Origin of the sequence: Maricaulis sp. (assembly GCF_048270095.1) — a bacterium.
In the GTDB taxonomy this organism is placed as follows: domain Bacteria; phylum Pseudomonadota; class Alphaproteobacteria; order Caulobacterales; family Maricaulaceae; genus Maricaulis.
Genome location: NZ_JBLWTL010000006.1, coordinates 85642 through 130586, shown reverse-complemented (window position 1 = coordinate 130586; position 44945 = coordinate 85642). Strand labels below are relative to the sequence as shown.

At 62.5% G+C, this 44945-nt stretch carries 46 protein-coding genes and 1 tRNA gene; 26 read left to right on the top strand and 21 right to left on the bottom strand.

What is annotated here, in order from left to right; translation table 11 throughout:
• The first annotated feature begins 336 nt into the window (after nt 1–336).
• The 10 genes from ACN0YJ_RS05925 (at nt 337) to ACN0YJ_RS05880 (ending at nt 10997) form a co-directional block, all read left to right on the top strand.
• Nucleotides 337–4050, top strand: a complete 3714-nt coding sequence (locus tag ACN0YJ_RS05925; RefSeq protein WP_417495622.1) for a class I SAM-dependent DNA methyltransferase — start codon at nt 337–339, stop codon at nt 4048–4050.
• A gap of 554 nt (nt 4051–4604) precedes the next feature.
• Nucleotides 4605–5819 carry a tyrosine-type recombinase/integrase gene (locus ACN0YJ_RS05920; protein ID WP_417495621.1) on the top strand — a complete coding sequence of 405 codons (1215 nt, stop codon included), beginning with the start codon at nt 4605–4607 and terminating at the stop codon, nt 5817–5819.
• Nucleotides 5820–6046: 227 nt separating this feature from the next.
• Nucleotides 6047–6673 (top strand): hypothetical protein, encoded by a 627-nt coding sequence (locus tag ACN0YJ_RS05915; protein ID WP_417495620.1) that lies wholly within the window; start codon nt 6047–6049, stop codon nt 6671–6673.
• Nucleotides 6674–6766: 93 nt separating this feature from the next.
• On the top strand, nt 6767–6958 hold the full coding sequence (locus tag ACN0YJ_RS05910) for a helix-turn-helix transcriptional regulator (protein ID WP_417495619.1): 192 nt from the start codon (nt 6767–6769) through the stop codon (nt 6956–6958).
• An 86-nt stretch (nt 6959–7044) separates the two neighbouring features.
• On the top strand, nt 7045–7239 hold the full coding sequence (locus ACN0YJ_RS05905; protein WP_417495618.1) for a hypothetical protein: 195 nt from the start codon (nt 7045–7047) through the stop codon (nt 7237–7239).
• On the top strand, nt 7239–7532 hold the full coding sequence (locus tag ACN0YJ_RS05900; protein ID WP_417495617.1) for a winged helix domain-containing protein: 294 nt from the start codon (nt 7239–7241) through the stop codon (nt 7530–7532). The genes ACN0YJ_RS05905 and ACN0YJ_RS05900 overlap by 1 nt, the downstream gene beginning before the upstream one ends.
• Nucleotides 7532–8182 (top strand): hypothetical protein, encoded by a 651-nt coding sequence (locus ACN0YJ_RS05895; protein WP_417495616.1) that lies wholly within the window; start codon nt 7532–7534, stop codon nt 8180–8182. Before ACN0YJ_RS05900 ends, ACN0YJ_RS05895 begins: the two co-directional genes overlap by 1 nt.
• 118 nt (nt 8183–8300) lie before the next feature.
• A complete protein-coding gene (locus tag ACN0YJ_RS05890) occupies nt 8301–8900 on the top strand; it encodes a hypothetical protein (protein WP_417495615.1) in 600 nt (199 codons plus the stop codon).
• Between the two features lie 307 nt (nt 8901–9207).
• Nucleotides 9208–9846: an Eco29kI family restriction endonuclease gene (locus ACN0YJ_RS05885; RefSeq protein WP_417495614.1), complete on the top strand. Its 639-nt coding sequence runs from the start codon at nt 9208–9210 to the stop codon at nt 9844–9846.
• Entirely contained in the window at nt 9843–10997 is a 1155-nt protein-coding gene (locus tag ACN0YJ_RS05880; protein ID WP_417495613.1) for a DNA cytosine methyltransferase, read from the top strand. Before ACN0YJ_RS05885 ends, ACN0YJ_RS05880 begins: the two co-directional genes overlap by 4 nt.
• A gap of 162 nt (nt 10998–11159) precedes the next feature.
• Here the strand turns inward: ACN0YJ_RS05880 and ACN0YJ_RS05875 are convergent.
• The 3 genes from ACN0YJ_RS05875 to ACN0YJ_RS05865 form a co-directional block, all read right to left on the bottom strand.
• Nucleotides 11160–11236 (bottom strand) — tRNA-Arg (locus ACN0YJ_RS05875).
• 51 nt (nt 11237–11287) lie between these two features.
• Nucleotides 11288–11530, bottom strand: a complete 243-nt coding sequence (locus ACN0YJ_RS05870; protein WP_417495612.1) for a YdcH family protein — start codon at nt 11528–11530, stop codon at nt 11288–11290.
• Nucleotides 11531–11731: 201 nt separating this feature from the next.
• Entirely contained in the window at nt 11732–12289 is a 558-nt protein-coding gene (locus ACN0YJ_RS05865) for a methyl-accepting chemotaxis protein (protein WP_417495611.1), read from the bottom strand.
• A 183-nt stretch (nt 12290–12472) separates the two neighbouring features.
• Here ACN0YJ_RS05865 and ACN0YJ_RS05860 point away from each other — a divergent pair, with 183 nt between their 5' ends.
• Nucleotides 12473–13252: a thermonuclease family protein gene (locus ACN0YJ_RS05860; protein ID WP_417495610.1), complete on the top strand. Its 780-nt coding sequence runs from the start codon at nt 12473–12475 to the stop codon at nt 13250–13252.
• Between the two features lie 481 nt (nt 13253–13733).
• On the opposite strand, the gene ACN0YJ_RS05855 is transcribed toward ACN0YJ_RS05860, so the two are convergent.
• From ACN0YJ_RS05855 to ACN0YJ_RS05830, 6 genes are all read right to left on the bottom strand, one after another.
• Nucleotides 13734–14252, bottom strand: coding sequence for a CarD family transcriptional regulator (locus ACN0YJ_RS05855; RefSeq protein WP_091766538.1), 519 nt, complete (start codon nt 14250–14252; stop codon nt 13734–13736).
• Nucleotides 14253–14486: 234 nt separating this feature from the next.
• Nucleotides 14487–14828 (bottom strand): ferredoxin FdxA, encoded by a 342-nt coding sequence (fdxA, locus tag ACN0YJ_RS05850; RefSeq protein WP_417477989.1) that lies wholly within the window; start codon nt 14826–14828, stop codon nt 14487–14489.
• A 62-nt stretch (nt 14829–14890) separates the two neighbouring features.
• Nucleotides 14891–15340 carry a TerB family tellurite resistance protein gene (locus ACN0YJ_RS05845; protein ID WP_417495609.1) on the bottom strand — a complete coding sequence of 150 codons (450 nt, stop codon included), beginning with the start codon at nt 15338–15340 and terminating at the stop codon, nt 14891–14893.
• Nucleotides 15341–15354: 14 nt separating this feature from the next.
• Nucleotides 15355–15699 (bottom strand): RNA-binding S4 domain-containing protein, encoded by a 345-nt coding sequence (locus ACN0YJ_RS05840; protein WP_417495608.1) that lies wholly within the window; start codon nt 15697–15699, stop codon nt 15355–15357.
• Nucleotides 15696–18329: a helicase-related protein gene (locus ACN0YJ_RS05835; RefSeq protein ID WP_417495607.1), complete on the bottom strand. Its 2634-nt coding sequence runs from the start codon at nt 18327–18329 to the stop codon at nt 15696–15698. The genes ACN0YJ_RS05840 and ACN0YJ_RS05835 overlap by 4 nt, the downstream gene beginning before the upstream one ends.
• A gap of 84 nt (nt 18330–18413) precedes the next feature.
• Nucleotides 18414–19235: a DUF3108 domain-containing protein gene (locus tag ACN0YJ_RS05830; protein WP_417477993.1), complete on the bottom strand. Its 822-nt coding sequence runs from the start codon at nt 19233–19235 to the stop codon at nt 18414–18416.
• 187 nt (nt 19236–19422) lie between these two features.
• Here ACN0YJ_RS05830 and rpmB point away from each other — a divergent pair, with 187 nt between their 5' ends.
• Nucleotides 19423–19728: a 50S ribosomal protein L28 gene (rpmB, locus tag ACN0YJ_RS05825; RefSeq protein ID WP_091766520.1), complete on the top strand. Its 306-nt coding sequence runs from the start codon at nt 19423–19425 to the stop codon at nt 19726–19728.
• A 103-nt stretch (nt 19729–19831) separates the two neighbouring features.
• The gene (locus ACN0YJ_RS05820) at nt 19832–21595 is read left to right on the top strand and encodes an amidohydrolase (RefSeq protein ID WP_417495606.1); all 1764 of its coding nucleotides are present in this window, start codon (nt 19832–19834) and stop codon (nt 21593–21595) included.
• Here the strand turns inward: ACN0YJ_RS05820 and ACN0YJ_RS05815 are convergent.
• The 3 genes from ACN0YJ_RS05815 to ACN0YJ_RS05805 all read right to left on the bottom strand — a co-directional run bounded on the left by ACN0YJ_RS05815 (nt 21592) and on the right by ACN0YJ_RS05805 (nt 25135).
• Complete coding sequence (locus tag ACN0YJ_RS05815; RefSeq protein WP_417495605.1) at nt 21592–22563, bottom strand: esterase-like activity of phytase family protein; 972 nt, start codon at nt 22561–22563, stop codon at nt 21592–21594. The genes ACN0YJ_RS05820 and ACN0YJ_RS05815 overlap by 4 nt on opposite strands.
• A 13-nt stretch (nt 22564–22576) precedes the next feature.
• Nucleotides 22577–24490 (bottom strand): cobaltochelatase subunit CobT, encoded by a 1914-nt coding sequence (gene cobT, locus ACN0YJ_RS05810; RefSeq protein ID WP_417495604.1) that lies wholly within the window; start codon nt 24488–24490, stop codon nt 22577–22579.
• Between the two features lie 216 nt (nt 24491–24706).
• On the bottom strand, nt 24707–25135 hold the full coding sequence (locus tag ACN0YJ_RS05805; RefSeq protein ID WP_417495603.1) for a MerR family transcriptional regulator: 429 nt from the start codon (nt 25133–25135) through the stop codon (nt 24707–24709).
• 297 nt (nt 25136–25432) lie between these two features.
• Here ACN0YJ_RS05805 and ACN0YJ_RS05800 point away from each other — a divergent pair, with 297 nt between their 5' ends.
• Nucleotides 25433–27469 carry a TonB-dependent receptor plug domain-containing protein gene (locus ACN0YJ_RS05800; protein ID WP_417495602.1) on the top strand — a complete coding sequence of 679 codons (2037 nt, stop codon included), beginning with the start codon at nt 25433–25435 and terminating at the stop codon, nt 27467–27469.
• Between the two features lie 143 nt (nt 27470–27612).
• A complete protein-coding gene (locus tag ACN0YJ_RS05795) occupies nt 27613–27867 on the top strand; it encodes a hypothetical protein (protein WP_417477999.1) in 255 nt (84 codons plus the stop codon).
• 28 nt (nt 27868–27895) lie between these two features.
• Here the strand turns inward: ACN0YJ_RS05795 and ACN0YJ_RS05790 are convergent, their stop codons facing one another.
• Both ACN0YJ_RS05790 and cobS read right to left on the bottom strand, forming a co-directional pair.
• On the bottom strand, nt 27896–28939 hold the full coding sequence (locus ACN0YJ_RS05790; RefSeq protein ID WP_417495601.1) for a hypothetical protein: 1044 nt from the start codon (nt 28937–28939) through the stop codon (nt 27896–27898).
• Nucleotides 28940–29020: 81 nt separating this feature from the next.
• A complete protein-coding gene (gene cobS / locus ACN0YJ_RS05785; RefSeq protein ID WP_417478001.1) occupies nt 29021–30007 on the bottom strand; it encodes a cobaltochelatase subunit CobS in 987 nt (328 codons plus the stop codon).
• 156 nt (nt 30008–30163) lie between these two features.
• On the opposite strand from cobS, the gene ACN0YJ_RS05780 reads away from it, so the two are divergent.
• Together ACN0YJ_RS05780 and ACN0YJ_RS05775 are read left to right on the top strand one after the other, a co-directional pair.
• Nucleotides 30164–30442, top strand: a complete 279-nt coding sequence (locus tag ACN0YJ_RS05780) for a type II toxin-antitoxin system RelE/ParE family toxin (RefSeq protein ID WP_417478056.1) — start codon at nt 30164–30166, stop codon at nt 30440–30442.
• 18 nt (nt 30443–30460) lie between these two features.
• Nucleotides 30461–30757: a HigA family addiction module antitoxin gene (locus ACN0YJ_RS05775; RefSeq protein ID WP_417478002.1), complete on the top strand. Its 297-nt coding sequence runs from the start codon at nt 30461–30463 to the stop codon at nt 30755–30757.
• Nucleotides 30758–30760: 3 nt separating this feature from the next.
• On the opposite strand, the gene ACN0YJ_RS05770 is transcribed toward ACN0YJ_RS05775, so the two are convergent.
• Complete coding sequence (locus ACN0YJ_RS05770) at nt 30761–31375, bottom strand: J domain-containing protein (RefSeq protein ID WP_417478003.1); 615 nt, start codon at nt 31373–31375, stop codon at nt 30761–30763.
• A 69-nt stretch (nt 31376–31444) separates the two neighbouring features.
• Here ACN0YJ_RS05770 and ACN0YJ_RS05765 point away from each other — a divergent pair, with 69 nt between their 5' ends.
• Nucleotides 31445–31714: a BolA family protein gene (locus ACN0YJ_RS05765; RefSeq protein ID WP_417489348.1), complete on the top strand. Its 270-nt coding sequence runs from the start codon at nt 31445–31447 to the stop codon at nt 31712–31714.
• A gap of 75 nt (nt 31715–31789) precedes the next feature.
• Nucleotides 31790–32533 carry a DUF3313 family protein gene (locus ACN0YJ_RS05760; protein ID WP_417495600.1) on the top strand — a complete coding sequence of 248 codons (744 nt, stop codon included), beginning with the start codon at nt 31790–31792 and terminating at the stop codon, nt 32531–32533.
• On the opposite strand, the gene ACN0YJ_RS05755 is transcribed toward ACN0YJ_RS05760, so the two are convergent.
• Genes ACN0YJ_RS05755 through ACN0YJ_RS05745 form a run of 3 tightly spaced genes read right to left on the bottom strand, consistent with a single transcriptional unit; the run spans nt 32530 to nt 35437 of the window.
• A complete protein-coding gene (locus ACN0YJ_RS05755) occupies nt 32530–33801 on the bottom strand; it encodes an HlyC/CorC family transporter (protein ID WP_417478006.1) in 1272 nt (423 codons plus the stop codon). The genes ACN0YJ_RS05760 and ACN0YJ_RS05755 overlap by 4 nt on opposite strands.
• Nucleotides 33798–34901, bottom strand: a complete 1104-nt coding sequence (gene aroB / locus ACN0YJ_RS05750; RefSeq protein ID WP_417495599.1) for a 3-dehydroquinate synthase — start codon at nt 34899–34901, stop codon at nt 33798–33800. Before aroB ends, ACN0YJ_RS05755 begins: the two co-directional genes overlap by 4 nt.
• Entirely contained in the window at nt 34898–35437 is a 540-nt protein-coding gene (locus tag ACN0YJ_RS05745) for a shikimate kinase (protein WP_417478008.1), read from the bottom strand. The genes aroB and ACN0YJ_RS05745 overlap by 4 nt, the downstream gene beginning before the upstream one ends.
• Before the next feature lie 107 nt (nt 35438–35544).
• Between ACN0YJ_RS05745 and ACN0YJ_RS05740 the strand changes: the two genes are divergently transcribed.
• From ACN0YJ_RS05740 to ACN0YJ_RS05725, 4 genes are all read left to right on the top strand, one after another.
• A complete protein-coding gene (locus tag ACN0YJ_RS05740) occupies nt 35545–35685 on the top strand; it encodes a hypothetical protein (protein WP_417495598.1) in 141 nt (46 codons plus the stop codon).
• Nucleotides 35654–37276: a hypothetical protein gene (locus tag ACN0YJ_RS05735; protein WP_417495597.1), complete on the top strand. Its 1623-nt coding sequence runs from the start codon at nt 35654–35656 to the stop codon at nt 37274–37276. Before ACN0YJ_RS05740 ends, ACN0YJ_RS05735 begins: the two co-directional genes overlap by 32 nt.
• Nucleotides 37273–38199 (top strand): site-specific tyrosine recombinase XerD, encoded by a 927-nt coding sequence (locus ACN0YJ_RS05730; protein ID WP_417495596.1) that lies wholly within the window; start codon nt 37273–37275, stop codon nt 38197–38199. Before ACN0YJ_RS05735 ends, ACN0YJ_RS05730 begins: the two co-directional genes overlap by 4 nt.
• Nucleotides 38200–38308: 109 nt before the next feature.
• Nucleotides 38309–39292, top strand: a complete 984-nt coding sequence (locus ACN0YJ_RS05725; protein ID WP_417478011.1) for an acetyl-CoA carboxylase carboxyltransferase subunit alpha — start codon at nt 38309–38311, stop codon at nt 39290–39292.
• 23 nt (nt 39293–39315) lie between these two features.
• Here ACN0YJ_RS05725 and ACN0YJ_RS05720 read toward each other — a convergent pair whose 3' ends face one another.
• Both ACN0YJ_RS05720 and secA read right to left on the bottom strand, forming a co-directional pair.
• Entirely contained in the window at nt 39316–39732 is a 417-nt protein-coding gene (locus ACN0YJ_RS05720) for a GNAT family N-acetyltransferase (RefSeq protein WP_417495595.1), read from the bottom strand.
• Nucleotides 39733–39772: 40 nt separating this feature from the next.
• Entirely contained in the window at nt 39773–42643 is a 2871-nt protein-coding gene (gene secA / locus ACN0YJ_RS05715; protein WP_417495594.1) for a preprotein translocase subunit SecA, read from the bottom strand.
• Nucleotides 42644–42828: 185 nt separating this feature from the next.
• Here secA and ACN0YJ_RS05710 point away from each other — a divergent pair, with 185 nt between their 5' ends.
• From ACN0YJ_RS05710 to ACN0YJ_RS05700, 3 genes are read left to right on the top strand one after another with little or no spacing between them, the layout of a single operon-like run.
• Nucleotides 42829–43800 carry a peptidylprolyl isomerase gene (locus ACN0YJ_RS05710; protein WP_417495593.1) on the top strand — a complete coding sequence of 324 codons (972 nt, stop codon included), beginning with the start codon at nt 42829–42831 and terminating at the stop codon, nt 43798–43800.
• A gap of 50 nt (nt 43801–43850) precedes the next feature.
• Nucleotides 43851–44267: an 8-oxo-dGTP diphosphatase MutT gene (gene mutT / locus ACN0YJ_RS05705; protein WP_417495592.1), complete on the top strand. Its 417-nt coding sequence runs from the start codon at nt 43851–43853 to the stop codon at nt 44265–44267.
• Nucleotides 44267–44425, top strand: coding sequence for a Flp family type IVb pilin (locus ACN0YJ_RS05700; RefSeq protein WP_417495591.1), 159 nt, complete (start codon nt 44267–44269; stop codon nt 44423–44425). Before mutT ends, ACN0YJ_RS05700 begins: the two co-directional genes overlap by 1 nt.
• A 46-nt stretch (nt 44426–44471) precedes the next feature.
• On the opposite strand, the gene ACN0YJ_RS05695 is transcribed toward ACN0YJ_RS05700, so the two are convergent.
• Nucleotides 44472–44750 carry a hypothetical protein gene (locus tag ACN0YJ_RS05695; protein ID WP_417495590.1) on the bottom strand — a complete coding sequence of 93 codons (279 nt, stop codon included), beginning with the start codon at nt 44748–44750 and terminating at the stop codon, nt 44472–44474.
• Nucleotides 44751–44945: the final 195 nt, after the last annotated feature.

Here is a 44945-nt window from a genome sequence, read left to right as displayed (position 1 = left end):
CGTCTCGCCGCTGACGCGGCGATCCACCTCCCCGCTTCGCGGGGAGGAAAGCGGCGGGCGCTTCGTGAATGCCGGGCTGGCCTTTCTTACCCGGCCTGCCGGGGAAGTGGCCCCGGCTTGCCGGGGTCGATGGGGCCGGCGCAGCCGGTTTCCGGTCCGAATTCCGCCGCCTCCGGCGTCGCCCCACCGTCTCGCCGCTGACGCGGCGATCCACCTCCCCGCTTCGCGGGGAGGAAAGCGGCGGGCGCTTCGTGAATGCCGGGCGCAATCCTGCATTGCCGGAGGGCTGCGAAGCTGGCTAGTGTCACGGATTGAGCGAATGCGGGGGCAGGCCGGATGAGTGAGCGTGAAGGGGATGACGGGCTGGCGCTTGGCGTGGTCGATGCTTTCATTGGGCGCTGGGAGAAATCCGGCGGCGCGGAGCGCGCCAACGCACAGAAATTTGTCGATGAGCTTTGTCATCTGCTCGATTTGCCGGCACCTGACCCGTCCCAGGAAGCCAACCACCTGAATGACTATGTGTATGACCGGTCGGTCACGCGGCACCATTCCGATGGCCATGAGTCGACGCGCTTTCTCGATCTCTACAGGCGCGGCTGTTTCGTGCTCGAAGCGAAGCAGAGTTCAAAGTCTGGCAAGGCAAAGCCCAGCGCTGCCCAGCGCGAGCTGCACGGCACCGAAGCCGCCGACAGCAAGCTGGGCACGGCCAAGCGTGGCACAAACGCCTGGGTCACGGCCATGCGCAAGGCGCGCGAACAGGCCGAGGGCTATGCCAAGGACTTGCCGCCCGAACATGGCTGGCCGCCCTTCCTGATCGTCTGCGATGTTGGCTATTGCTTTGAAATTTACGCCGACTTTTCCGGACAGGGAAAGAATTACGCCCATTTCCCCGACCGCCGCGGCTTCCGCATCCTGCTCGAGGATTTGCGCCTGCCGGATGTCCGCGAGCGTCTTCGCACGATCTGGACGGCGCCGCATGATCTCGACCCGGCGCAAAAATCGGCCAGGGTCACCCGCGATATCGCGAAGAGTCTTGCTGCGGTGGCTCTGGAACTTGAGAAAAGGCACGATGCCGAGACTGTCGCCATGTTTCTCATGCGCTGCCTCTTCACCATGTTTGCCGAGGATGTGGAGCTGCTGAAAAAAGACAGTTTCACCAAGTTGCTTGGACGACTTCAAAGCATTCCCGACCGGGCGCATCTCGCCCTGGAACAGCTTTGGGAGGATATGAATACCGGTTCTCCACTAAATGGTTGGATTGAAGAAAAGGTACGCAAATTCAATGGTGGCCTGTTCAAGGACGCCAAGGCTCTGCCATTGACGGCGGACATGGTCGCCGACCTCACGCTTGCGGCAAAGTGCGACTGGCGCGATGTCGAGCCCTCCATATTCGGCACCTTGCTGGAACAGGCCCTCGACAAGAAGGAGCGCCACAAGCTGGGCGCCCATTACACGCCGCGCTCCTATGTCGAACGTCTCGTCACGCCGACCATTATCGAGCCGCTGCGCGAGGACTGGCGCGACGTTATGGTGGAGTGCCAGGCCCTGATCGATGCCGGCAAGGGCGATGAGGCGCGCGATGCGGCGCGGCGCTTCCATGAGAGCCTGTGCGATATCCGCGTGCTCGACCCCGCCTGCGGCACCGGCAATTTCCTCTATGTCGCCATGGAGATGATGAAGAAGCTGGAAGGCGATGTCGTCGATTTCATCACCGAGCTCGGCGGCGAGGCGACGCTGGAATTTCGCGGGCACACCGTCGATCCGCACCAGTTTCTCGGTATCGAGCTCAATCCGCGTGCCGCCGCGATTGCCGAACTGGTCTTGTGGATCGGTTTCATCAAATGGCAATTGAAGACCGGCGGCCAGGATGTGGTGGTCGATCCGGTGCTGCGCGATTTCCACAATATCGAATGCCGCGACGCCGTGCTCGATCATGCCGGCCAGACCTTGCGTCTGGGCGAAGACGGCAAACCGCTCTCGCGCTGGGATGGCGAGACGATGAAGACCCATCCGGTGACCGGTGAAAAAGTGCCCGATGAAAGCGCCCGCGTCGAGATTTACGATTATGCCAAGCCGAAACCGGCGGGGTGGCCGAAGGCGGATTTCATTGTCGGCAATCCGCCCTTTATCGGCGGCAAGGATTTGCGCGCCGATCTCGGTGATGGCTATGCCGAAGCCCTGTGGGCGGCGCATTCCGACATGCCGAAATCAGCCGATTTCGTGATGTATTGGTGGCACCAGGCCGCGCGCCTGACGGCGGCGGCGGCCAAAAAGGGCGGCGGTAATCGCCCCCGCCGTTTCGGCTTCATCACCACCAATTCCATCCGCCAGACCTTCAATCGCCGCGTGATTGAAATGGCGCTCACGGGCAAGCCGCCGCTCTCACTCGTCTATGCCATCCCCGATCACCCCTGGATGAAAAGCACCGACAAGGCCGCCGTGCGCATCTCGCTCACCGTCGCCGCGCCGGGCGAGGAGCGCGAGGGCGTGCTGGCGGAGGTGGTCTCGGAGAGCGGTTTGAATACGGATCAGCCGGAGGTGAGGCTGGCGAAGCGTTTCGCGGTCGTCGATGCCGCGCTGCGCGCTGGTGCAAAGACGACAACTGTGCAACCTCTCAGCTCCAATAAGGGGTTGGGATACCAAGGCTTTAAACCCTATGGCAAAGGCTTCATAATTTCGGAAGCTCGAAGAGACAGCTTCGTTCGAATTAGACCCTCAAATGCTGATTTCATCTTTGGGTACAGAAATGGCAGAGATATCGCGCAACACCCGCGAAATGTTTGCGTAATCGATTTTGGCGCACTGAATGAGGAGCAAGCTGCAGCGGCGTCTCCAGAGTTGTTCCAACATCTGAGGGACACAGTGATGCCTGAACGGCAGCACGCGAAAATGGAGTATCGCCGCAAGTACTGGTGGCGCTTTGGCCAGCCGTCCACAGAAACGCGGTTCGCCGTCGCGGGGTTAAATCGGATTGTCGTAACAACCGAAACCGCAAAACATCGGTGTTTTACCTTCTTGGCTGGAGATTTGATGCCGGATCAGAAGCTGAGGGTAATAGCCACCGAGAGCGGCGTTCACTTGTGTGTATTGAGTTCTTCGATCCATGTGCTGTTTGCAACTGCGCGGGGCAATTGGCAAGGCATTGGCAATGACCCGGTTTACACTCACAGCTCTTGCTTCGACCCCTTCCCCTTCCCCGACCTCAGCGGCAAGCCTGCCCTCAAATCCCGTCTCGACGAATTGGGCGAACGGCTCGATGCCCAGCGCAAATCCGTGTTGGCCCGCCATGATTTTCTCACCATGACCAAGCTCTATAATGTGCTCGAACGGGTGCGGGCGCTGGAGGCGGCAAATCGCACATCGCCCCTCCCTCCCCTTGATGGGGAGGGTGGCTCGGCGCGCAGCGGCGAGACGGGTGAGGTGGCAGCGCCGCCGGGTGGTCCTGCCAGCGCTGGCGCTGCCCCCCGCTCCGCCCCGGACGATGTCCGGCGCACCTCCCCCATCAAGGGGGAGGAGGTTGCTCCTCTGACCGACGCCGAGCGCGACATCTACGACGCCGGGCTCGTCGGCACGCTGAAATCCATCCATGATGATATCGATGCCGCGGTGTTCGAGGCCTATGGCTGGCCGTCCGGACTCGATGACGAGGCGATCCTGGAGCGGCTGGTGGCGCTCAATCTGGAGCGTCATGCGGAGGAAAGCCGCGGGCAGATCCGCTGGCTGCGTCCCGATTTCCAGATCCCGCGCTTTGCGCCCAAGGGCACACGCGCGGCGCAGGACGATCTCGATCTCGGCGAGACGGCGGCGGTCGCCGCGCCCGGCGAGAAACTTCCTGCCTTCCCGGCGAGCGACCGCAAGGCCCAGGCGCGCATCGTGCGCGAATTGCTCGAGGCCGCCCATGGTCCCGTCAGCGCCGATACGCTGGCGCGCCGCCTCGCCGGCAAGAATACCCGCGCCAAGATCACCCGCGTCCGCGACATGCTCGAGGTGATGGAAGCGCTCGGCCAGGCCGAGACGGACGAGGCCGGGCGGTATTTTGTGGGCGGGTGATGGCGGGGGCGGGGGCTCATCAAATGCACAACCCTTGTCATCCCGGACGGATGCCCGGACGCGGCAGCGATCCGGGCGTAGATCCGGGACCTACCCGCGAATCAAGCTGGAGCTGCGGGTAGGTCCCGGCGCTGCGCCCCGCCTTCGCGGGGCATCCGGCCGGGATGACACTGTTATGTGACGCAAGAGATGGCGTGCCAGCCCGCCTTCGCCCTCGCGGGCCAGGGCGAGGCATCCTCCGCTCGATCTGGCGGTGGGCCTGCCCGGCCGAAGCTCGCGCAGCGTAAGGGGGGGGGCAGCCCGCTCGATTCAGCGGTGGGCCTGCCCGGCCGAAGCTCGCGCAGCGAGCGAAGGATGGTGGCCCCGGCGCGATTCGAACGCGCGACCTACAGATTAGGAATTAGAATTTCCCCATTTCCGCCAGTGTCCGCAACATTCCCCCAGCGGTACTATACAAGCGATAATCCCCCCTAGACGTTCCGCGAATGTCCGTGACTTTCTGGTAGCACGGTTGCATGGTGGTAGCTCGAAACATGAGCGACCGGGGCCAGGACATGCAAACCAGATTGACCAAGCGGACCGTGGATGCGGCGAAAGCGGCGGGCACGGTATGGGATGGCGACCTGCCGGGCTTTGGGCTTCGCATCGCCAAGGGCGGAACCAAGTCCTACGTTCTCAAATACCGGATGCACGGCAAGCAGCGCTGGTTCACCATTGGCCAGCATGGCCAGCCCAAAGCGGGCGGCGGAACGTGGACGCCGGATGCGGCCCGCAATGAGGCCATATCGCTTATGGGCCGGATCAAGGAAGGCGTGGACCCGGCGCACGAGCTGGCAGCGGACCGCCAATCGGAAACCGTGGAGGAGTTCCAGAAGCGCTATCTCACTGACCATGCCGAAGCGCACAACAAGGCCAGCAGCGTCAAAGAGACAAAGCGGCTTCTGAAAAAGCACATTGTGCCAGCGCTGGGGCATATCAAGGTGAAGGCACTCAGCCGGGCGGAGGTGGCCAAATTTCACCGCTCGCTCAAGGCCACGCCCTATGAGGCGAACCGGTGCCTTGCCGTGATTTCGATCATGCTGACCAAGGCCGAAGCGTGGGGCGTGCGCCCCGATGGCAGCACGGTCTGCCGTAGCATATCCAAGTTCAAGGAAGCCAAGCGCGAACGCTTCCTGACGGCCAAGGAATTGAATGCCCTTAGCGACGCGCTCAAGGCCGCTGGGGAGGCGAAGGCCAATGCGCACGCCCTCGCTATCATCCGGCTTCTGGCGTTCACTGGCGCGCGCCGTAGCGAGATTGAGGGGCTGAAATGGTCCGAAGTGGATTTCGAGCGCAGCGTGTTGCGTCTGGATGATTCAAAGACCGGCGCGAAGCTGATCCCGCTGGCCCCAGCGGCAAAGCTGATCTTGTCAGAAGCGCCAAGGATTGAAGGCTCGCCCTATGTGTTCCCGGCAGCGACCGGCGAGGGCCATTATCAGGGCATCACAAAGGTCTGGATAGCCGTCCGCAAGGCGGCGGGGCTTGAAGACGTGCGCTTGCATGATTTGCGGCACACCTTCGCCAGTTTCGGCGCGGCGGGCGGTCTGTCGCTCCCGATAATCGGCAAGCTACTGGGCCACTCACAGGCCGCGACCACGCAGCGCTATGCCCATTTGGCTGATGACCCGGTGCAGCGGGCGGCAACGCAGATTGGCGATGCCGTTGCGGCGGCGATGGCGGGCGGTGGTGCTAACGTGGTGCCAATGTCTGAAGCCAAGGGAGGCCGCTGATGGTTTGCGCTTTCGTGCACAAAATTCCATCCGCAAAAATCGAAGGTGGATTGGTGGTTTTGGAGTTTCCAAGCGGCGATGGCGTGGTGTCTGTTGCTCTGACGCGTCACGCAGCGCTGGGCCTCCTCAACACACTGCCGCGCTCAATAGAGGTCTTCGACCAGGAATGCGAGCCAACTCATATAGACAAGGGGTGAGTGCTTTGTGGCTTTTGAAGGGCACGCGCTATGAATGAAAATGCATCAAATGACCTGACTGGGGCATTGCCGCCTGAGATGTTGCAGGATTTCTTGGCGTGGCTGCAATCGGACTGGGAAGAGCATCGACATCCGCTAGCACCCTTGGAAGCAGTGCTTATGTGTGACCTTGCAAAGCAAGCGCTCCCCGAGTGGGTGGTAAAGTCTATCGTCGAAGTCTATCGCGAGGCACTCGACGGGGGATTGTGGGCAAAGCCCGGTCGAACAAACAACCCTCGTGCGGCAATGCTAGCGGTTTGGAGAGACTTTTGCCGATTCGATGCGGTGCGGCGAATACGGAACATCGTCGCGCCTAAACCCAGACGAAGCGAACCGGCGAGCGCCCCTGCGCAAGCTGTTAATCAGAACGCGGACGACCTGTTTGGAAAATACGGCAAAGAACCGTGGGTTCTCGGCAGTCGCTGGGCAGACACGTTTGAAGATGCGTCTGCGTTGTTGGAAGGCACCGACGCAGAGGGCGGGGCCGATACGATAAGGCGATCATACAAGAAATTCTTGCGGGGCCATGAGAAAGATAGCTGGGAAAGCGAGATGTTTCTCCCTCTATCTGCGACGGCGCTCGGGATGCGCATTTCGTCCAAGACGCATCAGGGGTAGCAAAACACGGGTTTTGTTGCCCCAGCTCCACGTGGTTCGCGTGGCAATCTCCGTCTCACCCGAAGAAAGTCGGGCACGGACACGGAGTGAAAAATGAGTTCTAGCTATCTCAATACAAAGGCGCTTGCGGAGCTAACAGGTGTTGCAGCAAGCACTTGGTCGAAGCGCCGTTTGACCGGCGATACGCCGCCGTACCGCAAGGTCGGTCGCCGTGTTTTGTATCTGCGGTCAGACGTGGAGGCGTGGCTTGATGGCTGCGCTCGCCAGAGTACGAGCGACGCGTAATGTGCGCTCAATCAAAAACCCCAGCGCTAAGTTTGGCGACCGCGCTGGGGCTTTCTGAAATCCACCCGCAAAACTGGAGAATTCCAATGCGTAATGTACGCAATCGCGCCTCTGTGCGCAATCATCCCGACTTGCCCTTATGGCGCTTCGCCGTTCGCATGGAAAACACGCGCCGCATGTCCCTCGCAGACCGGCACATCATGAGGGCCGCTCGCCTGCGCTTTGCCTCCACAGCCAGCCTCTACGCCGATTTGGCGGGCTATCAACGGGAGGGCGTGTGATGAGCAAATGGATCTACACCGCATCCTTCCCCGGTCACACCGACCGCGCGCGCGTGACGGTCAAAGGCCGCGATGCCTGGGCCTTGCGTTTACTGGTTCAACGCGGCGAGCGCGGGTGCAGTCCGGTAAGCGAACCGACCGGGCCACGGTGGAGCAGTTATATCCACCGATTGCGCAGAGCCGGCTTCTCTATCGTGTCCATTCACGAAAGCCACAAGGGCGAGTTTCCCGGCAGGCACGTTCGTTACGTCTTGCGGGACCGGGTGGAGCTGGCCCGCATGGAGGCGCGCTGATGGCTGCCAAGCACGATCACACGGGGCGAACCAAGGACCGGGGCGACCACGGAACCTATGTACGGCGACCGTTCATGGAGCGGCCCGCATGGCGTGCGCTGAGTCCGAAAGCGCAAATGCTCTACATCTGGCTCAGGCTCGAATGGAAAGGGCCTGACTTCAGCAACAACGGAAAAATCCGGTTGAGCTGTCGTCAGGCCGCAGAGCGCATTGGCATCGGTGTCAACGCCGCTGCCGGTGCCTTTCACGAGCTGCAGGCGAAGGGGTTTATCGTCGTCACTGTCTTAGGAGCGCTGGGGGTGGAGGGCGAAGCGCGCGGCCCTGCATATGAGCTGACGGAGCTGAATTTGCAGCACAGCGAACGCAAGGTGGGGCGCAAGCTCTATCGTGACTGGGCACCCGGTCGGGACTTCCCGATCATCCGGCACAACGTCAACAATCCGGGCGGCAAGAACGGACAATCCAAATCCCCATCATCAAAACAGGGACGGTCCTGTCATCGAAACAGTGACGTTTCACCAATCCCTGTCATCAAAACGGGGTCGCCCCATCATCAAAACAGTGACGTTCCGGCCGATTTTGAGCCATTTCCCATCATCGAAACCGAGACATCCTTAATTGCCATACCCAAGGGGCAAGCGAGAGGCTGATGCTTCTATCGGTCAAGGCGAGCGCTAGACCGCACCTTGTCCGAAACCAGCCCGGCACCAAGCATGACTTGTCGGGCAACTTCACAAATGATTTCGCCAAAAACTCAGGAGGCATGAAATGGGCGGATATGGTTCGGGCGGCCGGAATAGGACGGGACGCCCGCTTTATGGGCAGACAAGCCCGCTTGCTGTGAACCGGGTGGCCAAGGCGGGCGGGCTGGAATCCGGCGCGCGGCTGACTTGGCAATGGACGTGGACCAATGGCCAGGAGTCGACAATCGGGATTATCGGGCACGGGCGGTGCGAGGGCGTCACGCTGGCCTATCAGTACTATCCGTCTTCAGGCTGTGAACCGGTGCCGGTGCGGATCATGGTGCGCGTGGAATGGATGCCCTGTCACTTCGGAGGCGAGCGCGTTTGGTGGCTTTGCCCAAATTGCCAACGGCGATGCTTGAAGCTCTACGGCTGGGGCGGTCGCCATGCTTGCCGAGCCTGCCAACATATCGGCTACGCAACGCAGCAGGAAAAGCACCGCGACCGCATCCAGAGCCGGGCAAACCGGGTACGCAAGAAACTGGGCGGTGAACCGGGCGTAGAGAGCTTTCCGCGCAAGCCGAAGGGGATGCACTGGCGAACCTATGAGCGCTATTGCGATGAGCTGGAAGCGGCGGACAGGGCGTTTTTCCGGGAGTATGCGGCGATGTACGGCTTGTTGTAGAAGGCGGGCGAGCCCGGGGGCAATCATATCTCTGAAGGCAACGGGTGGCGAGACCAGTGAGAGAGGCGCGCTATGATAAATGCCCCTAAAAAAGGTTCGTTGATGAGTGTTTCATTCGAGTGCCGTGACACTCTCCGGAGTCGGTTTCGTTGCGCCTGCCGGAGCATGTCCAACCAGCACCAACTTCACCCGGGGTTCGGCTAGGTGCCTGAGGAAAACAGTCCAAACGAGCAGGCCAGACATGAATGACGGGGTTTCACTAACTCAATAGCGGGTTATTCTTGCTTGCGATTCAGGTGGGTTAAGGATGCAAAATAAATTTTGCCGAGATGAGCATGTCTACACAAGCCATGATTTTGAAGAACTTATCATGGATGCTGTGCGGTTTTTTAATGGCACGCCGGTGCATGTCCTGCCGCCTCCTGAGCGTTTCAGCGGCGTTGGCGTGTACGCGCTCTATTTTATTGGAGCCAAAGGGCGGTACGCAAAATACGGTGCCCTGAATCGGCTTCAGTATGAGTTCCCGATTTATGTAGGCAAGGCGGTTCCCAAGGGGTGGAGGCAATCGCGTGCAGACGCATCGAATCTTCGCATAGGCCATGAGCTGTTCTCACGACTTAGAGAGCATTCGCGGAATATCGATCTGGGGGAGGGCTTAGCTTCCGCAGATTTTCGTTGTCGATTTATGATTTTTGAAGGAGCCGGATCGGACATGATCTCATCAATCGAGGCGTCTCTAATTAAGTCTTTTAAACCATTATGGAATTCGGTTGTTGATGGCTTTGGAAATCATACGCCAGGGGCGGGAAGGTTCAATCAGGCCAAATCGGACTGGGATGTAATCCACCCCGGGCGGCTTTGGGCGGAAAAGTGCCTTGGCAAGGCGAGGGAGCGGGCAGAAGTTGAGGCTCGCATCGCGACGCATTTATTGGGATTGGGCGAATGAAGTCGATTGAGTTGTTTTCCGGAGCAGGTGGGCTGGCGCACGGTTTGAGCAATTCGGGCTTCGATCACGCGAAGTTCGTGGAATTCAACAGAGACGCCTGCGCCTCACTACGGGCGAATTTCGGTGACCAATTGGTTCATGAGGGGGACGTCCGGGATTTCGATTTGTCTCGGCTTTCCGATATTGATCTAGTGGCAGGTGGCCCTCCTTGCCAACCATTTTCTATGGGAGGCAAGCATCAAGCGCACGACGATGGGCGAGATATGTTCCCTCCGGCGATTAATGTGGTGCGTCAATTGAAGCCGCGAGCGTTTGTGTTTGAAAATGTTAAGGGTTTGCTCCGTGAGTCGTTCAGTGCCTATTTTGATTATATCCTTGAAAGGTTGCGCTACCCAGACCTCACCCGCCGGGAGACGGAAGATTGGCAAGAGCACCTTAAGCGCCTGAAGTCAGATGGTCCTGGGGCAGGCGGACTTAGCTATCGGGTGTTTTATCGATTGTTAAATGCGGCAGATTACGGAGTCCCCCAAATCCGCGAGCGAGTGTTTATAGTGGGTATTCGTAACGACTTATCCGTGAATTGGGATTTTCCACCAGCGACCCATAGCCGTCGTCTGCTGGCAATCGACCAAGGCGTGGACGGTTCGTATTGGGACCGTCACAAAATTCCTTTTGCCGAGAGGCAAATTGCGCGCTTGACTCGCGCCGCTTCTATCGAGGGTGATCTGTTCAAAGCTACCAAGCAGGCTTGGCTGACCGTCAGGGATGCCATAGGGCACTTGCCAGCGCCCGAGACCAGCCACAACCTAGCAGACCATTTATACCGCGACGGTGCGCGGACCTACCCCGGCCATACGGGCAGCTACATTGATTCCCCAGCAAAGACTCTGAAGGCTGGTGTTCACGGCGTGCCAGGCGGTGAGAATATGATCCGCTATCACGACGGGTCCGTTCGTTATTTCACAGTTAGAGAGGCGAAACTCTTACAGACGTTTCCGGAAGATTTCGTGATTTCTGGGGCTTGGTCAGAGGGGATGCGCCAAGTTGGCAACGCCGTTCCGGTCAAGTTAGCTGAGGCCATCGGCGCGGCGCTCTATGCCGCTGTAGGTGACTATTCTAGGCCCTTAAAGGGGCGGGTTCGCGTCGCATAAGTGCTCCCAAAGGTAACTGCAGAGGCGTTCGCCTGAATTTTGAAGGACGCCTTCGACGCCTGCCGAAGAATTATCGGATCCCAGTTTCGTCGCCGTGGTAGCGTGTTGGTAGCGCATTCTTTTGTTTTGCGAGCTTGTATTAAGCTAAGCATCTGTAAAAATTGGTGGCCCCGGCGCGATTCGAACGCGCGACCTACAGATTAGGAATCTGTTGCTCTATCCGACTGAGCTACGGGGTCAGCTTGCGGGTCTTCCTGATATAGCCGGGCAGTGAAGGCAAGCCCCGGGCGTCAGGCGATGGATTTCAGCAGGGCGTTGATCTCATCCTTGAGGACCATGCGGCGCTTGCGCATGTCGGTCATCTGGTCGTCGGAGGTCGGCTCGACATTGGTCTCGGCGCGGTGAATATCGCGGTTCAGGGCATGATAGGCCTCGGCGAGCTTCTGGAAATGCGCATTGCCGGCCTTCAATTCATGCAATTGCTCTGCATATTCAGGGAAATCGGCTGCGAGTTCGTGGGGGGTATGGCTCATCGTGATTCTCCTGCAGGTCACCTGCGTTTTTCGGTGCCGGGAGCTTGCCCGAGAACGGGGGGGCGTGACAATTCCGCGGCACAGGTCGGGGCGTTGGCCCGGCGCCTGGCGCCCGCCCGATATCCGGCGCGGCCGAGGCCATGAAAAAGGGCGGCAGGCTTGTCGCCGGCCGCCCGAATTCCCTGGTCCTTCGCGGTGGGCTCAGTGGGCCCGGTCACGCAGGCGATTGAGCTGTTGCGAAACTTCGCGGGTGGCCAGCGTCATCTGGTCGACGGCTTCCTTGCCGCGGGCGACAGAGACGCCGGAGCCGCGCACGCCGTCGAGGATTTCCTTGACCTCATTGTCGAGCGAGGCGATGCGTGCGGCGATGTCTTCGGTCGCCTTGGCGGTCTGGCCGGCCAGCGCCTTGACCTCGCCGGCGACGACGGCAAAGCCGCGGCCGGCTTCACCGGCACGGGCCGCCTCGATCGTGGCGTTCAGCGCCAGCAGATTGGTCTGGCTGGCGATCGCCTCGATCGTGGTCAAAATGGCATTGATGCGCTTGGAGGCATCGGTGAGGGCCTCGACCCGGCGCTCGAGCACCTGGCTCGCTTCCTCGATCTGATCCATCGTGTCGCGCGCGATCTGGGCCGCGTCGGCGCCTTGCGAGGCCCGCGCCGCGGTCTCGTTGATGGCTTCCGCGATCACGCGGGCGTCGTCGGCTGCGCCATGGGCGCTATCCGGTTGTTGTGCGTCGTCATTATAGGCGTAGGCGGTCATGGCGCGAATCCCTGATGAATGTCTCTCCCACAGCTAGCGCCCGAGAATGAAAGGATTGGTAAACGCTGGCGCGGCCCGGGCTGTGCGTGACAGCGATGATGACGATTTGCAGCGTCAGATTGCATCTTGAGAAAACAATCAGACCGTGTATGATGGGATCATCACCCTTCGTCGGAGGCTGCCATGCCCGATGTCCTCAAACTCCTGGCCATGTTGTTCGTAATCGCGTGCGAGGCACCGCCCCCGCCACCCACGCAGATACCGGCTTTCGAACCCGGCGAAAGCGGGCAGGTGACCGCCATTTCCGGACCGCTCAGCCTGGTGGTGGAAACCGCCGATGGCCCGCTTGAGGTCCGGCTGGCGGAACTCGACGCACCCGATGCCGCGGCCGCGTCGAGCTGGTTGCAGGACCGGCTGGAGGCGCAGGAGGTCCGCCTGGGCTATGATGGCGCGCGGCGTGACCGCTATGACCGGGCGATCGCCCAGCTCTATTGGTCATCCGGCGGCGAGGAGATCTGGGTGCAGGCGGAGATGGTTTCGGCCGGGCTGGCGCGGGTGTTGACGCATCCGGCAAACCGGCAGGCGGCCGCGCCTCTGCTCCGGCTCGAAGCCCGTGCCCGCAGCGCGCAAGCCGGCCTGTGGGGCAATCCGGCTTACCGCGTCCGCGACACCCATCCCGATGCGCTGGCCCAGGATATCGGTTCGGTGCAACTGGTCGAAGGGCGTGTGGTCGACGTGACCCGGCTGCGCTCGGGCCGGACCTATATCAATTTCGGTCTCGACTACCGGACAGACTTCACAATCGTGGTCGAGGCGGGTGATGAGGCGGCCTTCGACGAGGCCGGCCAGCCCCTGGCGGATCTCAATGGCCAGCGTATCCGCGTGCGCGGCTGGATCGAGGCGGAGAATGGTCCCTTGATGCGGATCGACCATCCCGAACGGATCGAGTTGCTGGATGGGTGAGGCCGTGACCGGTTCGTCAGGCTGTGAGCGGCCCGGGTCAGACGCTGAACCGGCCAACCCGGCGTCGGGCAGGCCGGGCATGGGCGGCCCGGGCCCGGTGCGAGCCCCGGCCCGGTGTGGCGGCCAGGACTGGGCAGGCACCGGTCAAGGCAGGGCAGGCACCGGTGAGGGCAGGGCAGGTATCGGTCAGGGCAGGACGGGTGTCGGTCAGGGCCGGGCTGGTGTCAGTCAAGGCAGGGCCGGGCTGGCGCCTGTAATCCCGGGGCCAAAGAAAACGTGCGGCGAGGAAAATGCGCCGGGTCGCGAAAAAAACGCCCGGCACAGGGCCGGGCGTTTTCATCAAAAGGATCGCATTGGCATCAACAGAACCATGTCTTCATCAACGCGGCCCCGTTATCATCATCAAGCGACCCCGTCTTCATCAGCAGGGCCCGATCTTCATCACGAGGATCCTTGTCTGCGGTCCGAAGCCGGGAAGCGACTAGGCGGCCTTCTTGATCAGCGAGGCGGACAAAAGATCGCGGGCCTTTTCATGCTCGATATTCTCGACCGCAGCCAGTTCGCGAACCATCCGGTCGACGGCGGATTCATACAGCTGGCGTTCCGAATAGGACTGCTCCGGCTGGTCTTCAGCGCGATGCAGATCGCGGACAACTTCGGCAATCATGATCAGATCGCCCGAATTGATCTTGGCTTCATATTCCTGGGCACGGCGGCTCCACATGGTGCGCTTGACCCGGGCCTTGCCCTTGAGGGTTTTCAGCGCGTCCTTGACGATGCGGTCGCTCGAGAGCGGGCGCATGCCGGAGACGTCGGCCTTTGCGGTTGGCACCCGCAAGGTCATTTTATCCTGCTCGAAGGTCACGACGTAAACTTCGATTTCGAAACCTGCGACCGAATCTTTCTCAACGCCGGATACCTGGCCCACGCCATGGGCCGGGTAGACAATGAAATCGCCTTGTTTGAAAGATCTGTTGTCGTTGGCGGTTTTCTTCGTCATTGATACACTCTCGCTAGGCTCTTCACGCGGTCGCTTGACGCTGATCGCACACAATAAACTGCCGAGCGTTCTCAAAGAGCATCCGTCACCCATCCGGCTTCGAGATCGACAAAATTTGTGTGTAATCCACCACGTAGAAAAGCGGGCCGCACCAGACGCGCTGCCCATCAATGTGACTTACATATCACAAAATTACGTGAAATCCAAACGCTAGCGCGCGCAGGCGGGCAAGATTCAGTCGCCAGACCCCGGTTTTTCCGAGAAATATTTTTCATACTTCCCGCCTTCCTCTGCCATGGCATCGGCGTCGGCGGGTGCATCCTTGCGGATGGTGATGTTCGGCCAGGTCTCGGCGAATTTTGAATTGATCGCCAGCCACTTGCCGTCCGGATCATCCTCGGTGTCGGGCTTGATGGCCTCCACCGGGCATTCCGGTTCACAGACGCCGCAATCGATGCACTCATCGGGATGAATGACGAGGAAGTTCTCGCCCTCATAGAAACAATCCACGGGGCAGACTTCGACGCAATCAGTGTATTTGCAGCGGACGCAAGCGTCAGTGACGATATAGGTCATGGGAACCGGTCATGCAGAGAATTGGCGGGGCCCGGCGGACATGGGCTGCCGCCCCGGTTTTGTCAACGGTGCCGGACTTTGGCTTCTGCACGCGCACGCGCGAAAACCCGCTCACGGTCCGCAATTCCGAGCAATGGTGCAATCCGGCGCACGAAGGCGTCCTCGAAGGGCGATTTTTCGCCATCGGCGAGGGCGACCATCCATAATTGCTCGATCAGCGCGACCCGTTCCTGCTCGCTCAGGCAGACTTTCACCACTTTGGTAAAGCGGTGATGGTCGATCGCGCCCTCGGCCAGTTCCTCGGCCTGGTCGAGCACCCGGTCGACGGCAGCGGGGTCGAGCAGGAAGGCGGCGGAGAGGATTTCCTTGATCTGGTCCTGTTCGCAATCGGCATAAATCCCGTCGGCGAGGGCCGCCTCGACCAGTAGCGCTGTCGCGGCGATATGGGGATCCAGCTCCGGCCGCGCGGTTACGGGGTCGCGGCCAAACATCTGTTTCAGCTTGTCAAACATGGGCAGGCTCCAGGCTATCGAGTGCTGACGCGGTCATCGTTTCTGCGTCCTTGTGCCGAACCGGCGTCCGGCTGCGCCTCGTCCGGCAATTGGTAGAGCGCTTGCGCCTGCGTGGCATTGCCGCGCCGTTCGGCGAGCGCCAGAATGGTGAGGCCGACAATCGAACCGTTTCGCAGCAGCGTCAATGTGTCGCCTGCGCGGACCAGTGTGGCCGGCTTCGAGATGCGGCGGGTCAGCCCGTTGGAGGTCACACGGATGCGTCCCTTGGCGACGGTCGCAGTGGCCAGGCTGCGGGTCTTGTAGAACCGGGCATGCCAGAGCCAGACATCGATCCGTTGCGCTTCGACGCACTCGCTCATGATCCCGCCTTCTGTCTGGGGGGGCGTCGCCGATTGCGCCGTTTTGCTGCACCGGCAGGTGCGCGCCGGGCAGGTGGCGGGCCAAAGCTCAGGCCGGCGAGGGCGGAAAACGGACTATCGGTATCGGGTGGGACCGCGGCAGCGCTGGCCGGTGCGGCGCGCGGCGTGCGGCGCCGGCGGACCCAGACCTCCTCAGGCTCGGCCCCGGCCGGCTTGCCCTTCTGCAGGCGCCGGTAATTCAGCGCTCCCAGAATGCCGCACAAGTCCTCCAGGCTGCAGCCGAGCAGGGCGGTCATCGATGGCGTCAGGGCGAATTGGCCCTTGCCCTTGCTCTTGTCCTTGTCCTTGGCGGTTCTGGCGTCGCGGATCATGTCGGCGAGCCGTTCGAGAATGTCGAAACGGACAGCGCGCGGGCCGCAGGGTTGATAGCCGATGGCGATGTGTTCGCCTGGCGAACGGCTGTGATCGCGCGGCAGGGAGGTCAGGCCCGGCGCGGGTCGCCAGGCGGGGCGGGTGTCACCGGCATGGATGGCGCGCAACAGGGTGTTGAGGCGGGCCGCAGCCGGTTTGATCAGGGCCGGCAGGTAGATCATGTGTTCGCCGATCTCGACGCCCAGCGCGCGCAGGGCGCGGCGTTCGGCGGGTGACAGGGCCTGGATTTCATCGCTGACATCAAGCCGCGGCAGGGCGCCACCCGCTTCATACATCCGCCAGGCGATGCCGCTGGCGAGGCCGGCCAGGGTGTCGCCATTGGCGCTCTCGCGCAGTTTCAGCAGCGGCGCCAGCCGCGCCTGTGCCAGCTGGCCGACCAGGCGTTCCAGGTGTGAGCGCGCCCGGGCGCGCGCTTCGGCGGCGCCAATTTCCGCGCCGACCAGGGTGATGGCTGGCCGTAAGGGCTCCGGCCCGGCTGTCAGCCGGGCCACCGGCTCGCCCAGCCAGCTGATGGCGCCGTCTCCGCGAAAGAGGCCGGCGCCCCGGGTGCCCCGGGCGCGCGCGCCGAGGCGGCGCTTGACCTCGGGGCGCAGCGCCTCGATGCCCGCCGAGCGCAAGGCCCTGGCCGCCAGTTCGCGGCCCTGGGCGTCGGGCTTGAAGGAAAGCCCGGCCAGCCGGCCGACATAATGGCCTTCCACCGTGACCTCGCCCTCGGGCGAGACACCCGCCAGCATTTCACTTTCATCGCGCAAACCCTTCATCAACGCGCCGGTGCGGCGGTCGACAAAGCGTTGCATCAGTCTTTCGTGCAGGGCGTCGGACAAGGCGTCTTCGATTTCGCGCGTGCGTTCGCACCAGTGCTCCGGATCGGCGGTCCAGTCAGGGCGGTGGGCGGCATAGGCCCAGGTGCGCACCTGGGTCAGGCGGGCGGCGAGCACATCAACCTCGCCATCGGTGCGGTCGAGCCTTTGCAGATGGCCGTTGAGCCAGTCATCGGGCAGATGGCCGGCCGGGCCGGTCAGGTGCAGGAAAATCGTCCGCACGAGACTGGCATGGGCGTCGATGGTGACCTTGCGGAAATCAGGCAGACGGCAGGCATCCCACAAACGCCTCACGCCCGCCATGGAGGCGGCGCGGTCGCGGATTTCCGGGTCGGCGGCGAGCAGCGCCAGTGTGCGTTCATCAATCGCTTCGCGGGCCCGTTCCAGCGCCGGATGGTCGGGCGGTTCGGCCAGTGAGATCAGCAGATTGTCCAGCGAGCGTTCATCGAGATCGGGATTGCGCCATTGCAGCTTGGTCACGGGCGCGAATTGATGATTCTCGATCCGTCGCACCAGATCAGGATCGAAGGCGCCGCAATCCGCCGTTTCGCCAAATGTGCCGTCATTGCGGAAACGGCCGGCGCGGCCGGCGATCTGCGCCAGTTCGGCGGCGCTGAGGCGGCGGCGCTTGCGGCCGTCGAACTTGCGGCTCTCGGCAAAGGCGACATGGTCGACATCCATGTTCAGCCCCATCCCGATCGCATCGGTCGCGACAAGGAAATCAACCTCGCCGGACTGGTAGAGCTCGACCTGGGCATTGCGCGTGCGCGGCGACAACCCGCCCATCACCACCGCTGCGCCACCGCGCCGCCGCCGCATCAATTCGGCGATGGCGTAGACGGACTCGGCCGAGAAGGCGACGATGGCGGACCTTCGCGGCAGCCGCGTCAGCTTGGCCGGGCCCGTATGGCTGAGCTGGGAGAAGCGCTCGCGGGTCTCGATATGCGCTGACGGGATCAGCTCGCGGATCAGCGGCCCCATTGTGGCGGCACCGAGCAGCATGGTCTCCTGGCTGCCGCGGCAATAGAGCATGCGGTCGGTGAAGACATGGCCGCGTTCCGGATCGGCGGCGAGCTGGACCTCGTCAATCGCGATGAAGGCGACATTGAGATTGAGCGGCATCGCCTCGGCGGTGCAGATGAAATAGCGCGCTGATTTCGGGACGATCTTCTCTTCGCCGGTCACCAGCGCCACGGCGGCCGCGCCCTTGGCGCGCACGACGCGGTCATAGACCTCGCGCGCCAGCAGCCGCAAAGGCAGGCCGATCATGCCCGACGACCGCCCCAGCATGCGCTCGACCGCCAGATGGGTCTTGCCGGTATTGGTAGGGCCGAGGGCGGCGGTAATCTGGCCGTCCGTGTCGCGATGCGTCGTCACGCCGCTCTCCCGTATCGAGTCGGACAAGTCTGATGAGTCGAGAGATTAGGCCACCCGCTTACCGGCGGCGAGGGCCGGTTGCGGTCAATAGGTCTCGATCGAGCGGGCCGATACGGTCACCCCGCCAAAGCCGGCATTGGTGCGGATCTTCACCGGGACATAGAATTCGCCGCCATTGATCGGGGCAAGCCAGAAGTCGATCGGTTCGGCAATATCCTCGGCGGTCGGGAATTCATCGGCCTCATAGCCGGAGATGGGCTCGTAATAGGCGCGGCAGATCAGCGCTTCGCCGCTCCAGGCCCGGGTGCGGATATCCTTGCGGCCACCATCCTCGAAGCGAAGATTATAGCGGGCGCGGCCATCGAAGACGGGCAGGCGGCCATCGCAGTGCGAGCTGCCGGACGAAACCGCGCCGAGCCCCATGGCGAGCAGGGTCGAGATCGGGTCGCGGGCGCCGGCGCGATCCTCGTCGCTCGCGGCTGGTTCGCCCATATTGCCGAAGGGTGGATTGACGTCGGGCATGGCGATGCCGTCGGGGAAGTCGATTCCGACGATCCGGTTCTTGGAGCTGGCGTGATTGAGATGGCTGTAGCGATAGGGCTGTAATTGTGTGCCGTCGCGATAACCGCTGACGCCGGCCTCGATATCGGCATCGGTGAACAGTGCGGCCAGGCCGGCGGCAGTGAAGCGCGCGGCAGCCTGGTAGGTATCGTCGGCATATTCGGTGCTGATGCTGATATCGGCGACCTGGAATATCAGCACCGAACCGGAATACTGCACCGTGACGCCATGCGTGCCGGCAGCCCGGGGCAAGGCCCCGGCGTCGGCGGCTTCATCGGCGAGACCGGCACTGCCGGAAACGACCAGGCCCAGCGCTGCCGCGCCTGCTAACCACACTTGTTTCACGCCCTGCACTCCTTTTACCAGACCCCGGCGACCTCAATTGACGCCTTCATACTGCAATAATATACCCAAACCCACTGCAAGATGAACGCCGCAAGCTTGACGAGGCGGGCCGCCTCCTCTATCTCGCCCGCTCCCACTCTGGTCGCAAGACCCGAGCGAAAGTTTTTTAATTTGGAAAGGTGCGACTATGGCGCGTCGCTGCGAACTGACCGGTACGGGTGTAATGTCGGGGAATAATGTTTCCCATGCCATGAACAGATCCCGCCGTCGCTTTCTGCCGAATTTGTGCGATGTGACCCTGGCTTCCGAGAAGCTGGGCCGCAATTTCAAGCTCCGCATTGCCGCCAAGGCCCTGCGCAGCGTTGATCATGTTGGCGGGCTTGATGCCTTCCTCCTCAAGGCTCGCGACGAGAAATTGTCGGACAAGGCCCTGAAGATCAAACGCGCACTGAAAAAGGCTTCGGCCGCCCCCGAGGCGACTGCTGCAGCCTGATCCGGCTTCCTTCATTATTCTGCCAACGCCCGCTGCTTGCAGCGGGCGTTGTCGTATGCGTGCAGCAAGGCTAGTTTGGCCCTCTTGATCCGGGGAGGCTGCCATGCGCGCGATGAATTTTCTGATGCCATTTTGCCTTTGGGCGCTGGCGGCCTGCGGCGGCCCGTCGGGCGAGACGGCTGCGCCGGCCCCTGAAGCGGCGCCGCGCGACAGTGCCGTTGATGGCGCCATGCCCGCGGCCGATCTGGTGTTCTGGGGCGGCACTATCCACACCGCCAATGACAATCAGCCGATTGTGCAGGCCGTCGCCGTCCAGGCTGGACGCATTGTGTTTGCCGGGCCCCAGGCCGGTGCCGGCATCTGGGTCGGTGCGGACACGCGTGTGATCGATCTCAATGGCGGCGCGATGTATCCCGGCTTCACCGACAGCCATGTTCATGTGATGGGTGTCGGGGCCCGCGAGCGCACCCTGAACCTTGATGATGTCACCTCAATTGCCGGTCTGCAGACGCGAATCGCCGAAGCGGTCGCGGAACTTGACGCGGGCAGCGTGCTTTTTGGCCGTGGCTGGATCGAAACGCATTGGCCCGAGGGGCGTTTTCCAAATCGCCATGATCTCGACGCCGTGGCGCCGGACCATGCCGTCATCCTGACCCGTGCCGACGGCCATGCCTCGGTCGCCAATTCCCTGGCCCTGCAACAGGCCGGTATCGGTGCTGACAGCGTCGCGCCTGATGGCGGCGAGATCCTGCGCGAGGCCGACGGTGAGCCCGATGGCATGCTGATTGACGCCGCCCAGTACGCCGTTGGCGCCCTGGTCGAACAGCCAAGCGGCAGCGTGCGGGCCGACACCTATGCCCAGGGCGCGCAAGTGATGGCCAGCCTGGGTTGGACCGGCGCGCATGACATGTCGGTGCCCTATGAGGATGTGGCGATGATCGAGGCGCTCGCGGAAGCCGGCCGTCTGCCGATCCGCGATTACATCTCGATCAATCCGGACGGCTATTCCCGCCTCGCCGTGGAGACACCGCGCATTGCGGCGGATGGCCTTGTCATTACCCGTGCCGTGAAAATGTATATGGACGGCGCGCTGGGCTCACGTGGGGCCGCGCTGCTGGAACCCTATTCGGACCGGCCCGAAAGCTCCGGCCTGCTCTTCCCCGAGGGTGATGAGATGCTGGGCGTCATGGCCGAGGCGCTGCGCTCGGGCGTGCAGATCAATGTGCATGCGATCGGTGATCGCGGAAATCGCGTCCTGCTTGACTGGGTCGAGGAGGCGCTTGTTGCTGTGCCCGCCGATGAGCGCGCCTTGCCGGAGCATCGCTGGCGCGATGAGCACAGCCAGATCGTCGATCCGGATGATATTCCGCGGTTTGCCGAACTGGGCGTGATTGCCTCGATGCAGCCCTCGCATGCGATCGGCGATCTCTATTTCGCGCCCGCCCGCCTGGGTGAAGACCGCCTGGCCGGGGCCTATGCCTGGCAGAGCCTGCTCGACGCCGGCGCCCGTCTCATTGGCGGCAGTGATGCGCCGGTCGAGCGCGGTGATCCACGGATTGAGTTTTACGCCGCGACCGCCCGGGCCAGCCTCGACGGCTTCCAGGGTGATGACTGGCATGGCGAAGAGGCCCTGTCGCGCCAGGACGCGCTCAAACTGTTCACGGCCTGGCCGGCCCATGCCTCATTCCGTGAGGATGAGCTGGGAATGATCGAGCAGGGCATGATCGCCGACCTGACCATTTTCTCGGCCGATATCATGACGATCCCCGAGGCCGAAATCCTGACGGTCCAGCCCTGGATGACGGTCGTCGACGGCGAAGTGGTCTTCGAAGCGCCCGACGCTTTCCATCAAAGCGATGAGGGCTAGCCAGTAACGGCAAAGGCCATGAGCAGGGTGCGTTGCTGCGGATTGTAATTATCGTCCGAGACGATCAGCAGGATGGTTTCACCATCGCGATGGAAGGCAGTAATGCCCTCAAAATTATCGACGGAATTGGCGGCGCCGAATTCGGCCAGCAATTCCGGCTCTATGGTCTCATCTGAATCCAGCGCGCCCTGGTCGAAACGGACGATGCGCAGCTGTGAACCGACCGCCGGGGTCCAGTAGCGCTGGAGCGCGTAAACCTGGCCATCAATCATCGTCATGCCGGTCAAACCATACTCGGTGACGGCGGCCAAGCTCGACAATGCCCATTGCTCACCCGTCTGGCGCCAGATGTCATAGGCGGTGTCGGCGGAGAAGGGCCATTCAATGCCGACCAGCAGGCTGCCATCGTCGAGCAGGGTCAGCGCTTCCATACCGCCATTATGGGTGATGGGAAGCTCGGTTGGCGGTAAGTCCCGCAGACTCGGTCGCGCCCGGTCAATCCGCTCCCAGTTCTCGCCCAGATCATAGCTCCAGATGCGGGCCTGGCGTTCGAAACTGACGGCATAATGGCCATCACCGAGGGCGGCGATGCCCTCGCTATCGCCGGCTTCGCCTTCAAGATGATTTCCCTCCCGGCCCAGCAGGGGGGCAATGACGAGATTGTCCACGCCGCTCAATTCGCCCGCTTCGGACCAGATGAGGTCTGTCGTCACCCACCAGGCGCTGTCTGAGACGGCCAGAAGCCGCGCGCCGCCGGCGGAGGTCTCCAGCGCAGACAGGCCGCCAAAACGCGCATCATCATCGGAAATATTGATTCCGCCGCGCCACTGCAAAGCGCCCAGTTGCAGGGTTTCCGGCGAATCGGGGAAAAGGGCGACGGCCTGTGTCGTCGGACCGCCGGCGACAGGGCCAGGCTGCGAACAGGACGCGGTGAGAAGCACAGCGAGCAGCAGGGTGTAGCGTGTCATCAGGATCCCCCCGTTAGCGCCTCGCCCCCATATCGGCGGTGTCGGCGCGCTTCAATGTTGATGTCGGCGAGGCCGGACGAGTACTGGTATAACCGGAGCTTACGGGCATGTCTTCATCGAACAGGCTGGCGAGTTGATCGGTCATCGCACCGCCGAGCTGGTCGACATCATTGATCGTTACCGCCTGGCGGTACCAGCGCGTCACATCATGGCCGATGCCGATGGCGAGAAGTTGCACATCCGAGCGGGTTTCGATCAGGGCGATGGTCTCGCGCAGATGGCGTTCGAGATAGCCGGCTGTATTGGCCGATTGCGTGCCGTCATCAACCGGTGCGCCATCGCTGATCACCATCAGGATACGCCGTTGTTCGGGCCGGGCAGCGAGGCGTTTCCAGGCCCAGAGCAAGGCTTCGCCATCAATGTTTTCCTTGAGCAGGCCTTCGCGCATCATCAGGCCCAGATTGATCCGGGCGCGGCGCCAGGGCGTGTCGGCGGCCTTGTAGATGATATGGCGCAGATCATTGAGGCGGCCCGGCTGCGGCAGCTTGCCTTCGGCGAGCCATTTCTCCTTCGACTTGCCGCCCTTCCAGGCCTTGGTCGTGAAGCCGAGCACTTCGGTCTTGACGCCGCAGCGCTCCAGCGTGCGCGCCAGGATATCGGCGCAGGCGGCGGCAACCATGATCGGGCGGCCGCGCATGGAGCCGGAATTATCGATCAACAGGGTAACGATGGTGTCGCGAAATTTGGTTTCGCTCTCCGCCTTGTAGGAGAGCGGCAGGGTTGGATCGGCAATCACCCGGGCCAGCCGTGCGCCGTCGAGCACGCCTTCCTCGAGGTCAAATTTCCACGCCCGCTCCTGCTTGGCCATCAGGCGGCGTTGCAGCCGGTTGGCGAGGCGCCCCACGACCTGGTCGAGACCCTTCAGCGTACCGTCGAGATACTTGCGCAGCCGGGCCAGCTCCTCGGTATCACACAGATCGGCAGCCTGGATCACTTCGTCGAATTCGCGGGTGAAAACCTTGTAGGCCTTGGCGTCGCCGTCATCGCCGGGCCGCCAGTTGGGGCGCATCGCCTTTTGCGCTGCGCCTTCATCATCCATCGAGTCGACGCGGGTGTCGGCGTCATCGCTGTCGGCATTATTCTCGTCATCATCGCCGGCTTCACCAGCGGCATCGGGTGTGTCCTGGTTATCGTCGGACTGGCCGTCTTCATCCTCGTCCTCGCCGGTTCTCTGTTCGCGCTCGACGCCTTCATCCTCGTCTTCCGGATTCTCGCTCTCTTCGGGATCACCGCCGAGCTCGTCAGACAGATCGAGATCCTTGATCACCGAGCGCAGCATGTCGGCAAAGGCGGTCTGGTCTTCGGCATTGTTGGAAAGGGCGTCGAGCGAGGTGCCGGCCTTGTCTTCAAGCTGGTCCCGCCACAGCGTCATCAGACCCGCGGCCTCGGCGGGCACCGGATGTCCGCCAATACGTTCGCGCACCAGCATGGCCAGCGCCTCTTCCATCGGCGCCATTTCGCGTTCGGTGACGTTCTGCCAGCCCTTTTGGCGGCAGCGATCAATCAGCGCCGCATCAAGATTGGCCGCCATGCCACGCATTTCGCGCGCACCCAGCCCCTCGACCCGGGCTTGTTCAGCGGCGTGGAAGATCGCCCGCGCCGTCGCGCCCGGCGGCAGCGCACGAGCGTGGGCCGCCTCATTGTGATGGGCAATTCGCAGCGCCAGTGCGTCGGCGCGGCCCCGCACGGCGGCGGCGGCCTTGGTGGTTGGCTGGGCCCCCGGATTGGGCAGGACCATGCGCCCGCCATTGAGCCCGGCAATCTCGCCGCCAAAGCGGACATCGAGCTCCTTGTCTCCGGCAATCGCCCGCGTCGTGATGGCAAGGGCGCGGCGGAATGCGTCGGGATCGGGAGGTGGCTGGCTCATGGGTGTAACCTAACCGGCTGGCGGAGAAAATCGAGCCGGGAGCTCAGGACGCGGGCAGCATTGGGAAGAGGGTTCGGCGAAGCCGGCGCGGCGCGCTGTCTCGCTGCTGGTCGACAAGACGGCGCTGATCGACCGTGCCGTAGCCTGGTCGGGGATCTCGTTCTACTCACGCTGCACGCGCCCCAGGTTGAAAGCCTGACGGGGGGCAGTGTGCTGTCATGCGTTAGGGCCATGTTTATGCCCTGTCCGGTCGGCGATTGATTGCAGTACATGGCAATCGCCGATCCGGCCGCTCCCGCAATTGTCGAGCACACGCTGCAATTCGTTTCTGAGTGCAGACAGATGCTGGATACGGGTTGTGATCTCGTCGACATGATGTTTGGCGATGATGTCCACCGCGGTGCACGGGCGGTTCGGGTCAGCTGCGAGACCCAAGAGTTCTCGGATGGCTGTCGGATCAAAGCCGAGTTGCCGCGCCTGTCTGATGAAACCCAGTCTCTCCAGAGCGGTATCATCATAGCGGCGATGGCCGCTCGCCGCGCGTTCGGGCTCGGCGATCAGACCGTTTTGCTCGTAATAGCGGATCGTCGTGACCTTGACGCCGGTGCGCCGGGAAAGTTCCCCGATGGCATAGGTGCGCGGCATGATTTTACCCCTTGCATCTATAGTGGCTGTAGATTGTATCTGGCATCCCTGTTGATAGGTGGCAAGCCGTGTCGGAGAGAAATGCCATGGCCGGGCTCCGCCGTAACAATCAGCTAAAATTCGCCAGCAGGCCTGCGGTCTTTGTCCTCCGGAGAGTTCATGGCAGGCGCCTTCAAAGGCGCGGGTGTGAATTGGCTCCCGATCGGTCGGCCCGCCTTGCACGCCATCCCCTCCGTGCCCTCTGACATCCCGCGCAACACCTCGATCCATGTCCAAGTTCAACAGGTAGATGCCCCCATGACGATTGCCCGCCTCCTCACCGTCCTCGCCTTGATCTCGACCTCGCTGGGTGGCGTCGCCGCTCGAGCCGATGAAGCCGGTCCACAACCGGGTGCGGCGGCCGAGGCCGGACACCATGCCCACCCGAATGAGGGCGACGCTCACGATCATGAGGCGGAGCATGAAGGCGAAGTCATCGTCGTGCGTGCCACGCGCACCGGCCGAAATGTTGAGGACGATCCGGTGCGGGTTGAAGTGATCGTCCGCGAGGAAATCGAGGAAAAGGCGATCATGCGCCCGGGCAATATCGCCATGCTGGTCAATGAGACCGGCGGCGTGCGCGTGCAGGTCACATCGCCGGCACTGGGTGCCGCGAATATCCGCATGCAGGGCCTGTATGGACGCTACACGCAATTGCTGGCCGACGGGCTTCCGCTCTATGGCGGACAGGCGGCCTCTATCGGTTTGTTGCAGATTCCGCCAACCGACCTTGCCCAGGTCGAAGTCATCAAGGGATCTGCCTCGTCGCTCTACGGGGCATCCGCGCTTGGCGGCGTGATCAATCTCGTCTCACGTCGCCCCGCCGAAGCCCCCTATGCAGAGGTTTTGTTCAACGCCACGACGCGTGACGGGCAGGATATTACGAGCTTTGCATCCACGCCCTTGAGCGATCAGTTCGCTGCATCGCTGACACTAGGGACTCACCGGCAGAGCAATGTCGATCTTGATGATGATGGCTGGATTGACATGCCGGGCTATGAGCGGGTCACGGTGCGCCCGCGCCTTCATTTCGACGGCCTTGATGGATCGACCGCCTATATGACGGCCGGCTTCATGACCGAGCAGCGCACCGGTGGCACACGCGACGGTTTTCTCACGCCGGGCGGCACGGCCTTTCCGCAGAACCAGGACACCACGCGTTTTGATGTCGGCGTCGTCACCCAGCACCCACTTTCCGCTTCGCTGGACCTGAATTTCCGGGCTGCCGGCATGGTGCAGGATCACGAGCACCGCTTCGGTGGGCTGGTCGACTCGGACAGCCATGACACGCTGCTTCTGGAAGCGTCGCTCGCTGGCATGCGTGAGCGCACGGACTGGGTGCTGGGCCTAGCATATCAGGCTGACGGGTTTCGTTCCGACAGTTTTGGCGACTTTGACTACCGCTATGAAGCGCCGGGTATTTTCGCCCAGATCGACCATGACTTTACCGACACGATTTCCGCGTCATTGAGCGCGCGCGCCGACGATCACTCCGAATATGGTTTGCAAACCAGCCCGCGACTCTCGGTTCTCTACCGGCCTGGCGACTGGACGATCCGTGCGTCGTGGGGAAATGGATTCTTTGCGCCGACGCCGTTCGTCGAGGCCATCGAAGCTGCCGGGCTGTCGCGGCTGGAACCTCTCGCCGGCCTGGAGGCCGAAACCGCGACGACCGCTTCGATTGATTTCAATTACCGCAACGGGGCAATCGAGGGTGGTCTGACCCTGTTCGGATCTGACGTGGAGGGCGCGACCCAATTGCAGGCGTTTGCAACGGCACCGGGTGGGCCGGACGATGCGGTTCGGCTGGTCAATGCGAACGGCGAGACTGAAATTCGTGGGGCGGAAATTCTGCTCCGGTATTTCTGGCGCGATTTCAAATTCACCGGGAGCTATCTCTATCTGGATACCAGCGAAGCTGACCCGGTCGGATTGGCTCGCCGCCAATTGCCCCTGACCCCTCAACACTCAGCCGGATTTGTGGCGATGTGGGAGCGTCATGGTGAGGGACGATTGGGATTCGAAGCCTATTACACGGGCGAACAAGCGCTCTATGACAATCCCTACCGGACGCGAAGCGATGACTATCTCCATCTCGGGCTGCTCGGCGAAATCGTGCTCGGCAGGGTGAGCCTGTTCATCAATCTCGAAAATCTGCTGGATGTGCGTCAGAGCGACGAGGACCCAATCCTGCTCCCGGCGCGTGCGGCGGATGGCCAGTGGACCACGGATATATGGCAGAGCACAGACGGCTTTGTTGTCAATGGCGGCATTCGGCTTCGATTTGGTGGCTGATCGGGCGCCAACCTGAAGCCACCGGTGAAGATTGCGAGTGTTGATGACGGCGGTGAGCGTAATTGACCCCCGGGTTTGCGGTGCGGCGTGTGCCGTGTTTCCATGTCGGCCCTGTCGCCCGCGATGCAATGAAGGAGCCGGAAATGAGCGTTTCATTCGACTATGACAAGGCATTGGAGAATCCGTCCCTGGCCTTTGATACTCCCGAATCGGTGTTGAGCCAGGCCGGGCTGAGCGACGCTCAGAAGATCGAAATCCTGCGCCGTTGGCTATTCGACGCCACCGAAATCGCCGACGCGGAAGGGGAGGGCATGGAGTCAGACAGACCCCTGCTGGAACGCCGCGTTGCCCTGGCGCTCGAGAGCCTCACGGGCGGCAATGATGTCGAGCCGGCCTGACGGCCGGGTCGGGCGATGAGCCCGGCGGCTAATCGACCGGACGGATCGACGGTGCGGCTTCAAACCAGGTTTCCAGTTCCGCCAGGCTCACAGCCCGCCCATCCGTGACGGCGATTTGTGAATAGGTTGTCGAGAAATCCGCCTGTCCATCGGCAACCGGGTAGGCGCCGAGAAATACGCTCTGCAAGTTCCAGCTGAGGATCCGCCCGGCCCCAAAGCTGGCAATGTAGCGATCATGCGTGACGAGAAATTCCGCACCGGCCTCGCAATCGCCGCGCTCAACCTGGCCCCGGGCATAACTCATCCCGCGCCGGGCATCGGCGCCTTCGACCCAGCGTTCGGCGTCACGGACGAGGCCGCGGCCCGGCTGATACTCGCCGGTCTTGGTGATTTCGACTTCATGGCGGCCCGGACCGCACTGCGCGATCTCGACCCGGTCCAAATGCCGGGGGCGTACCAGATAGTCGCGTAGATCGGTTTGCCAGGGGCGTCTCGCCTCGGGCTCCGCGATCAGATTGCGCACGCCCTGCACCAGTTGATCATTCGCGCCGACGGGCTCGATGGCGAGCACTCTGCCCTCATCCGTGCGGAAGACCAGATAGGTCTGCTCGAGGATCAGTGCCATGGAATTGGCGCAGGTCGGCAGGCTGAGAAAGGCTATGCTGGGCGTTCCGACGGGAAATTCATCCCAGAACAGGGTTTGCGCATGCAGGGCGGCATAATCGGTGCCGTCTGATGCCACGGGTTCAATCGCGATTGCGCCCGCTGCGCCCTCGATCTCGTAACGGCCCTCACCCATCCCCTTGAGGCGTTCATCGACCTGAAGCGTATAAGCCGCGAGCGGGATGCCCCCGAGGAAGGGCCCATAGCGTGCGGGCGGCTCTGCGGGGCGCCAGTCTACGGCGCGCACCAGCTCCACAAAGGCCGAACGGGACAGATAATCATAGAGACGCGGCGTCGCCGAGGCGGCCAGGTTCTGCTCGTAGGAGCGCGGCGGTGGCGGCGGGCAGGCCAGAGCCGGCGCCGCCAGTCCGGCGCTCGCGAGCGCGCAGAGTGTGATGGTTCTGATCATGCCTGTCCCCCGTGTGTCGGGAGGCATAGTCCAGACAGTCGCAATACGGGTCAAGCGGGCGCCGGGCGTCCGCCTTGTCCTTTAAGCAACCGCAGCGGGCTTGATCGGCGCTTCTGCCAGATCGGCTCCGAAGACGCGCTGATACATTTCCGCAATCGTCGGGCGTTCCAGCTCGTCGCACTTGTTGAGGAAGGTCAGGCGGAAGGAATGGCCGAGATCGTTGAAAATGGCGTTGTTTTCCGCCCAGGTGAGCACGGTGCGCGGGCTCATCACGGTCGAGATGTCGCCATTGATGAAGGCTTCGCGGGTCAGATCGGCCAGCTTGACCATGTCCGCGACCTGTTTGCGGCCGGCTTCGGTTTTGGCGAGATCCTTCATCTTGGCGAGTACGATGGCGTTCTCGGTCTCGGCGGGCAGATAATTCAGCGTCGAGACGATTGACCAGCGGTCCATTTGGCCCTGATTGATCTGCTGTGTGCCGTGATAGAGGCCGGTCGTGTCGCCGAGCCCGATCGTATTGGTCGTCGAAAACAGCCGGAAGGAAGGATTGGGGCGGATGACCTTGGTCTGGTCGAGCAGCGTCAATGAGCCGGAAGCCTCGAGGACGCGCTGGATCACGAACATCACGTCCGGGCGGCCGGCATCATATTCATCGAACAAAAGCGCGACCGGACGCTGCAGCGCCCAGGGCAGGATGCCTTCCTGGAATTCGGTGACCTGCTTGCCGTCCTTCAGCACGATGGCATCCTTGCCGACCATGTCGATGCGCGAGATATGGCTGTCGAGATTGACGCGCACCATCGGCCAGTTGAGCCGTGCGGCGACCTGTTCGATATGGGTCGACTTGCCGGTGCCGTGATAGCCCTGGATCATTACGCGGCGGTTGAAGGCAAAGCCTGCCAGGATGGCCCGCGTCGTCGCCGGATCGAACACATAATCGGGATCAATCTTCGGCGTGTGCGCGTCGGGTTGCGAGAACATCGGCACTTCAAAGCCGGCATCGAAGCCGAACAGCGCCATCGTATCGGCAATGGCATCGGGGGCGGGCACGGGGAATTCATCGCTCATGGAACCGGTCTTTTCGCTGGGGGACGTCTGGACTGCAACGCGCACGGGATCATGCATCCGGACTAGCGCAGGCCGCAGCGCGCGGCAAGGGATGGGGTGAGATGGGACACCCTGGTTCCGTTTGACGGAACTGACGCGGCGCGCTATATTGCCAAGGTGATCCGATCCTTTGCCTGCAAAGACACGGAGAAGCTGTTCCGTGACGATAGCGTGCGACGTTTTGCAGCATTCGAGCGTCCTGCGCGACGCAAGCTTCTGATGCTGCATGCCGCGCACCGCCTTGAGGACTTGCGGATTCCGCCTGCCAATCGGTTAGAGGCCCTGAAAGGGGACCGCAAGGGTCAGTACAGCATTCGCATCAACCAGCAATGGCGCCTGTGTTTTCGTTGGCTCGACGGGGCTGCCTGGGACGTTGAAATTGTCGATTATCACTAGCGCGAGGACACCAATCCGATGACCAAACTATCTGCCATTCCTCCCGGCGAAATCCTCCTGGAAGATTTTCTGCGCCCCAATGGGCTGACCCAGGAAAAGCTGTCGCGGGCGATTGATGTGCCGAAGAGCCGCGTCTCGGGCTTGGTGCGTGGCTCGCGCTCGATTACCGCCGATACCGCCCTGCGCCTGTCGGCCTTTTTCGGCACGACGGCGGAATTCTGGATGAATTTGCAGGCCGAATTCGATCTGCGCCAGGCGCGTGCGACCAGCTGGCCGGAGATTGCGCCGAGGATTACCCCGCACAAGGCAGCGTAAACGTCACGCCATCCCGACGCCCTTGAGGATCTGGTAGGACGCGATGACGCGGCCGAGCTGTTCCTCGCTCGAGCGGTCGCCGCCATTGGCGTCGGGGTGGAAGCGTCTGACCAGTTCGGCATAGCGTCGGCGCACGGTGGACGGGTCGACATCAGGCTTGAGGCCCATCGTCTCCAGCGCCTTCGATTGCAGCCGGCCCATGGCCTTTTCGCGTGGCCCGTCTTCGTGGGGCTTGGTATTATCGCCGAATGTGCCCATCGGGTCGGAGAAGCCATCGGCGAAATCACGGCTGGCGCGTTGGGCCTTGTGGCGCGAGCTGGTGGAATTGCGCCAGCCCCAGGTCGGACGGTGTCCATAGGCGGATGATTCGCGATACGCCTGAGCGGCATTTTCACTCATGCCTTCGAAGAAGTTCCACGACTTGTTGTATTCCGAGGCATGGCTCTGGCAGAACCAGTAGAAATCGCTCAGCTGGTCATTCGATTTCGGCGCGCGGCTATTGCCATGGCTGCGGCAACCAGGCCATTCACACACGCGCTCCTCGGCCGAAGGTTTGTCCTTGGGCGGCTTGATGCGGATGTCTTTGAACCGCGGTGTATATTCAAATGCGTCTGTCATAGCGTCCGATTATGGTCATGCTCGGGTAAAGCAGCAATGAAACGGGTGTCAAAAGAGGTGAAATTAATCATGACAGTGAGAGATGAGATTGAAAGCCGGCTGCGCGAGGCGCTGGTTCCGGTCACTTTGCACGTCAGCGATGACAGTCATATGCACGCGGGACACGCAGGTGCGCGCGAAGGCGGGCAGAGCCATTTCAGCGTTGATATTGTCTCCAGCCGCTTTGAAGGCCTGACCCGCGTGGCCCGTCACCGGCTGGTCAATGAGGCGCTGGCCAGCCAGCTCAAGGGTCCGATCCATGCGCTGGCGATCAAGGCGCGGGCGCCGGGCGATTCATGACACGCGCGGGCCGGTGGTCCAATCGCGTATCGCGGGCGTAGACCTTCACAACCCCAGTGGATTTCCGGAGTCACCATGCCCAAGCTCAATGCGTCCTTCTGTCTGATACCTGTCCTCGCGCTTCTCGCAACCGGCTGTGCCGCGAATGGATTGCAGCAGGCCGAGACACTGAGCGATTATCAAAACCTGCAGACCAGCGACCGCCGCTTGCTGCAGGTTCGCGAATGGGTTGATCCAGAGGCCCTGCGCGCCGTCGAGGCGATCTATATCCCCCAGGCCGGCATCGTGCCGGGCGTTGTCGAGGGCAGCGGTGTCGATCCGCTTCGCTTCAATCGCATCGTCGGCAAGTTGAACCAGACCATGTGCCGCCGCCTGGCGCGGAGTGGTTTTCAGGTCACCGCCGATCCGGACATGGCGAGCCACGAATTGCGCATGACGATCACCGGATTTGAACCCACCAACCTTGTCAGTGCCGGAGCATCGCGCCTGATCGGCTTCGCCATTCCGGGACCGCTCAGCCCGCGTATCCCGATCGGTATTGGCGCTCTGGCGGTCGAGGGTGAAATGCTCGACGCCACCGACACCCAGATTGCCGCGCTGGCCTGGTCATCGCGCAATCACCTCGTCTCCAGTGGCGGTTTTTCGGAAATCGGCGATGGTTACCGGCTCGCCCAGGTTTTCGCCGATAGTTTCGGTGATCTCATCGTGAGCGCGCGTGATTCCGTTGACGGTGCTCGGTCCGACACCGGGCGCGGCGTGTGCAGTGCAATGTTCGAGGCGGCGACCGGCGAAGTCACTGAGGCGACGGACGCTCCCTAATCCGGGCTGGCGCTGACGCGTAGCTGCGTGATCTGGTTGCGCCGGCGTTCGACGACTTCAAAGCGCACGCCATGGAAATGGAAGACCTGACCGCGCTCGGGAATAGTCCGCGCTTCGTGAATAACCAGCCCGGCCACCGTCACGGCTTCCTCATCCGGCAAATGCCAGTCCAGCGCCCGGTTGAGGTCGCGGATGGGGACGACGCCATCGACCAGCCAGGTGCTGTCCGCTTCCGGCTTGATGCCTTCGACGGCGATATCATGCTCGTCCTCGATCGCGCCGACGATCTCTTCGAGAATATCTTCGAGCGTTACCAGACCCATCAGCGCGCCGTATTCATCGACGACAAGCGCGAAATGCTCGCGCTTCTCGCGGAAGGCATTGAGCTGATCGAGCACTTCGGTGGTTTCGGGCACAAACCAGGGTTCGCGCACGACGGCCCGGATATCAATCGTCGACGGGTCGCCATCATTATCGTGCATGGCACGCGCCAGATCGCGGGCATGCAGCACGCCAATGATATTGTCGGGCTCACCCTGATACAGGGGCAGGCGGGTATGGGGGCTGTGGAGCGCCTCCTGGGCGATTTCGGCGGCAGGGCGTTCGACATCGATCATGTGGATGGACTTGCGATGCACCATGATGTCGTCGACCGTCAATTCGCGCAGGTCCAGTACGCCGCCGAGCATGTCGCGGTCATTCTTGACCACGCCGCCATCTTCGTGATGCAGCGCGATCGTGCCGCGCAATTCGTCATGCGCTGACAGGACGGGGCCTTCGACCCGGGCACCGAGAAGGCGCAATACGCCGCGCACGATCGCCTGCACCGCGCCGACGATCGGCGCGAAGATGCGCACAATGACCAGGACGGGGCGCGACACGAACAGCGCGAAACGTTCCGGATTGGACAGCGCATAGGTTTTCGGCATCACTTCGGCGAAGACCAAGACCAGCGCTGTCATCACCGCTGTGGCGACCCAGACGCTGTGCTCGCCGCCCAGCATGCGGGCGAATAATTGCCCGGTCAGCATGGAAGCGGCGATATTGACCAGATTATTGCCGAGCAGCAGCGAGCCCAGCAGGCCTTCGCCATCGCTGATCAGCAGATTTACCCGTGCCGCGTCGGGATTCTTGTCGCGCTCAAGCTGAAGGATGCGCGCCCGCGAGGTCGCGGTCAGCGAGGTTTCCGAACCAGAGAAAAAGGCCGACAGCATCAGCAGGCCAATAATCATCAGGGCGGGGCCAATCAGGCTCCAGTCGAGGCTCATGAGAGCGAAGTCTCCAAAAATGCGACAAGGTGTGCCGCGTCAATCCTAGGGTCTATCCACGCTTTGCCAATACCGCGGGCGAGAATCAAGGTGATTTCCCCGGCCTGGTTTTTCTTGTCGTCACGCATGCGAGCTACAAGGCGACTGGCATCCCAGTCCTTGTGCGCCAGTGTTGCGGCATTCCAGGGCAGGCCGATGGTCCGCAAATGTGCCTCGACCCGGTCTGCATCGCTGGCGGGGCATTCGCCACGCGTGACCGAATAACGAAAGGCCAGTGCGATCCCCGCCGCGACGGCTTCGCCATGGCGGATCGCATCCCGGGGCGCTTCGGCTTCGAAGGCATGGGCGAAGGTGTGGCCGAGATTGAGCAGGGCGCGTCGGCCGTGCTCCAGCTCGTCCTGGGCAACGATCTGCGCTTTGAAGGCGACCGCATCGGCAATGGCCCGCGCCAGGGGTGCGCCGTGCAGCACGCCAGCACCGGCGGCCTCAAGCCGGTCAAACATTGCCGGATCGCCAATCAGCGCGGCCTTGACGATTTCCGCATAGCCGGCCCGGCGTTCGCGGTCGGGCAAGGTGGCGATGAAAGCCGTGTCGGCAATGACCAGGCGCGGCTGGTGGAAGGCGCCGGCGAAATTCTTGCCCTGCCGGGTATTGATCCCGGTCTTGCCGCCGACCGAGCTGTCGACCTGGGCCAGCAATGTGGTCGGGATCTGTATGAAACCGACGCCGCGCTTGGTGACCGCCGCGGCAAAGCCGGTCAGATCGCCAATCACGCCGCCGCCCAGGGCGATTATCGCTTCGGAGCGTTCTATATTGCGCTCCAGAAGGGCATCAACCAGCTGTTCCAGACCGGCAAAGCTCTTGGTGGCCTCGCCCGGTTCCATGATAATGGGGTCGCAGGTGATGCCGACGCCGGCCAGTACGGCCATGACGCGTTCCAGGTGCAAGGGCGCGATATGGCTGTCTGTCACGATAATGGCGCGCCGGCGCGGGAACAGGCCGGCCAGGCGCGGGGCAGCGGCGTCGAGCGCGCCATCGCCGATCATCACATCATAGCTACGGTCTGCGAGACCCACCGGCACTGTCAGGACTGCACTCACTTTTGCGTCTCCCGGGTTTGCAACGCGGCGATAATCGCGTCGGCCGTTCCCTGGTGGGTGCCTGCTGAGGCATCGATATGGATATCGGCCTCGGCATAGGCCGGCTGCCGCGTCTCAAGCAGACGCTCAAGGATTTTCACTGGATCGCCGTCGCGCAGCAAGGGGCGGGTATCGCGCCGGGCGACGCGCGATGCGAGGGTTTCGACATCGGCCTGCAGCCAGATTGATATAGCCTTGTTTGCAATAAGCTTCCGTGTTTCCGGGTCGACAAAGGCGCCGCCGCCCAGGGCGAGCACCATGGGCGGCGCGTCCAGCAGGCGTGCGATTACCCGGCGTTCACCGTCGCGAAAGGCCGCTTCGCCGAAATCCTCGAATATCTCGCTGACTGATCGGCCCGCGGCGCGCTCGATTTCATGGTCGGCATCGGCAAACGGGCGGTCCATGGCCGCTGCGAGCCGCCGTCCGACCGTGGTCTTGCCAGCGCCCATCAGGCCGATCAGAACGATTGTGTGGTCACGTAAAGCAGTGCGGGTCATCCCATCGGTATAAAGCGTCTGGAAATCGCCGCAATCGGGGTTACCCTTGTCGCGCGGATGTTTGCCATGCTGGTGGCGCGCCAATTGCACATGTGGAAGGTGAATTCATGCGGGGTTTTCTGGTCGGTCTGGTGGTTGTCGCCGGCATTATCGCAGCGGGCTTCGGTGCGCTGATTGTTATCGCGAACGGTCTTGAGCCGTCGCAGGAGGAAGTACGTGTCGAGCTGGACGATAATTTTCCGCGCTAGCGGCCTGGCCCTGGTCTTGGGGAGTACGGCCCTCGCCCAGGGGCCAATCGAGGTTCAAAGCCTCGACGCACTTGATCCGCTGGAAGTGGGTTTGCCTGGTGCTGCGCTGGGTATTTCGCTTTGGGATGGCAGCGATGCCGATATGGCCAGCCGGGTGCTCATGCTGCTGCCCGAGGCGAGCCGTGATGGCTATGCCTCGCCGGCGCTCGCCGATCTGGCGCGCTCGGTGCTGAGCTCCGGGGGCTATCCGCCTGCCGGCGGGCGCGGCAATCCGGCGCTGCCGGTGCTGCGGGCTGACCGTTTGCTGGCGGCGGGAGGCGTGTTCGAAGCCTATGACCTGCTCGAACGCACGCCCAATCTGAACCAGAATGAAGCGCTGTCGCGCCTGCATGCCGAACTCGCCTTCGCGACGGGCAATACGCGCAGCGCCTGTCATTCGGCCGACGCGCTTCTGCGCGGTCGTGAACAGGCCTACTGGCTGCGGGCCCGGGCGGTCTGCCTGGCGCTCGACGGTCAGGAAAGTGCCGCCGAATTGACCGCCGAGCTGGCCCGCAATTCCAGCGATGACGCCGGCTATGACACCATGCTCTATGCGCTGACGCTCGACAGCAATCCGCCGCCAGCCCTGCCGCCTGTCGATTCCGGCCTGAAACTCTCCATGGCCTTCCAGCTTGATGGCGAGACTGACCTGGACACGCTCGAGGTTGGCACGGCGCCCGGCTGGTTGCAGCGTTTCGTACACGGCCGCGCCATGCCCGCACCGGTGCCGGCCAGCGATCCGGCGCAGGCGCTGGCCGCCGCCCTGGCACTGTCCGGCCCAGGCCGGACCGCGGGGCTCGAGACCGTGCTGGTCCAGGGCGTTGACCGCTCCATTGCAGCGGGTGCGCTTTCCGGTTTGCTCGATGACGCCCTGGCCAGCGACGGCTTTGCCGTTGCGGCCCGGCGCTATGGCCGCGAGGTTCATACCTTGCCGGTGACGCGCGAGACGCTGGCAGATGGGTATCGCTTTGCCCTCGCAGCCCTGCTGAGCGGTGATTTGCGGACGGCCTCGCAATGGCGCGACGCCCTGATGGATGGCCCGCCGCAACCGCAGCCGGTCATGGCCTTCGACGAGACCGGGAAGCCGATTGATCCGCTGGATGACGCGATGATGGTGGAGGTGCCGCCGGCCTGGGTGCCGCCGTCGCCGCGCCGCATGGTCAATCTCGACCTGGCGATCGCGATCGCCCGGGACAGGCTGTCTGGTGACCAGCCCGCCGCCTTGCTGGGCGCGCATTTTGAAGCCTATGGCCCGTCAGCGCTGGCCGACATGCTGGCCTTCAACCGGCTCGGTGCCGGGGAGGTGGCGGGATTGCGCCCGGCCTTGCTGCTCGCGGCGCCCGCGACGGTTGGACCGGAAGTGCTGGCGATGGAAGCGGCGGCCCGCTCCGGAGCCGGTGCTGAAGCCGCCCTGCTGGCCATCGCTGTCCTGGCGGGGGCGCCGCTTAACGCCGAGACGCTGAGCCGCTCGATTGTCGTGCTCGATCAACTCGGCTTGCGCCGCGCTGCGCTCGATGTGTTGCTGGAGCGTCTGGTCGCGAGGGCGGTGTGAGCACGGGTCCGGAGATCGACCTCTTTCTCGACATGATGGCCGCCGAACGCGGCGCGGCCCGCAATACACTGGACGCCTATGCCCGCGATCTGACAGATGTTTCAGCCCGGCTCGCCGCGCGCGGCGTCAAGCTGGAGCGCGCTGCGACGACAGATCTTGAACAGGTCCTGGCCGGGATCGAATCCGATGGCTTGTCGGCGGCCACAGCGGCGCGGCGCCTGTCGGCGATGAAGCGTTTCTATCGCTTCCTGCTCTCGGAAGGCCGGCGCAGTGATGATCCGTGCACACCGCTGCGTGGACCAAAACAGGGGCGCAGCCTGCCGAAAGTCCTCAGCGAAGCGGATGTCGACGCCCTGTTTGCGGCAGCCGCGGATTTGCCGGGGGCTTCGGGCTTGCGGACGCGGGCATTGCTGGAAATTCTCTATGCGGGCGGGTTGCGGGTCACCGAACTGGTCTCCCTGCCGCTCAGCGCCTTTATCCAGACCGAACGCTGCATATTTGTAACCGGCAAGGGCGGACGCGAGCGCCTGGTGCCGCTGACGGCCTCGGCGCTGGAGGCGATGGCCGCCTATCGTGACATACGTGCCGCGCATTTGCCGGCGCTCAGATCGGGCCAGCCAAAAGCGCATCGATTCCTGTTTCCCTCTCGCACGGCGAAATCCGGCCACCTCACCCGCGAACGCTTCGCCCAGATCCTGCAGGAACTGGCCCTGGCGGCAGGCCTCGACCCGGCTCGCGTGTCCCCCCATGTTTTGCGCCATGCCTTCGCGACGCATTTGCTCGCGCGCGGTGCCGATCTGCGCGCCGTCCAGCTTCTATTGGGCCATGCCGATGTCTCGACGACGCAGATTTACACGCATGTGCTGGACGAACGGTTGAAATCCCTGGTCGAGAGCGCGCATCCACTGGCTCGCAAAACCTGAACCCCGCCACCACGCACTTCTGTTCACCGACAGTATTGCGCACTTGTGACGCCCGGCGCGGCTGGTTAGGTTCGACCCCATCTTGAACGTCCACAGGCGTTAAACGGGCATGTCCGATCCTACGCGTACCTATCTCGATTTCGAACGGCCTCTGGCCGAGCTGGAAGCCAAGATCGAAGAGCTTGAAACGCTCTCCGGTGCGGGCGGCGGCGATGCGCCAGATATGGCCGAAGAGACAGCCAAGCTGCGTCAGAAGGCGTCTGAACAGCTCGCGACGCTCTATGGCAAGCTCGACCCCTGGCGCAAGACCCAGGTCGCACGTCATCCAGAGCGGCCGCATTTTCGTGATTATCGCAAGGCGCTGATTGAGGATTTCGAAGAGCTGTGCGGCGATCGCCGCTTCTCGGAAGACGCCGCCATTGTCGGCGGGCTTGGCCGCTTCCGGGGCCGTTCCGTGGTCGTTATCGGCCATGAGAAGGGCCATGATACCGAGAGCCGCCTGCACCATAATTTCGGCATGGCTCGCCCCGAGGGCTATCGCAAGGCGATCCGCATCATGGATCTGGCCGAGAAATTCAACCTGCCGGTCCTGACCTTTGTCGACACGGCGGGCGCCTATCCGGGCCTCGGTGCTGAAGAGCGCGGCCAGGCCGAAGCGATTGCACGCTCGACCGAGCGTTGCCTGACGCTGGGCACGCCCCTGATCTCGGTCATCACCGGTGAAGGCGGGTCCGGCGGCGCCGTGGCGCTGGCCAGCGCCAATGTCGTGATGATGCTCGAGCATTCGATCTATTCGGTGATCTCGCCGGAAGGCTGTGCCTCCATCCTCTGGAAAGACCAGGCCAAGGCCAAGGATGCCGCCGTCGCGATGAAGGTTACCGCACCGGATCTGCTCGGCTTCAAGATTATCGACGAGATTATTCCCGAGCCGATCGGCGGGGCGCATCGCCACCCGGTCGAGACCATGCGCTCAGTCGGCAATGCCATTGAAGCCCATCTCGCCAAGCTCGACGGTCTGTCGGACAAGGAATTGCGCCAGAAACGCCGTGAGCGCTTCCTGGCCATCGGCCGCGCCGGTGGCGGCGCCTTCTAGGCGGGATTCCGCGCGTTCACGATTTATCGAAGTGATACTTCCAGCCAGGGCAATTCCCGTCCCGGGAAGACGTCCGAGCTGCGCATCTCGATGCGTTTGGCGCCCATATGCAGATAGGCCGGTTCGGCGTAGGGGTCTGACAGGATCGTCATCACCGTCTGGCCCAGGGCTTTCAATTGCGCCTTGGCGTGTTCGAACAGGGCGCGTCCGGCACCGCGACCAATCGCTTCCGGGGCAATGAAGAGCAAATCGAGCGTGCCGCTTTTGCCGGACGGGTCGATCTGGCAAACGCCCAGCAAATCACCGTTGGCTGATTGCGCGACGGTCGCATGGCCGGCGCCGATCGCGTCCTCAGTGACTTTCAGGTAGGGGGCGACGGAGGCCAGGAAGGCCGCATCATAGCCCCAATACGCCTTTGACCGCAGGCACAGCGCCGACAATGCCTGCGCCTCACCCGGTCGGGCAGGACGCAGGCGAATATCAGGCCTCGGAGTCGCGGCTGCCAATGGCGCCATGGCATTGCTTGTATTTCTTGCCCGAACCGCAAGGGCAGGCGGCATTGCGTGCCACCCGGCCCCAGGTTTCCGGACGGGTCGGATCGGCCGGCTCGGAGGTCCGGCGCTGGGTTGGCGACACGCGTGATGCGACGGGACCCGAATCCGGCGCCCCCATGGAATTGCGGCCGGTGCGCGGGTCGATATGCGTCTCGGTTACATCCTGCGGAACTTGCGGAGGCTCAGGGGCGCGCTCGAAACGGATCAGCATCAACTGCCTGGTCACTTCGACGCGCAGACTGTCCATCATCTTTTCAAACAGGGCGAAAGCCTCGGTCTTGAACTCATTGAGCGGGTCGCGCTGGGCATAACTGCGCAGTCCGATCATCGAGCGCATCGCGTCGAGATTTTGCAGATGCTCGCGCCAATTCTGGTCGATCGCCTGCAGCAGGAAGGATTTCTCGATCCGGCGCATCAGATCAGGACCGCCATTGGCGGCCTTTTCGGCGAAGGCCCGGTCGGCCGCTTCTGTGACGCGTTCGAGGATTTCCTCGTCGGCAATGCCTTCTTCCTTGGCCCATTCCTGGACCGGAAGATCCAGACCGAAGACTTCGCGCATTTCGGTCGCCAGTCCTTCCACGTCCCACTGGTCGGCATAGACCTTGGGCGGGATGTGCTCGGTGACGAGATCCTCGGCAGTCTGGTGGCGCATGTCCTTGATGACGTCGGCAACGTCGGGAGCGGTCATGAAATCAATACGCTGCTCGAATACGGCCTTGCGCTGATCATTCATGACGTCGTCATATTTGAGGACGTTCTTGCGAATGTCGAAATTGCGCTGCTCGACCTTTCGCTGCGAGGTCTCCAGCGCCTTGGACATCCACGGGTGCGTGATCGCCTCGCCCTCTTTGAGGCCGAGGGTTTTCATGATCCCGTCCAGGCGCTCTGGCGCGAAAATGCGCAACAGGTCGTCCTGTACGGAAATGTAGAATTTAGACCGGCCTGGATCACCCTGGCGGCCAGTACGGCCACGCAGCTGGTTATCGATGCGGCGGCTCTCATGACGCTCGGTGCCGAGGACGTAGAGTCCACCGGCCTCAAGGGCGATTTCGCGCTTGGCGGCGATATCGGCTGCGATCACGGTTTTCTGGGCCGCGATGGCGGCCTCATCCGGCTCGACGCCCTTTTGCGCCTGTTCGGCCTTCCATTGCATCATGCGCATATCGGCATTGCCGCCGAGCTGGATGTCGGTGCCGCGGCCCGCCATATTGGTGGCGATCGTGATGGCACCCGGCACGCCGGCCTGGGCGACGATCAGGGCTTCCTGTTCGTGATAGCGCGCATTGAGCACATTATGCTCGAGCGGAATGAGTTTGAGCATGTCCTTGAGCGGACGCGCGTCGGGGCGACCGGATTTCTTGAACGCCTCGATCTGCGCATCATCCTTGGGATAGAGATGGCCGAGGGTGTCGCGGAAGGTCTTCTTGTCGCTGAGCAGTTTGGATAATTGCTCGGACTTCTCGATCGACACCGTGCCGACGAGGACCGGCTGGCCACGCTCCTGGCAATCGACCAGATCGTCAACGATGGCCGCGTATTTGTCGACCAGGGTCCGGAAGACCTCATCTTCATTATCGATCCGCGCGATCGGCCGGTTGGTCGGGATTTCGACGACTTCCAGCTCGTAGATCGAATGGAATTCGTCGGCCTCGGTTGCGGCCGTACCGGTCATGCCGGCGAGTTTCTTGTAGAGACGGAAATAGTTCTGGAAGGTGACGGAGGCCAGCGTCTGGTTCTCCGGCTGGATCTTTGCGCCTTCCTTGGCTTCGATCGCCTGGTGCAAGCCGTCAGACAGGCGGCGGCCTTGCATCATCCGGCCTGTGAACTCATCGATCAGCAGGACCTCTTCGCCCTTGACGATATAGTCCTTGTCGATCTGGAAGATCTTGTGGGCCTTCAATGCCTGGTTGACGTGATGGACGATGGAGACATTCTCGATGTCGTACAGATCGCCTTCCTTGAGCAGGTCATTCTCGCGCAGCAGGCGCTCGATCTCTTCATTGCCCTCTTCCGTCAGCAGGACGGAGCGGGCCTTTTCGTCGATCTCGAACGTGTCGTCACCCAGCTGCGGGATGAGGGCGTCAATCGTCTTGTAGAATTCGGTACGGTCCTCGGTGCGACCGGAAATGATCAGCGGCGTGCGCGCCTCATCGATCAGGATCGAATCGACTTCGTCGACGAGGGCATAGGCATGGCCGCGCTGGACCATTTCCTCGATCGAATATTTCATATTGTCGCGCAGATAATCGAAGCCAAGCTCGTTATTGGTCGCGTAGGTGATGTCGCAGGCATAGGCCTCGCGGCGTTCCTGGTCAGACTTGCCGTGCGAGATGACGCCGGTGGTCATGCCCAATTGCGCGAAGACCTTGCCCATCCACTCGGAATCCCGCGTTGCGAGATAGTCATTGACCGTCACGACGTGCACGCCGGTCCCGGGCAGGGCGTTGAGATAGCAAGGCAGGGTGGCGACGAGGGTCTTGCCCTCACCGGTTTTCATCTCGGCGATCGAGCTGTCATTGAGGACGATGCCACCCATCAGCTGCACGTCGTAGGGCCGCAGGCCAATGGCCCGGTCGGCGGCTTCGCGCACGGCGGCGAACGCTTCCGGTAACAGGTCGTTGAGCTTGGCACCCTGTTCCAGGCGCGCCCGGAATTCAGCCGTCTTGCCCTTGAGGGCTTCGTCGGAGAGCGCCTTGAAATCGGCCTCGAGTGCATTGATTTTGTCGACAATCGGCTTCATGCGGCGCAATTTGCGGCCTGTTTCGGTTCCGAAGATCTTGCGGGCAAGTGAGAGCATGGTGTCTGGCTTTGCGAACAACGGTTGGGCTAGCAAATGCGTCAGGGGCCAGATCAATGGACCGGCGCAGGCGCTGGCATTGCTTTGAAACGTCTGGCTGACTTAAGGATGGGGACAATCAGTGTCAATCAAGCCGCGCGGCACAGTATGCGTCCGCACGGTCTGGCGAGGTGAAGTTGGTGTCGATGAAACGTGTTTTTGCAGCAAGCTTGGCGCTTGTCGTACTTGCCGGATGCGGGCCCGAGCCGCGCCGTACAGCCGCCGATTTCGGACTGTCCGGTTCCGCGCTGTCATTGGATGAGCGCGATCCGGTCATGGCGCGCGTCGATGGCACATTGATCCGCCGTTCCGATGTCGAGCGCGAAGCGGCGAGTCAGGCGGAGGGCAGCGAATCTCCGCCGGCGGCGCCGGGAAGCGAGGCGTTCACCGCGATTCTCGACGAATTGATTGACCAGCGTCTGCTGGCGATGGAAGCGCGCCGGCGCGGCCTCGACCAGTCGGAGGAGGCGCAGCGGCGGCTGGCGTTGGCCGAGGAGCGGATTCTGGGGAATGTGCTGGTGGAAACCGCGCTCGCCGACGCGGTCAATGAAGCGACGATCGAGCGGATTTACCAGGAACAGGTCCGGCTCATCCCGCTCGGCGAGGAGGTGCGTGCGCGCCATATCCTGGTGGATACCCGCGAAGAAGCCGAGGCCATACGGGCGCTGGTCGATTCCGGGCAGGATTTTGCCGCGCTCGCCGTGCGCATGAGCCAGGACCAGGCGACGCGGCTGCAGGGCGGCGATCTGGGATATTTCACCCGTGAAGGCGTTCTGCCGGCCTTTGGCGCTGTCGCCTTCCGGACCGGGGCCGGCACAACCTCCGAAGCGTTCGAGACCGAATTTGGTTGGCACATCCTGCACGTGATCGACCGCCGTCGCGAACCGCCTCCGACCCTTGAGGCATTGAGGCCGAATATCGTGCGCTTCTACACCTTCGATCAGCTGGAGGGGCTGATTGAGGGGTTGCGGCATCAGGCAGTGATCGAACGGGCGGCCCTGCCGGTGCCGGATATCATGCTGGACGACCGGAGCGATGTCGGACCGGCGGAGGCTGGCGAAACCCGGGTGGAGGGCGCCGAGACTGAAGCCGGTGATCCGGTGGCCGATCCCGGCTAACACCTGCTTAACCGCCTTCCTGCACCTGCCCTTAACGGAGTTTGTTCATAATGGATGCTCGTGGCCCGAAACCGGTCCTCTATGTTGCCGCCTGTGCTTTGCTGGATGCGGATGGCCGTATCCTGATTGCCAGGCGCCCCGAGGGGAAGCCGATGGCGGGCCTTTGGGAATTCCCCGGCGGCAAGATCGAGCCGGGCGAGACGCCGGAGCAGGCTGTGGTTCGCGAACTGCGTGAAGAACTGAGTGTCGAACCCTGTGAACGGTGCCTGCATCCCTTTGCCTTCGTCTCGCATGCCTATCCGGACTTCCACATTGTGATGCCCTTCTTCCTGTGCCGGACCTGGGACGGTTTCCCCCAGCCCAATGAAGGTCAGGAACTGGCCTGGGTGCGCAAGGAAAAGCTGCGCGACTACAAGATGCCGGCCGCCGACATGCCGCTGGCCGCAGAGCTGAGGGATCGGCTGTGATGTCGATGCTGACCAGATTTCTCCGCGATGAGACCGGCGCCACGGCGATCGAGTACGGCATGATTGCCGCCGCGATGGCGACGGTCATCCTTGGCCTCTGGGCGACATTCGGCCCGGCCATGACCCGGCTCTATGAGGATGTGATCGGGGTTCTCTAACGAGCGGGACTGCCCTGGCATTGCCGGCAAGTGCGCCTTGGGTCCGTCAACCCAACAATCCGATTGCGATCAGCATGACGGCAGCCAGCGTGGAAACTCGGGACACAGACATCTGGATGCCGAGATGCAGGAGGGTGGCCAGGATGGGCCAAAACATGAAGGTCATTCCGATCGAGTTGAAGGTGACCTCGAAAACGAATCCCCAAAAGAAAAAATCATCCGCAAGCGGAAAATATGCCTGTGAGTTCAGCGCTATCGCTGAAATCGTCAGCAGCGAGAAGATCGCCAAATTGACGTTCCGCGTCCCGAGCAATCTGGTTGCCATATTCGCCTCCCGCGATATCACAGGCTTCAATCGCCTCGCCGCGTTCCCAATTGGTCTCTCCGGGCGATGAGATTGCTCTCGAGTCTCTGGGTCAAGCAGATTCTCGCCAGTCTGAGAGGTCATTCCCCCACTTCAACGCGCTTCCGTGGGGCGGACGGCAGCGGTCGAGTCAGTCGGTTTGCGCGCCCTCAATGG

What these genes read in the sequence shown, in the direction of transcription:
- ACN0YJ_RS05925 (WP_417495622.1), top strand. Translation starts at nt 337, where the DNA reads ATGAGTGAGCGTGAAGGGGATGACGGGCTGGCGCTTGGCGTGGTCGAT.
- ACN0YJ_RS05920 (WP_417495621.1), top strand. Translation starts at nt 4,605, where the DNA reads ATGCAAACCAGATTGACCAAGCGGACCGTGGATGCGGCGAAAGCGGCG.
- ACN0YJ_RS05915 (WP_417495620.1), top strand. Translation starts at nt 6,047, where the DNA reads ATGAATGAAAATGCATCAAATGACCTGACTGGGGCATTGCCGCCTGAG.
- ACN0YJ_RS05910 (WP_417495619.1), top strand. Translation starts at nt 6,767, where the DNA reads ATGAGTTCTAGCTATCTCAATACAAAGGCGCTTGCGGAGCTAACAGGT.
- ACN0YJ_RS05905 (WP_417495618.1), top strand. Translation starts at nt 7,045, where the DNA reads ATGCGTAATGTACGCAATCGCGCCTCTGTGCGCAATCATCCCGACTTG.
- ACN0YJ_RS05900 (WP_417495617.1), top strand. Translation starts at nt 7,239, where the DNA reads ATGAGCAAATGGATCTACACCGCATCCTTCCCCGGTCACACCGACCGC.
- ACN0YJ_RS05895 (WP_417495616.1), top strand. Translation starts at nt 7,532, where the DNA reads ATGGCTGCCAAGCACGATCACACGGGGCGAACCAAGGACCGGGGCGAC.
- ACN0YJ_RS05890 (WP_417495615.1), top strand. Translation starts at nt 8,301, where the DNA reads ATGGGCGGATATGGTTCGGGCGGCCGGAATAGGACGGGACGCCCGCTT.
- ACN0YJ_RS05885 (WP_417495614.1), top strand. Translation starts at nt 9,208, where the DNA reads ATGCAAAATAAATTTTGCCGAGATGAGCATGTCTACACAAGCCATGAT.
- ACN0YJ_RS05880 (WP_417495613.1), top strand. Translation starts at nt 9,843, where the DNA reads ATGAAGTCGATTGAGTTGTTTTCCGGAGCAGGTGGGCTGGCGCACGGT.
- ACN0YJ_RS05870 (WP_417495612.1), bottom strand. Translation starts at nt 11,530, where the DNA reads ATGAGCCATACCCCCCACGAACTCGCAGCCGATTTCCCTGAATATGCA.
- ACN0YJ_RS05865 (WP_417495611.1), bottom strand. Translation starts at nt 12,289, where the DNA reads ATGACCGCCTACGCCTATAATGACGACGCACAACAACCGGATAGCGCC.
- ACN0YJ_RS05860 (WP_417495610.1), top strand. Translation starts at nt 12,473, where the DNA reads ATGCCCGATGTCCTCAAACTCCTGGCCATGTTGTTCGTAATCGCGTGC.
- ACN0YJ_RS05855 (WP_091766538.1), bottom strand. Translation starts at nt 14,252, where the DNA reads ATGACGAAGAAAACCGCCAACGACAACAGATCTTTCAAACAAGGCGAT.
- fdxA (WP_417477989.1), bottom strand. Translation starts at nt 14,828, where the DNA reads ATGACCTATATCGTCACTGACGCTTGCGTCCGCTGCAAATACACTGAT.
- ACN0YJ_RS05845 (WP_417495609.1), bottom strand. Translation starts at nt 15,340, where the DNA reads ATGTTTGACAAGCTGAAACAGATGTTTGGCCGCGACCCCGTAACCGCG.
- ACN0YJ_RS05840 (WP_417495608.1), bottom strand. Translation starts at nt 15,699, where the DNA reads ATGAGCGAGTGCGTCGAAGCGCAACGGATCGATGTCTGGCTCTGGCAT.
- rpmB (WP_091766520.1), top strand. Translation starts at nt 19,423, where the DNA reads ATGGCGCGTCGCTGCGAACTGACCGGTACGGGTGTAATGTCGGGGAAT.
- ACN0YJ_RS05820 (WP_417495606.1), top strand. Translation starts at nt 19,832, where the DNA reads ATGCGCGCGATGAATTTTCTGATGCCATTTTGCCTTTGGGCGCTGGCG.
- ACN0YJ_RS05815 (WP_417495605.1), bottom strand. Translation starts at nt 22,563, where the DNA reads ATGACACGCTACACCCTGCTGCTCGCTGTGCTTCTCACCGCGTCCTGT.
- cobT (WP_417495604.1), bottom strand. Translation starts at nt 24,490, where the DNA reads ATGAGCCAGCCACCTCCCGATCCCGACGCATTCCGCCGCGCCCTTGCC.
- ACN0YJ_RS05805 (WP_417495603.1), bottom strand. Translation starts at nt 25,135, where the DNA reads ATGCCGCGCACCTATGCCATCGGGGAACTTTCCCGGCGCACCGGCGTC.
- ACN0YJ_RS05800 (WP_417495602.1), top strand. Translation starts at nt 25,433, where the DNA reads ATGACGATTGCCCGCCTCCTCACCGTCCTCGCCTTGATCTCGACCTCG.
- ACN0YJ_RS05795 (WP_417477999.1), top strand. Translation starts at nt 27,613, where the DNA reads ATGAGCGTTTCATTCGACTATGACAAGGCATTGGAGAATCCGTCCCTG.
- ACN0YJ_RS05790 (WP_417495601.1), bottom strand. Translation starts at nt 28,939, where the DNA reads ATGATCAGAACCATCACACTCTGCGCGCTCGCGAGCGCCGGACTGGCG.
- cobS (WP_417478001.1), bottom strand. Translation starts at nt 30,007, where the DNA reads ATGAGCGATGAATTCCCCGTGCCCGCCCCCGATGCCATTGCCGATACG.
- ACN0YJ_RS05775 (WP_417478002.1), top strand. Translation starts at nt 30,461, where the DNA reads ATGACCAAACTATCTGCCATTCCTCCCGGCGAAATCCTCCTGGAAGAT.
- ACN0YJ_RS05770 (WP_417478003.1), bottom strand. Translation starts at nt 31,375, where the DNA reads ATGACAGACGCATTTGAATATACACCGCGGTTCAAAGACATCCGCATC.
- ACN0YJ_RS05765 (WP_417489348.1), top strand. Translation starts at nt 31,445, where the DNA reads ATGACAGTGAGAGATGAGATTGAAAGCCGGCTGCGCGAGGCGCTGGTT.
- ACN0YJ_RS05760 (WP_417495600.1), top strand. Translation starts at nt 31,790, where the DNA reads ATGCCCAAGCTCAATGCGTCCTTCTGTCTGATACCTGTCCTCGCGCTT.
- ACN0YJ_RS05755 (WP_417478006.1), bottom strand. Translation starts at nt 33,801, where the DNA reads ATGAGCCTCGACTGGAGCCTGATTGGCCCCGCCCTGATGATTATTGGC.
- ACN0YJ_RS05745 (WP_417478008.1), bottom strand. Translation starts at nt 35,437, where the DNA reads ATGACCCGCACTGCTTTACGTGACCACACAATCGTTCTGATCGGCCTG.
- ACN0YJ_RS05740 (WP_417495598.1), top strand. Translation starts at nt 35,545, where the DNA reads ATGCGGGGTTTTCTGGTCGGTCTGGTGGTTGTCGCCGGCATTATCGCA.
- ACN0YJ_RS05725 (WP_417478011.1), top strand. Translation starts at nt 38,309, where the DNA reads ATGTCCGATCCTACGCGTACCTATCTCGATTTCGAACGGCCTCTGGCC.
- secA (WP_417495594.1), bottom strand. Translation starts at nt 42,643, where the DNA reads ATGCTCTCACTTGCCCGCAAGATCTTCGGAACCGAAACAGGCCGCAAA.
- ACN0YJ_RS05710 (WP_417495593.1), top strand. Translation starts at nt 42,829, where the DNA reads ATGAAACGTGTTTTTGCAGCAAGCTTGGCGCTTGTCGTACTTGCCGGA.
- mutT (WP_417495592.1), top strand. Translation starts at nt 43,851, where the DNA reads ATGGATGCTCGTGGCCCGAAACCGGTCCTCTATGTTGCCGCCTGTGCT.
- ACN0YJ_RS05700 (WP_417495591.1), top strand. Translation starts at nt 44,267, where the DNA reads ATGTCGATGCTGACCAGATTTCTCCGCGATGAGACCGGCGCCACGGCG.
- ACN0YJ_RS05695 (WP_417495590.1), bottom strand. Translation starts at nt 44,750, where the DNA reads ATGGCAACCAGATTGCTCGGGACGCGGAACGTCAATTTGGCGATCTTC.